Here is a 48,923-nt window from a genome sequence, read left to right as displayed (position 1 = left end):
ATCAATTGGCGGCGCTTAAAACTGCACTGCTGTGGCAAATATGCCCAAGTCGTCAACTGCTCGCCTTGAGCACCCAAAAACCTGTCAAGCACTTTTTCAATTATTTTTGCAGGGGCGAGCAGTTACTTTGATTTTACCTGTTGGTAGATGAAAAATGTCGTCACAGAGAGTAATGCAATCAGCAAGGGCTGGATCTGAAGGTGAATCTTGTTTTTCAGCGAGAGGCCATCGAACCATTTGCGAATCAAAAACCATGGGGGTGTGGATTTTACCCACCCGGTTTCCCTGATTGGCATGTTGTACTCCTTTAAAGACGACGCTCACGCTGAACGCACAACAGGATAAACCCGGCAGGTTGTTCCTGTAATGCAACAGATCAAATTTCACCCGGTTTTTTGCGTAATGCAATACATCTCGGTGAGAATTTATGGCGATATCCCTGCTCTCAGTACTATTCGCGGGCCGGATCAATAGTTGCCATGCGTCGGCATAGATCGAGATCGACCCAGCCCGCAGGGGGTAGAGCACCCTGGTACAGGGCATAGGGCTGATGCGGTTCCCCTAGGTCGGACAGTACGGCCCCTGCGCCGGAAAAGTCCTGCCCCTGGGTATATTCGTTGATTGTCACGAGGGTAGTCAGTCCCGCAGCGCAGGCTGAACGCAAACCATTCTCTGAATCCTCGAAGGCCAGAGCCTCCTGTGCCGAGATACCCAGTGCATCCAATGTCCACAGATAAATATCCGGGGCAGGTTTTTTGGCGGAAACGATATCTCCGGCCGCAATGACTTTAAACCAACCGGGGCTTTCCGGTCCCAACGCAGTGGAAAGAAGTGAGGCAACATTCTCCGGCGTGGTGGTGGTGGCAATGGCCAGGGTCAAACCCGCCTGACGGGCCTCGTGGAGCAGTCGTCGGACACCGGGACGCAGGGGGATTGCGCCTTTTTCAAGCAAAGCCAGATAGTGACGGGTTTTGGATTGATGCAACTGAAGGACCAACTCATCAAAATGTATGTCTGAAAGTTGTTCGGGGTGATAGTGGGCAACATAATGGCGAATCCGTTCTTTTCCTCCAGTGACCGCCAACAGTTCTCCATACAAAGGAACCGTCCACTCCCAGTCCAGACCGAATTCCTGGAAAGCCAGATTAAAGGAGGGCCGATGCCCATCCCGTTCTGTATCCGCCAAGGTTCCATCCACATCAAAAATCAGTGTATTCAAACTCATCATTTATTCTCGATCACTTAATGGCACAGAAATTTCTTGAAGAAAAAAACGAAAATGTACTGTATCTGGACTGGTCTCATTTACGCTACGAGCAGGACGAGGGAACCCGAGACAATCAGGGTAATCCCCAACATTCCATGCCAATTCAAGCGTTCGCCCAGAAGCAGAACCCCAAGGAGCAGGGCGAAGACGACGCTCAATTTGTCCAGGGGAGCCACCCCGGAAAGGGGCCCCAATTGTAGGGCACGGTAATAACAGAGCCAGGATAGACCGGTGGCAATGCCCGAGAGGATCAGAAAGGTCCAGGTATGGAGCGAGAGGGTGGAAAAACGTTGCCACTCATGGCGCAAGGAGAGAATCCCGGCCGTGAGCGCCAGAATGATCAGGGTACGGATAAAGGTGGCAAAATTCGAAGGGATACCCGCTACCCCCAACTTTCCGAAGAGGGCGGTCAATCCGGCAAAGAAGGCCGAGCCGAGGGCAAACAGTGCCCAGGCAGGAATGGCTTTCATGGCAGGGTGCCGTATTCCGCTGGCATTGTGACGTACAGGAGGGGAAGGTTGGCTTCCCTGACGATACCCAGTAACTGCTCGGATTGTTCCGTACTGACGATGAATACCACTTCCACGGGCAAGTCATTGGCCAGTTCAAAGAAGTGATCTTCATGCAGAACGCCATGGCGTCCGTATCCTGCAATGGACTTGAAGACGGATCCCCCTTGAATGCCCAGGGAACGGGCTTGCTCCAGCAACCATTCATAGGCAAGGATGTGATGATGGTGGCGGTTTTCATGCAGGTAGAATTTTAGATAGGTGCCCTTCATGGCAAGGAAACTCCAAAGTGGTTGGATCAGGCTTTACCAAAGGACTTGAGCAAGCCATAACTGGCCATGCCAAGCACCGTCATCAACAATGAGCCTCCGAGGTGCACGACAATGTGAGTCAAGGCCCAGAGGTATTGGGTGCGAGAAAACAGGGTCACGGATTCAGCAGAAAAAGTCGAGAAAGTGGTCAACCCACCCATGAATCCCGTGATGATGAATAGTCGGGCCTCGGGGGGGAGGCCCGCATGATCAGTAAAATAGGCAACCGCCAATCCCACCAGATACCCGCCTATCAGATTGGCTGCCAGGGTTCCCAAGGGCATGGTCGGGATCAAGGGATTGAGCAGAATACCCAACCACCAGCGCAACCAAGCGCCCAGGGCAGCACCCACGCCTACCGCAAGAAATCCGTAACCTCCCATCTTTACTTTTGCCCGCCCTTCAGGTTTTTATCACGGTTATATCCTACCACAGGATAGAGATAGGGAAGTTCGGGTGCTTATTCCGGGTTTCTGGAAGGAGAAAGATGGGGCCGAAGGTATTTTCCGGTCATGCTGTGTGGATTCTGCGCCACCATTTCCGGGGTGCCCTGAGCAACGATTTTCCCGCCTCCATTCCCTCCCTCGGGGCCCATATCGATGATCCAGTCGGCAGTTTTGATGACGTCCAGATTATGTTCGATGACAATGACCGTATTGCCCTGGTCGCGCAGGCGATGGAGAACTTTGAGGAGGAGTTCGATGTCGTGAAAGTGCAGTCCGGTGGTGGGTTCGTCCAGAATGTAGAGCGTGCGCCCTGTATCCCGCTTGGACAGTTCAAGAGACAGTTTGACACGTTGAGCTTCGCCGCCGGAAAGAGTGGTTGCGGCCTGGCCCAGAGTGATGTAACCCAATCCCACATCCAGAAGAGTCTTTAATTTGCGCGCCAGGACAGGAACGGCGTTAAAGAATTCATGGGCCTTTTCCACGGTCAGTCCCAATATCTGGTGAATATTCAGTCCCCGATAGTGGATGTCGAGGGTTTCGCGGTTATAACGTTTGCCATGGCAGATATCACAGGGCACGAAAATATCGGGCAGAAAATGCATTTCCACCTTGATCAACCCATCCCCCTGACAGGCTTCGCACCGTCCTCCCTTGACGTTGAAAGAAAATCTTCCCGGTCCATAGCCCCGTTCCCGGGCTTGAGGCAATTCGGCAAATAATTCGCGGATGGGCGTAAATAGTCCGGTATAAGTGGCAGGATTGGAGCGAGGAGTGCGACCGATGGGGCTTTGATCTACGTTGATGACCTTGTCAAAAAAATCGAGTCCGATGATTTCATCATGGGGCGCCGGGTCCTGAGCGCTGCCATAGAAGTGACGGGCCGCTGCGGCCTGCAGGGTATCGTTGATGAGCGTGGATTTGCCCGACCCTGAGACCCCGGTAATGCAGATCAGCAGACCGATGGGCAGATGCACGGTCACCTCTTGCAGATTATTTCCCCGGGCGCCGCATAGGGTCAATTGACGCGCTGGGTCAGGGGTATGGCGCTGAGCCGGTATGGGGATGGTGCGTTGTCCAGAAAGATACTGACCCGTCAAGGAATCCGGATGCTTGAGGATATCCGCAGGAGGACCGGCAACAATAACGTATCCGCCATATTCCCCCGCTCCGGGTCCCATGTCCACTACAAAATCCGCACTACGGATGGCATCTTCGTCGTGCTCTACTACCAGAACAGAATTCCCGAGATCCCGCAGTCGCTGCAAGGTTTCCAGAAGGCGCTGGTTATCCCGTTGATGCAGTCCGATGGAGGGTTCATCCAGGACATACATGACGCCCGTCAGTCCGGATCCGATCTGGGAGGCCAGACGGATCCGCTGAGCCTCACCCCCGGACAGGGTGTCGGCAGATCGGTCGAGTTGCAGATACTCCAGGCCGACATTGTTGAGAAACTGGAGGCGTGCAATGATTTCCTTGAGAATTTTTTCAGCGATGGCCTGTTTTTGCCCAGTCAGTTGCATGTCTTGGAATACGGCTTCAGCCTGTTTGAGGGGCAGGGCACTGAGCGTTTGCAGAGTATGTCCGGCGACCCGTACAAAACGGGCTTCACGCCGTAGACGCGCTCCCTGGCACTGAGGACATGGTTTTTGAGCGCGCAGACGCGCCAGTTCTTCGCGTACCAAGGTGGAGTCGGTTTCCCGGTAGCGCCGTTCGAGACTGGGAATGATGCCTTCGAAGGGGGAGGCACGTTGGGTTTGAACACCGCGCACGCCCAAGGAATGGAAGGTGATTTTCTCTTTGCCTGAGCCATACAGGAGCATTTCCTGAAGGGTGGGACTCAGGGTTTCATAAGCCTGTTCGAGGTCGAAATCGTAGTGGGCAGCCAGATCGCAAAGCATCTGAAAGTAGAATTGATTGCGCCGGTCCCATCCCTTGATGGCTCCTGCGGCCAGGCTCAGGGCGGGAAAGGCGACGACCCGTTTGGGATCAAAAAAACTCACCGAACCCAATCCATCGCAATGGGGGCAAGCACCCATGGGATTGTTGAAGGAAAACAGTCGGGGTTCCAGTTCCGCCAGTCCGGCATTACAGACGGGACAGGCAAAACGAGAGGAAAAGGTGAGGGTGGCCGCACTGTCCATGTCCACCACCAGGGCCCGACCATCAGCATGACGCAGGGCTGTTTCAAAGGATTCGGCCAGGCGTTGACGTGCATCCGGGCGGACCTTGAGACGGTCTACGACAATGTCCAGACTGTGCTTGCGGTTTTTGTCGAGGGTAGGAAGCGCATCGATATCTAGAATTTCACCGTCCACACGCAGGCGTACAAATCCCTGAGCGCGCAGTTCATCGATGAGTTCTGTCTGCTGTCCCTTGCGTTCGGTCACCAGAGGCGCGAGGATCATGATTTTGGCGTCCAGGGGAAGCGCCAGTACGGCATCCACCATCTGGGATACGGTCTGGGCGGCCAGGGGTAAATCATGGTCGGGGCAATGAGGTTCGCCTACTCGAGCGAAGAGCAAACGTAAATAATCATGGATTTCGGTTACCGTTCCCACCGTGGAACGTGGGTTATGGCTGGTGGCCTTCTGTTCGATGGCAATGGCTGGTGAAAGCCCTTCGATCAGGTCCACATCGGGTTTTTCCATCATCTGCAGAAACTGGCGCGCATAGGCCGAGAGGGACTCGACATAGCGGCGCTGGCCTTCTGCATAGAGCGTGTCGAAAGCCAGCGACGATTTGCCGGAGCCCGAAAGACCCGTGATGACCACCAACTGATGCTTGGGCAGGTCGAGGTCGATGTTCTTGAGGTTGTGGGTGCGAGCACCCCGGATACGTAGCAGGTCTTGTGTCACAGTGGGCAGGTTCGATGATGAAAGGAAAGGAGGTGCACCCCTTGGGGGCACGGAGCAAGGAGAATCAGTGAGTCAGTACGCGAAATGCTAATATACGCGAAGTTTTCCTTTTTTTCAGATAACCTGCCATGAGAAAGAAATCTAGTATGACGCCTATGGAAAGGCGAGCCAGTCTGAGTTTGGCCAGTATTTACGGCCTTCGGATGTTGGGCATGTTCATTATTCTGCCGGTTTTTGCGCTGTATGCCGTTCAGTTACCGGGGGGGGCGAATAAAACCCTGGTGGGGTTGGCTCTGGGTATCTATGGATTGACGCAGGCTGTGCTTCAGATCCCGTTGGGCTGGTTATCTGACCGGATCGGACGTAAGCCGGTGATTATGGGAGGATTATTGGTGTTTGCGTTGGGTAGTTTCGTGGCGGCCAGTGCCCATACCCTAGAGGGCATCACCGTGGGACGGGCCATTCAGGGGGCGGGTGCCATTGCGGCAGCCTTGATCGCTTTGACGGCAGATTTGACGAGCCCGGAAAACCGTACGACGGCCATGGCCATGATCGGGGTGACCATCGGACTTGCCTTCACGGCCTCCATGGCGCTTTCGCCCATGCTCTATCCATTGATAGGAGTTCCGGGGTTGTTTGTTTTGACTGGGGTGCTGGCCCTTACAGCCATTGCGGTGACTCGATGGATCGTACCCAATCCGCCGAACCTGGTGGCGATGGATCGGGTCTCCTTTGGAGCCGTATTGTCGAATATGGAATTGTTGCGTTTGAATCTGGGTATTTTTGTCCTCCATGCTTCCCTGATGGCGACCTTTATAGTGGTGCCTGCGGCTTTGGTGAAGGGGGGGTTGGCTCAGGCGGATCATTGGAAATTCTACATGCCGGTCATGATTGCCTCCTTCATCCTGATGGTTCCCCCCGTGGCCTTTGCCCATGGTAAGTGGCGCAAGCAGGTGTTTCTGGGGGGGGTCGTGGTGGTTCTGCTGTCCCATTTTCTGATGCATTTTGCGCTGGGACAAGTGTGGGGTACGGCGATTGCTCTGACCGTCTTTTTTACCGGATTTAATGTGCTGGAGGCCAGTTTGCCCTCGCTGGTAACGCTGGTGGCTCCTCCCAATGCAAAGGGCACGGCCACTGGGGTCTACAGTACGATTCAGTTTCTTGGCACTTTTAGTGGTGCAACCTTGGCCGGTATGCTGACTCAGCATTTTGGCTCGGAAGTGGTTCCCTTCTTTACGGCAGGCCTCACCTTTCTCTGGCTGGTGGTGGCTTGGCCCATGAACGTTAACAAGCCAGTGGTACCCTGAACGGAGGAGTTTTTGATGGCATCGGTCAATAAAGTGATTTTGGTAGGAAATTTGGGGCGCGATCCAGAGGTTCGTTACATGCCCGATGGCAGCGCCATTGCCAACATCAGTGTGGCTACGACGGATACCTGGAAAGATAAAGCCGGTACCAAGCAGGAAAAGACCGAGTGGCATCGCGTGTCTTTCTTCGGAAAAACGGCTGAAATTGTGGCTCAATACCTGAAGAAAGGCAGTCAGGTTTATCTGGAAGGGCGGATTCAGACGCGTAAATGGCAGGACAAGGAAACCGGGCAGGACCGCTTTTCCACGGAAATCGTGGGCGACCGCATGCAAATGTTGGGCGGACGCGCGGGTGCCGGGGGTGATGTGGACTTCCCATCGCAGGATTCCGGCGGTGAGGGAGGCTTTGGAGGGCAGGGCTCTGCTTCAGGAAAGCCCGGAGGGAAAGGAGGCACGAATGTCGGCGGGTTTGATAACTTCCCGGATGACGTTCCTTTCTAGGGACTGTGGCACCCATGGCTCAAGGTTGGAGGGATCATTAAAGCACGGGCAGCCTTCAGCGCATCTTCGAAGGCAGGGCGGCGATAATCCCAGACCGGATCTTCGGGCGGGGGGTGCAGCACCATGGTGGCGTTGGCCTCAAACAGCAGAACCTTTCCCTCGGGGTCGAGGGTGAAGTCCATACCCGCATAGTCCAGTCCCAGACGGGCTTGAAGGGTTTCCAGGGCGCCGACTGCTGTGCTGTCCAGGAAAGTTCGGTAATCTGCCAGAAAGGCCTGCTCTTCTTCCCTGAAGTCCGGGCGGGTACTCATTTCTGCGCTGAAGTAGTGCACTTTCCAGTGCGAAGAGAGGGCCAGATGGATGGGGTACAGGTTTCCACCCAGGGTCATGACTCTGAATTTTCGGTAAAGCCCATCCTGTCCCCGGCTGGGCAGGCATTCCAGTGCCAACAGAGTGGTACCGGGCAAGCGTTCCAGCAGGGCAGGCAGGTCGTCGGCGCATTGGACTCGTTCGAAATACTGGCCGCCATGAAAACCTGGCGCTCTCAGCAGGAGGGGGAAGGCATAACTGCGAGCCGCCAGCCAGTGTTCCAGAAGACCCGCGATTTCCTGAGGGGAAGCATGAGCCGGGCGTTGGAAACATTCCGTGCGGGCACTGCTCAGATGAGGGATTCCTGCGCATAACTGACCCAGTGCGGTCCGTGCAGTGGCGCGAACCCGTTGCGGATCGTTGCGTGCCGGGATCTGCGGCGCACGCAGTTGCCAACGTGGGAGGACACGGGTCAAAGCCTCCGGACAGCGATCGGCATCGCCCACGGCATTGAAGAGGAGATCGTGGGGAGGGAGAGACTCATTTTCCGGAAAAAATTCCAGGGCCAGGATTCGGGTATGGTGGCGCTGGCGGTCCAACAACGGTTGCCAGGGAATATTGCCATCGGCGGCAGAGGCCAGGATCAGCACCGTGGGCAACGTATTTCCCCGCCCCTGCAGAAAAATTTCCGGTTTTTGAGCATAGCCCAACTGGCGATGTGTGGTCGCTTTGTTTTCCTGTCCCAAGCGACTGGCGCCGGTGGCCAGGCCTCTATGGGCTTCAAGGGATTGTGGGTTTTCCGATAAAACCTGTTCGAACAATTGGGCGGCTTTTTCATTTTCCTGTTGGTTCAGGGCCACTTGAGCCAGATTGAGCAAAGCACCGGAATGCAGGGGATCGATGGCCAGTGCGGCAGTGAAGGCCGTCTTTGCCGCTTCGAGATGGTCGGTTTCCACCAGGCCCGTGCCCAGATTGACCCAGGCTCCGAGGTGATGGGAGTCGAGGGCTAGAACGGCCAGATACTGAACGCGGGCCAGGAGAAGTGATTCCCGAGTTCCCGGTCGGGCCAGAAAATTAGCCCAGTTGAAGCGCAAGTCCGGGCTGTTGGGTGCCAGTTGAATCGCCGCTTCGTGGTGCTGGCGTGCTTCGTTTTCCTGCCCTAAGCGTTCCTCGGCCAATGCCAGGTTGGCCAGTACCAGAGGATGAGGGTGCTGCGTCTCCAGGGTACGGAGAGCCTGATGGGCAAGAGGCCACAGGCCCGACTGGAGGAAGTCGAGCGCAGCGCGAAACTGAACCTCTTCCTCTTCCGTCAGGGGGAGCATTTAGCGCACTTTGATATGCAGTTCCCGCAATTGCTGCTCAGACACCCCGCTGGGTGCCTGAGTCAGCAGACATTGGGCACGTTGGGTCTTGGGGAAGGCGATGACATCACGGATCTGTTCTGCGCCCGTCATCATGGCCACCAGACGGTCGAAGCCGAAGGCGATTCCGCCATGGGGCGGGGCACCGTACTGGAGAGCATCGAGGAGGAAGCCAAATTTGGCCTGGGCTTCTTCAGGGCCAATATTGAGGGCGCTGAAGACTTTGGACTGGATATCGGCGCGGTGAATCCGTACCGACCCTCCGCCGATTTCCCATCCGTTGAGTACCATGTCATAGGCCTGAGCCAAGGCCTGAGAAGGGTCATTGTCGAGAAAGGCTTCGTGACCCTCCCGGGGGGCTGTGAAGGGGTGATGCAAGGCAACCCAGCGTTGACTGTCATCGTCAAATTCAAACATGGGGAAGTCTACGACCCACAGAGGCTTCCAGCCGCCCGTGGAGAACCCGCGTTCATGTCCCAATTTGACGCGCAGGGCACCCAGCGCATCGTTCACCACCTTGGCGCGGTCGGCTCCAAAGAAGATCAGGTCATCATTTTCCGCGCCCGTGCGTTCCAGGATCAGGCGCAGGGTGGCTTCATTCAGAAACTTGACGATCGGAGATTGCAGGCCCTGATCGTTGGGTTGGGTGCAGTCATTGACTTTGATGTAGGCCAGCCCCTTTGCCCCATAAATCTTGACAAAGGTGGTGTAGTCATCGATTTCCTTGCGTGTCAGGGAACCGCCTCCGGGAATGCGCAAGGCAGCGACCCGTCCATCCTTAAGATCGGCAGCAGCGCGGAATACCTTGAAATCCACCTGTTTCATGGCATCGGTCAACTCGGTGAATTCGAGAGGGATGCGCAGGTCAGGTTTGTCCGAGCCATAACGGTGCATGGCTTCGGCCCAGGTCAGACGAGGAAAGGGGGTGCCCAGATCCGCTTGGATGTTGGTTTGAAAAAGGTGACGCGCCAATCCTTCCATCATCTCCATGATTTCAGGTGCGGAAAGGAAGGAAGTTTCGATATCGATCTGGGTGAATTCCGGTTGACGATCAGCCCGCAGATCTTCATCACGAAAACATTTGGTAATCTGATAATAACGGTCGAAACCGGATACCATCAGCAGTTGTTTGAACAGTTGGGGTGATTGGGGCAAGGCATAGAATTCGCCATGATGAACGCGACTCGGTACCAGATAATCGCGCGCGCCTTCCGGGGTGGACTTGGTCAGCATGGGGGTTTCGATGTCGATGAATCCCAGATCGTCCAGATAACGGCGCACAGCCATGGCGACCCGATAGCGCAACTGGAAATTCTGTTGCATTACCGGGCGGCGCAGGTCAAGGTAGCGGTATTCGAGGCGCACCTGTTCGGACAGGTGGTCATCATCCAGCATGAAGGGGGGGGTGAGCGAGGGATTCAGGACCTCCAGTTGGTGGGCCACGACCTCGATTTCTCCACTCTTCAAATGCTCATTGCGGGTGCCTTCCGGACGCAGTCGGACCTGCCCGGATACCTTCAGGACAAATTCGTTACGGATGCCTTCTGCGCTGGCGAAGGTGGCGGCATCCTCCGGGTTGGCAACGATCTGAACCAGCCCCGCGCGGTCCCGCAGATCGATGAAGATGACCCCTCCATGATCACGGCGGCGGTGGGCCCAGCCAAACAGGGTGACGGTGTGATCCAGATAACGGCGGTCAATCAGACCGCAATAGTCAGTACGCATGAACAGAGGGTCTCAAGTGATGGAACAGGACAAACGACAGCATTATATCTTCTTCGGAGGGTGCTTTTGACGGGGTTCCACGACTCCCATGGAAATGATATGTTTGAGCGCATCGTCCACTGAAATATCCAACTCGATGACTTCCCGACAAGGGACCATGAGAAAGAAGCCGGAAGTTGGATTGGGTGTGGTGGGTACATACACGTTCAGGTGCGGTTCGCCCAGATGAGTTGCTACCAGTCCCTGCGGAATCCCGGTTTGAAAGGCCAGGGTCCAACAGTCGGCATGGGGGTAGCGGATGAGCAAGACTTGGCGAAAAGCTTGTCCGGAACTGGAAAAAAGGGTGTCGCTGACCTGTTTGACGCTGCTGTAGATACTATTGACGACGGGGATTTTATCGAGCAGACGTTCAACCAGTGTCAACAGGCGCTGTCCAAGGAAATTAGCCGCCACGGCACCTGTCAGGAGCACGATACACAGGGTGAGAAGCACGCCCAACCCAGGAATGTCCATGCCAAACAAGGCCTCGGGACGCAAGTTCGGAGGCAGCAGGAAGAGGGTCTGATCAAGGGTGGTAACGATGACTCGCAAAACCCACAGGGTAATGACCACCGGGATCAGGACCACGATCCCGGTAATGAAATAGCGCTTCATCCGCAAGCCGGGCAGGGGCCGTTGGCACAGGGCGGCGGGGCAGTTTCGGTGCTGGGCGCCGAACTTTCTGCAGCACTGCTTCCCTTGAAATCCGTGGCATACCAGCCACTCCCCTTCAGCTGAAAACCAGCCGCCGTCAACTTTTTGGACAGAGTGGCCTGACCACAGGCAGGGCATTGGGAGGGGGCAGGATCGGAAATTTTTTGCAGAACTTCGATTTCCTTGCCACAATTCGTGCAACGATAATCGTAAAGGGGCATGATGGTATCTCCTTGAAATTCGGGGAATGAACGAAGGGGGTGAAGGTCGTTAGAGAACCGAGCCTCGACCTGCCGTTTCTTCCGTAGTATTCAGAAACAATTATTGGCGATAATAGCATAGGAAGACGGTCACCTGAGTTCGTTACTTCAGTGTTGGGGTGAATGCAAGGAAAATCAAGAGAAACGGGAACCTAACCCGAGTCAGGGGTTCTACGGATGATGAGTTCTGTGGCACAGGATTCCTGAAAATAACAGACGAGGAGACAGGCAGAATGCGCAAATCGATGGTGAAATGGGGTGGTGCGTGGCTGGGATTGTGGGCGTTGCAAGGAGCCCTGGCCTCCAGTCTTCCACCTGGCGTGACGGAAGTAACCCGCGTGGAAGGGGTGACGGAATACCGTCTGGCCAATGGGTTGCAAGTCTTGCTGGCACCCGACGACAGCAAGCCGACTGCGACGGTCAACGTGACCTATCGGGTGGGTTCGCGCATGGAAAGTTATGGTGAAACCGGCATGGCGCATCTGCTGGAGCACCTCATGTTCAAGGGTACCCCCAAGCACCCCGATATCATGAGTGGTCTGACCAGTCACGGAATGCGTCCCAACGGAACTACCTGGTTTGATCGGACCAACTACTTCGAATCCTTTCCTGCCTCGGAAAACAATCTGGACTGGGCGCTCAAAATGGAAGCCGACCGCATGGTGCATTCCAACGTGGCACGCAAGGATCTCGACAGCGAAATGACAGTGGTCCGGAACGAGATGGAGCGAGGTGAGAATGACCCGGGCGATGTCTTGATGGACAAGATCATGGCAGCGGCTTATCAGTGGCATAACTACGGGAAGTCCACCATCGGTGCGCGAAGCGACGTGGAAAACGTCAATATCGCTCATCTTCAGGCTTTTTATCACAAATATTACCAGCCGGATAATGCCACTCTGGTTGTGGCCGGGCGCTTTGATACAACCCGTACCCTCAAGGAGATCCAGCAAACTTTTGGACAGATTGCGCGCCCCAAGCGCGTGCTGGAGCCGACCTATACGCTCGATCCTGCGCAGGATGGCGAGCGGCAGGTGATCCTGCGGCGGGTGGGCGATGTGCAATATGTGGAAGCGGTCTATCACGCAGTGGCGGCGGCCAGTCCCGACAGTCCGGCTTTCGAGGTGTTGGCCCAGGTGCTGGGGGATACGCCCACGGGACGACTGCACAAATCCTTGGTGGAAACCGGGTTGGCGACGAGTATCGGCGCGGACTATTTCAATCTGGCAGAACCCGGAGTCCTGTTCCTGCAGGCTGAAGTGCGTAAGGATCAGAAGTTGGATGACGTGCGCGATGCTTTCTTGGCGACCGTGGAGAAAATCAAGGAACAACCCATCACGGCTCAGGAGGTGGAACGGGCCGAAGCCAACCTGCGCAACAGTATCGATACCACCTTCAATGATCCTGAAAGGTTCGGCATTGCCTTGTCCACGGCCATTGCCAATGGGGACTGGCGACTCTTCTTCCTGACCCGTGACCGCCTGGCCAAGGTGACTCCGGCGGATGTGCAACGGGTGGCCATAGCCTATCTCATTCCCAGCAATCGTACGCTCGGGTTGTTCATTCCGACTGCCAATCCCCTGCGTGCCCCTGCGCCTCAACGAGTGGATGCCGAAGCCCAGTTGCAAGGTTACCATGGCAGTCCTGATTACCAGGCGGGAGAGGCTTTTGACGTGTCTCCGGCCAATATTCAGAAACGAACCCAATGGGTGACGATGCCCGATGGATTGAAGGTGGCCTTGCTGTCCAAAAAAACCCGCGGCAACACGGTCCATGCCCGGCTGAGTTTGCATTTTGGGACGGCAGATTCGTTACTGGGCAAGGAGCAGGTGGGGGATTTTGTGGCGGGTTTGATGGATCGGGGGGCGGATGGCATGAGTCGTTCCGAAATCCAGGATAAATTCACGGCGCTCAAGGCGCAGGTGGCTTTTTCCGGATCAGCCACGGGCCTGACGGTGATGATCCAGACGGTCAAGGAGAACCTGCCCGCCACCCTAGATCTGGTGACACGCATTTTGCGCAACCCCACCTTTCCCGAGAGTGAATTCAAGCAATGGCGCGAGGCCAGTCTGGCGGATGTGGAAGAAAGCCGAAGCGATCCTCAGGCCATGGCTTCCAATTTGCTGCACCGTTATTTCAATCGTCATCCACGGGGGGATCTGCGCTATACCTCCACGTTTGACGAAACCGCAGAAGACATCAAGGCAGTCACGCAGGATCAGATCGTTCAGTTTTATCGGCGCTTCTATGGGGCATCCCATGGGGAACTGGCCGTGGTGGGGGATTTCAGCCCAGTGCCCGTGCGTGCTGCGCTCGAGCAGGGGTTGGGTCAGTGGGCAAATGCAGAACCCTATGCCGTCGTGTTGGATGATTATCAGGCGTTTCCCGGGAAAACCCTGCAGCAGGACGTGACGGACAAGGCCAATGCCGTTTTTCTGGCATGGCAACCCTTGCCGATCAAGGATGATGACCCCCAAGCGCAGGCCCTGACTCTGGGTAACTATGTGCTGGGCGAAGGATTCCTGAATTCCCGTCTGGCGACCCGTATCCGCCAGAAGGAAGGATTGAGTTATGGAGTGGGCTCTTTCCTGCGCCTCAACGATCAGGTACCCAATAGTGCCTTCGGCGCTTACGCCATTTATGCACCGCAAAACCGGGCGCGTCTGGTCAAGGCGTTTGACGAAGTGATTGCCCAGGTGCTGGGGCAGGGACTGACCCCGGCAGAAATAGAGGCAGGCAAAGCGGCCCTGATGCAGTCACGGAAATTGGCGCGAGCGCAGGATGGTTCTCTGGCTGCCCAACTTGATAAACTGATGTTTGACCAGCGCGATGCAACTTTTCTGGCGCAACAGGATGATCAGGTCATGGCGGCCGATTCCTCCAGTGTCAATGAAGCGCTCAAGAAGTATCTGGACCCCGCTCGCTTTGTGACGGTCTATGTTGGAGATTTTTCGGCAAAAAAACCGTGACCCATAAAATCCCTGAATCCGTGCTGGTGGTGGTCTATACGCCAGCCGGGTATGTTCTGTTGATCGAACGGGCGGATGCCCCAGGGTATTGGCAGTCGGTAACGGGCAGTCGCAATACTCTGGAAGAGTCGTTGTGGGAGACGGCGCGGCGTGAAGTGGCAGAGGAAACAGGGCTTTGTGCAACCCCAGATACCTTGAAAGACTGGAAGGAAGCACGGGTTTACGAAATCTACCCCCGTTGGCGGCACCGCTATGCTCCAGGAGTGATTCAGAATACCGAACACCGTTTCGGTCTGGTGGTGCCGGAACCGCTATCTGTGACACTGTGTCCCCGTGAACATGTCCGGCAGGTTTGGTTACCCTGGCAGGAAGCGGCCTTGCAATGTTTCTCCTGGACCAATCAGGAAGCATTGCGGGATCTTCCTCAGCACATGCCTGCGCCTGTGAGCGTCGAATAAAGGGCCGGTTCCACCGAAGGTTTGGTAAAGGCATTGACAGAGTGCTTTTGGCGCAATATAATCGGCAGTTCTTTTCATGAAATAGTGAACGCTGTTATGAAAACCTTTTCCGCTAAAGCGCATGAAGTCCAGCGCGACTGGTTTGTGGTAGATGCCACAGACCTGATCCTTGGACGGTTGGCCAGCCAGATTGCCCTGCGTCTGCGTGGCAAGCACAAAGCCATTTATACTCCCCATGTAGACACGGGTGATTTTATCGTCGTGGTCAATGTGGAGAAGATTCGCGTGACCGGCAACAAGGGCGAAGATAAAAAGTATTATCGCCATACGGGCTACCCCGGCGGGATCTACGAAACCAATTTCAACAAGTTGCAGGCGCGTCATCCTGCACGGGTTCTGGAAAAGGCGGTCAAGGGCATGCTTCCCAAGGGTCCCTTGGGCTATGCCATGATCAAGAAAATGAAAGTTTACGCTGGCGCAGAGCATCCCCATGCCGCCCAGCAACCAAAAACCCTGAGCATTTGAGGTCCTGATCATGATTGGTGATTATTACTACGGAACCGGACGACGCAAGAGCGCAGTGGCCCGGGTATTCATGAAATCCGGCTCCGGTCGCTTTGAAATCAACGGCAAAACGCTGGATGAATATTTTTCCCGCGAAACGGGCCGCATGGTGGTCCGTCAGCCTCTGACCCTGACCAACTATCTGGATGGGTTTGATATTCGCATCAACGTGATAGGCGGCGGTGAGTCTGGCCAGGCGGGTGCTGCTCGTCATGGGATTACCCGTGCCCTGATCGATTTCAACCCCGATCTCAAAACCGTCCTCAAGCAAGCAGGTCTGGTGACTCGTGATGCCCGTGAAGTGGAACGAAAGAAGGTCGGTTTGCACAAGGCACGGCGCCGCAAACAATTCAGCAAACGCTAAGGTCTCAGGACCCCACAAAAAAACCGGTGCCCCTCGTCGCACCGGTTTTTTTTCGTGGGGCGTAAGGGGGCTATAATCATCCGGACAAGCCAGGAGAAAATAATGATCAAAGTGGGCATCGTTGGCGGCACGGGGTATACCGGGGTCGAGTTGCTGCGTCTGGTAGCACAGCATCCGGAAATGAAGTTGAGCGTTATTACGTCGCGCAAGGAAGCGGGACAGAAGGTGGCGGATCTGTTTCCCAGCCTGCGTGGTCATGTGGATATGGCTTTTTCTGATCCGGCGCGGGTGACGACCCTGATCGACTGCGAATTGGTGTTCTTTGCCACTCCCAATGGGGTGGCTATGGAACAGGTGCGCGAACTGCTGGAAGCAGGTGTGCGGGTCATCGATTTGGCAGCGGATTTTCGCCTTAAAGATGTGGCAGAGTGGGAGTCCTGGTATGCCCAGACCCATGCTTGTCCGGATCTGCTGGAGGGAGCCGTGTATGGATTGCCGGAAGTCAATCGGGATTCCATTCGCAGTGCCAATCTGGTAGCCAATCCGGGGTGCTACCCGACGGCGGTGCAGCTGGGATTTTTGCCTCTGGTGGAAACTGGGGTAGTGGACCTGAATTACCTGGTTGCCGATGTCAAATCAGGGGCGTCCGGGGCTGGGCGCAAAGCTGAAGTCCCGCTCTTGCTGGCTGAGGTCGGAGATAATTTCAAGGCCTATGGGGTACCGGGGCACCGTCATCTACCTGAAATTCGTCAGGGATTGAGGCTGGGGGCAGGACGTGAGGTGGGGTTGACCTTCGTTCCTCATTTGCTTCCGATGATCCGTGGCATTCACGCTACCCTCTATGCCCGCTTGACCCGGCGGGATGTGGATCTGCAAGCGCTGTTTGAAGCGCGCTATGCCAATGAACCCTTCGTCGATATCCTGCCGCCGGGCAGTCACCCGGAAACCCGTTCGGTGCGGGCCTCCAACCATTGCCGTATCGCAGTGCACCGTCCTCAGGAGGGAGAAATGGTGGTGGTTCTGGTGGTTATCGACAATCTGGTCAAGGGGGCTGCAGGGCAGGCGGTACAGAATGCCAACTTGATGTTTGATTGGCCGGAAAATCTGGGATTGACCCAAGTTCCGATTCTGCCCTGAGGTTTTCGGCAGGGAATTTAAAAACTGCTACAATGGACCCATTCTAACTTGCACCTTTCAGGAGAATGCCATGAATGCCCTCACAGAAATGCCTGCCCCCCTGCTTTTTACCGATAGTGCTGCCAACAAGGTCAAGGCGCTGATCGAAGAGGAAGGCAATCAGGACTTGAAATTGCGTGTGTTTGTCACCGGTGGGGGGTGTTCGGGTTTTCAGTATGGTTTTGCCTTTGAAGATACGGTCAACGAAGACGATACCCAGATGGTCAAGAATGGTGTAACCCTGCTTATCGACCCGGCGAGTTATCAATATTTGGTGGGTGCCGAGATCGACTATAAAGAAGATCTGGAAGGGGCTCAGTTTATCATTCGCAATCCCAATGCCAAAACCACCTGTGGCTGCGGATCTTCTTTTTCCTCATGAAAAATTTTTTTCTCCTGGTCTCTGCCTGGGCAGTGTGGAGTGTGACTGCCTTCGCCTGGAGTTTTGAACCACTGCCCGACGTCCCACCTATTCCTGCGGACAACCCCATGAGCGCCGCCAAGGTTGCCTTGGGGCAGCAGTTGTTCTTTGACAAACGACTTTCGGTAGACGGCACTATATCGTGTAATTCCTGTCACACGGTGATGGGGAGCGGAACGGATAATCGGCCGGTCTCTGTAGGCGTTGGTGGAAAAAAAGGGGGGCGCAATGCGCCCACAGTATGGAATTCTGCGTTCCTGAGCGTACAGTTCTGGGATGGGCGGGCCGCCACTCTGGAAGATCAGGCCAAAGGGCCGATTGTGAATCCGGTGGAGATGGGGATGCCTTCTCCGGCGGAGGCGGAGGCGCGCATTCGCGCCATTCCAGGTTATGTCAGCCAGTTTGAGGCGGTTTTTGGCACACAGGATCCGGTGACCTACGAGAACATTGCTAAAGCCATTGCGGCCTATGAGCGGACCTTATTGACTCCCCGCAGTCCCTTCGACCGCTATCTGAAGGGGGACAAGACGGCCCTCTCCGAGCAGGCCTTGCGCGGTATGAAAACCGTCGAGAAGATCGGTTGCACGGCCTGCCATACAGGCCCAGATTTTGCCGGCCCCCCCATGCCCATGGGCCAGGGTTTTTTCCAGAAATTCCCCATCTTTGTGGACCATAACCCCTATGTAGCCAAATATCGACTGATGGAGGATGATGGCCGTTTCAATGTTACCCATGAAGCATCGGACAAGCATCTATGGCGTGTCCAGACATGGCGCAATGTGGCTTTGACCGCACCCTATTTCCATACCGGCTCTGTCCCGACCCTGGACGAAGCGGTGCGCGTCATGGCCCGTTCTCAGTTGGGAAAGACATTGACGGAGTCGGAAGTCCAGGATATCGTGGCATTTCTCAACAGTTTGACGGGAGAGTTCCCTGTGCAGAGCATGCCGCGTCTGCCCCAGACGCCCAATCGAACGTTGACGGAAAAGTGAACTTTACCCAATAGGAAGCACTCTCAGTGTTTCCCCTATCCTCTCCCTCCGCACAGGAGGGTTTTTTTTTGCCCCAACAGAACGGTACGATTCTCCGGGGGAAGTGCGGGTTGTGATGAGGTGAGGCGCGGGCGGGCGCCGGTCGGTTGTATAATCCTGAAAATCTGTAGTGAAATGTGGTAAATCAGGGGACACAGGACAATGAATGCCATGAAAGCACGAGTGAAGTGGGTCGAAGGGATGAGTTTTCTGGGAGAAAGTGGCAGTGGTCACACTTTCCTTATGGATGGTGCTCCGGAAGCCGGTGGACGCAACCTGGGCGTGCGCCCCATGGAAGCCGTTCTACTGGGGGCCGGGGGATGTACTGCCTTTGATGTGGTCATGATGCTGAAACGGGCGCGCGCCGACATCGTGGACTGTGTGGTGGAACTGGAGGCACAGCGCGCAGAAGAAGATCCCAAGGTATTTACCCAGATTCACTTCCACTTTGTGGTGACGGGGCGCAGTCTCAAGGCCGAACAGGTCCAGCGCTTCATCGACCTTTCCGCAGAAAAATATTGCTCAGCCAGCATCATGCTTGGCAAAACAGCCAGAATGACCCATGACTTTGAATTACGCGAGGTCTCCGGTGAAACCCCGTGAGGCGCTGGAATCTCTTTTTGCGGGCAATGATCTGACCCATGATCAGATGACGGAAGTCATGAGCGACATCATGAAGGGGATCACGACCCCTATTCAGACAGCGGCCCTGGTTACCGCCTTGCGTTACAAGGGTGAGACGGTGACGGAATTGGTGGCTGCAGTTCAAGTGATGCGCTCTTTATCGGTGAAAGTAGATACCACGGGACTGGCGCATGTCGTGGATACCTGCGGAACGGGCGGAGATGGCATGCATACCTTCAATATCTCCACCACTGCAGCCTTTGTGGCGGCGGCTGCGGGGGCGCGGGTGGCCAAACACGGGGGACGGGCTGTTTCTTCCAGCGTGGGGAGTGCGGACGTACTGGAATCTCTCGGAATCGGTATGATGAGCACAACCCCGGAACGAGCCCAGCAATCCTTGCACCAGTGGGGACTCGGATTCATGTTTGCACCCCACCATCATACGGCCATGAAACATTCAGTTTCTGTGCGACGGGAGTTGGGAGTGCGTACCCTGTTTAATCTGCTGGGGCCCATGACCAATCCGGCGGGTGCCCCCAACCAGTTACTGGGGGTTTTTGCTGTCCACTTCACCCAACGGTTGGCGGCGGTCCTGCGGCAATTGGGCGCGCGCCATGCCATGGTGGTGCATGGGAGCGATGGGTTGGACGAAATCACCCTGTCCGGACCGACCCATGTGGCGGAGCTCTATGAAGGAGAAATTCGTGAATACCTGTTTCATCCGCATCAGGTGGGCATAGAACCCGCCCCCTTGAATGGACTGCTGGTCAAAAGTGCTGAGGAATCCCGGCAACTTTTGCTTTCCGTATTGGGGGATGAAGCCGGACCTGCGCGGGATATTGTCCTGCTGAATGCAGGGGCCGCCCTCTATGTGGCGGGAGTAACGACTTCCCACCGCGAAGGTGTGGAACTGGCACGGGCCACGTTGGCCTCTGGAGCCGCCCGCCAACGACTCGAAGATCTGGTGTCCTGGAGTCGGATATGAGCGATATTCTGTCTGCCATCATGGCCACAAAGGTTCAGGAAGTGGCCGCAGCGCAAGTACGTGTTCCTCTGTCCCAACTCAAGGAGCAGGTTTTCGACGCGCCTCCACTGCGTGATTTTACCGCAGCACTCATGGACAAGGTACGGGTTGGGCAATCCGCCGTGATTGCCGAAATCAAAAAAGCCAGTCCCAGCAAGGGAGTCCTGCGCGCGGATTTCGATCCCTCAGCCATTGCCCGTACCTACGCCGAACATGGGGCCGCCTGTCTGTCTGTGTTGACGGATCGGCAATATTTTCAAGGGTGTGTGGAATACCTGCAGGCCGCCCGCGCGGCCTGTTCCTTGCCCGTCCTGCGCAAGGACTTTCTTTATGCCCCCTACCAGGTCTACGAGGCCCGTTGCATGGGGGCCGATGCCATTCTGTTGATCGTGGCTGCACTGGATTTGGCCCGTCTGCATCAACTGGAAAGTCTGGGACATGCCCTGGGTATGGCTGTATTGGTGGAAGTGCATGATGAACGGGAACTGGCTCTGGCATTACAACTGGACTCGCCGCTGATCGGGGTCAACAATCGCAACCTGCGGACTTTTGAAACTCGTCTGGAGACTTCCCTGGAATTGCGCGCTCAACTCCCTAAAGACCGCTTGATGATCAGTGAAAGTGGCATTGCCTCTCCAGCGGACGTGGCGACATTGCGGGATGCAGGCATTCTGGCTTTTCTGGTGGGAGAAACCTTCATGCGTGCAGCAGACCCCGGTGCGATGCTCACTCGACTGATGGGAAGTTAGGGTATTGAAATAGCCGATTTACAACTCGTTACAATGTGTTTTACCAACACTCGCTACGATGGCGCACCAAATCAGGATCAACGAGGGTTGGTGGGCAGGTTGGAAATGGTTGTGTAAGGAGGTACGATGAAGAAATCGCTCTGGATAAGTGTCCTTTTCCTGTCACTGGCGGGCTGTGGTCCCATGATGATGGGCGGCGGTTACGGAGGTGACTATCCCGGCTACGGAGGTTTCGGGGGGATGGACATGGGCTTTGGTGGCATGGATGGTGGGGGGATGGAGGGTTTTGGTGATGGTGGCTTCGGTGGAGATGACGATGATTGAGAAGGGAGACACAGTAATGAAAAAGACCTTGCGGATGACGATGTTACTTATGGCCTTCAGCGTGACGGGTGCATATGCCCAGGATTATCCTGCCGCGCCGCCGCCGCCCAATGAGCCTGCGCCCACACCTGGGTCGCACGGGGATCCCGTGGAGAATGCGCAGCGGCATCTCGATGAGTTCAAGCAGGAACTGAATTTGACCCAAGACCAGCAAGCCCCCTGGGATCGTTATGCAAAAGATACCTTGAGTGCTGTTCGAGAAATTCGCGATCAGACCACGGCAGCAGGCAAACAGACGGATGTGCAACCTGCTCCGGTGCGTTTTGACCAGCACATTGCCCTGATGCGTCAGCGCCTCAAGGACTTTGAGAAAATGGATCAAGCCCTGAAGGATTTCTACAACACGCTCACGCCAGCCCAAAAGGCGATTGCTGACCAGCATTTTTCACACGTGCGGCATTGATCGGTTGATCATTTCCTTTCCCCACAGCCCTTAATAACTTGTTCTGAAGCACGTTCAAGATAGTTATGTTTTAGAGATCGGGATTCAACTCTATGATGTCAGGTATTGTAAAGTTAGCACTGAATCGACCATATACGTTTATCGTCATGGCGATTTTGATCATGCTGGGGGGGGTCTTTAGCGTTATCCGGACACCGACGGATATTTTCCCCAATATCGGGATACCGGTGGTCAGCGCGGTATGGACATACAACGGCATGATCCCTTCCGACATGTCAGGACGGGTGATTTATCCCTTCGAGCGTTACCTGACCAGTACGGTTACCAACATCGAGCATATTGAGTCCCAGTCACTGCCCGGATACGGGGTGGTGAAGATCTTTTTTCAGCCCAATGTCGATGTCAACACCGCCATGGCTCAAATCACGGCTGTTTCACAAACCGTATTGCGCCAGTTGCCCTTCGGAATCACGCCCCCCCTGATTCTCAATTATAACGCGGCAACGGTGCCCATCATCCAGTTGGCGCTGTCCGGGAAAAAGTTTGGTGAATCGACCCTGTTCGATATCGGTCAGAACTTTATGCGTCCCCAACTGGCGACGGTGGAGGGGGCTGGGGTTCCTTCACCCTATGGGGGCAAGGTGCGGGAAATCATGGTGGATCTGAACCCCATCGCCATGCAGTCCAAGGGTGTATCTGCGGCGGATATCGGAAAAGCCCTGGCGGAACAGAATCTCATCATTCCGGCAGGGACGGAAAAAATCGGCAGGTTCGAATATAACGTTTATCTCAATGACAGTCCTGTGGATTTCAAGGAACTGAATGAGATGCCGGTCAAGGTGGAACAGTCCAAGTCCAATATCCACGAGGCTCAGAACCCCGCGATCTTGTTGCGGGATGTGGCCTATATCCGGGATGGCTATCCGCCCCAGATCAACATCGTGAAAGTGAATGGTCAGAAGTCCGTATTGTTGACCATTCTCAAAAATGGGGATACTTCGACATTGACCATTGTGGATGATGTCAAAAAAATGGTCCCCAAACTGCTCGCGGGTCTTCCCGATGGACTGAAAGTACAGCAACTGGCGGATCAGTCGGTGTTTGTCAAGGAAGCCATTTCCGGTGTGGTTCGGGAAGGGGTGACGGCGGCACTCCTCACCAGTTTGATGATCCTGCTGTTTCTGGGCAGTTGGCGTTCGACATTGATCGTAAGCCTGTCGATCCCTTTATGTATTCTCTCTTCCATCGCGGTCCTGTCCATGTTGGGAGAAACCCTGAATGTCATGACCCTGGGCGGACTTTCTCTGGCGGTGGGGATTCTCGTGGATGATGCCACGGTGATGATCGAGAATATCAATCATCACTTGGAAATGGGCAAGAAGGTGCGGGTGGCCATTACCGAGGCAGCGGGGCAGATCGTTCAGCCAGCCTTCGTGTCCACTTTCAGTATCTGTATTGTGTTTATCCCCATGTTTTTCCTGACTGGGGTTTCCAAGTACCTGTTTGTCCCCATGGCCGAGGCGGTGGTTTTTGCCATGATCGCGTCCTTTATCCTGTCCCAGACCTTTGTGCCCACTATGGCCAACTTCCTTTTGAAGGCGCATGATCATCATCATGCCCATCACGAACCTGAGGGAAAAAAGGGTCCTGTGGTGGCGGTGCTCCTTGCCCTCAACCGGTTTCAGCATGGTTTCGAGAAACGTTTTACGGCTCTGAGGTGGGGATATACCAGTTTTCTGGAACGCGCCGTGAGCAGTCGCAAACGCTTCATCCCCATCTATATGTCGGTGGTCCTGATTTCTTTTGTTCTGCTCCCGTTTCTTGGCAGAGACTTTTTCCCTGCGGTGGATGGCGGACAGATCAAAATGCACATCCGTGCCCAGGTGGGGACGCGGGTCGAAAGTACCGCCTCGTTAACCGACAAGATCGATGCCTATATCCGGAGCGTCATTCCCTCCAAGGAACTGGAAGGAATCGTGGATAACATCGGACTGCCTGTGTTTCCCATCAATTTGTCTTACATCAATACAGGAACCATCGGCCCCCAGGATGCGGACATCATGATCTCCTTGAAGGAAGATCATCATCCCACGGAAAACTACGTCAGAAAACTGAGACGTGAGTTGCCCAAACGCTTTCCTGGCGTGGAGTTTGCCTTCTTGCCTGCGGATATGGTGGGACAGATTCTGAATTTTGGATCACCCGCTCCCATTGATATCCAGGTGGGCGGCCCCAACTGGGATGACAATTACAAATACATCCAGATGATGCGCACAAAACTGGAACTGATCGATGGGATTGCCGATGTACGGGTTCAGCAGTCCACCAACTATCCCCAGTTCAATGTGAACGTCCATCGAATCCTGGCCAAAACCCTGGGGTTTTCGGAACAGGATGTGACAAACAGTTTGGTCAGCACGTTATCGGGGAGTTTTCAGGTGGCGCCCACCTTCTGGCTCAACCCACAAAACCGGGTATCCTATCCGATCGTGGTGCAAACCCCCCAATATAGGGTGGATACCTTGTCGGATCTGGAGAACACCCTAGTGAGCAGTGCCAGCACGCACAAAGTCCAGGTGTTGGGTGCCCTCGCCAGTATTACGCGGGACCGGGGCGATGCGGTGGTTACCCACTACACCATCATGCCCAGTTTCGACTTGCTGGCGACAACCCAGGACCGCGATCTGGGGGGCGTCTCCTCGGATGTGCATAAACTCATCGAAACCACCAAGGGGTCTATTCCCAAGGGGGCTACGGTGCGGTTGCTGGGTCAAGTCCCCATCATGGAATCCTCCTTTACGGGACTGCTCTTGGGCTTGGTGTTTTCCATTGTGCTGATTTACCTGTTGATCGTTGTGAATTTCCAGTCCTGGCTAGACCCCTTCGTGATTATTACGGGGTTGCCGGCTGCGTTGGCGGGGATTGTCTGGATGTTGTTCATCACCCATACGCGAATCTCTGTGCCAGCCCTGACCGGTGCCATCATGTGTATGGGGACGGCTACGGCCAACAGTATTCTGGTGATCAGTTTTGCGCGGGAACGTCTGGCCATCAATAAAAATTCCACCTTGGCCGCCATCGAAGCCGGATACTCCCGCTTCAGACCGGTCTGCATGACGGCATTGGCCATGATCATCGGGATGGCGCCGATGGCGCTGGGGCTTGGAGAAGGCGGAGAACAGAATGCTCCCCTGGGGCGTGCAGTCATCGGGGGGTTGATGTTTGCGACCGTGACGACGTTACTATTTGTTCCGGTTGTGTTTAGTCTGGTCCATGCCAAGGATAAGTTTGACATGGAAGAAAGCGATGAGGGTAACGGTCTTGAAGGCCGATCAGAAGAAATGAATGGAGCCAGCCATGCAGGATGAAGATCTGTTTGATATCGATGAACTGAAAAGTCTTCCCAAAAAAAGCATCAAACCGATGGCATGGGTTGCGGGGGTACTGGCCGTTTGCTTGGCCGTATGGGGAATTTTTTCGCGCGACCGCGATGCTCGTGAATTGCATGTATGGACGGAAGCCCAGGCCATTCCCTCGGTCAAGGTATTACATCCGTACCGCAGCGATAAAACAGCCAGTCTGATTTTGCCAGGGAATATTCAGGCTTACTATCAGGCGCCGATTTTTGCGCGCGTCAATGGCTATCTCAAGTTCTGGTACCACGATATCGGCGATCGGGTGAAAGCGGGAGATGTCCTGGCCGAGATCGACACGCCGGATTTGGACCAAGAGTACGAACGAGCCAAGTCCAAAGTTCTCAAGGCTAAAGCAGATCAGGCTTTGGCTCAAATCACTGCGGATCGCTGGCAGAAATTGGTAGTGACCGATGCGGTCTCGAAACAGGAGCGGGATCAGAAAGTGGCCGGTCTGGAAGTACAAACGGCGGAGGTGAAAGGCGCCGAAGCCGATCTGGGGAACGTACAGGCCTTTGAAAATTTCAAAAAATTGCGGGCGCCCTTTGATGGGGTGGTGACCGCCCGGAAGACGGATATTGGTGCGCTGATCGATGCGGGTAAGGGAGAGGAATTGTTTACGGTCTCCCAGATCAATCCCCTGCGTCTTTACGTTCCCGTCCCTCAGTTCTATGCCCCCATGGTCAAGGTGGGGATAGAGGCCACGCTGGAGGTCCCCGAGTATCCGAACAGCATATTCAGCGGTACCGTCATACAGACTTCAAAAAACATCAGTCAGAAAACCGGAACCATGCTTGCAGAGTTGATCCTGGATAATTCAGAACAGCGTTTATCCCCAGGAGACTATGCGAAGGTCAAGTTCAGCCTGTCTGGAAAAGAAGGTAACAGTCTGCGTGTTCCCTCCAGTGCCCTCATTTTGAGAACCGACGGGATACGGGTGGCCGTGGTGAGCAAGGATGGCCAAATTCAACTGAAGAAAATCAATGTGGGGCGTGATTTCGGACGGGATGTGGAAGTGCTGACGGGAGTTACCACCTCGGATGATGTGGTAGATAGCCCACCGGATTATATCTTCGAAGGAGAAAAAGTCACCGTGATGCCTGCCAAGGCACCCGCCCCAGGAAAATAACATGAAACCACTGGGCACATTTCTCTATTCGGCGCTAACCATTGCCCTGTTGGGCGGATGTTCCTTCATTCCCGATTACCATCGCCCTGATAACTGGAAGAGTGGCGTATTCAAGGAAGACGGGCCATGGCGATTGGTGCACCCGGCGGATGCACAATCGCGGGGAGATTGGTGGACGTATTTCAATGACGACACGTTGAACCAGATGGAGAAGGAACTCAACAGCGATAACTTTGTGATTCAGGAAGCGCTGGAACGGTATGACCAAGCCACGGCATTCCTGACGCAGCAGGATGCTCAATTGTATCCCCAGATTAATTTTATGGGAGATGTCACCACCAACCGCCAATCTGCCCATCGCTTGTACCGTAACGGGAATCAGGCCAATGTCAATGGCGATACGATTGGAGGCATTGGGTTTGTCTACGAGATTGACTTTTGGGGAGCCATCAGAAGTGCCATCGCTTCAGCCGAAGCGTCGGCACAAGCCAGCAAGGCGGATATCGAGTCGGCGCGTCTCAGTCTGGAAGCATTGCTGGCCAGTGATTATGTGAAGTTGAGAGGACTGGATTCAGAGATCGGTTTGCTGGAAGTGACGGTGAAGGATTACGAGCATGAACTCGAATTGATGCAACAGCGTCATGACGTGGGGATTACCTCCGGTCTCGATGTGGCGCGTTCCAAGGCACTTTTGGAAGAAACCCGGGCTCAGGTAGCCAAAACAATCGGCGCACGGGCGCTCTACGAGCATTCCATTGCGGTATTGCTGGGGCGGGAACCGTCCACCTTTACTATGAAGGCAGACACCAACTGGATATACCACGCCCAATATGCGGCTATTCCCAAGGTTATCCCCTCGGAAGTCTTGCAACGGCGCCCGGATATTGCGGCGGCAGAGCGGAATATCGTGGCGGCCAATGATCAGGTTGGTGTGGCCAGAACCGCTTTCTTTCCCACCATCTCTTTGATGGCGCTGGCCGGATTTGAAAATAACGGGTATGGCGCACTGGCCTCTGCGCCCAATTCGTTCTGGTCCTTGGGCCCTCTGGCGTTTTATAACATCTTTGATGCCGGGTTGCGTCAGGCCGTGGTGGATCAGGCAACCTCCAAGACACGTCAACAGACTGACAAATATCGTCAGACTGTTTTGGTCGCGTTCAGGGAAGTCGAGGACAGCCTGTCCCAGATCAATAATCTGGGGATCGATGACGAGCACCAGAAGTTGGCCGTGGAATCGGCACGCAGAACCTTCGATTTGGCGAATCGTCGGTACATCGAAGGCGCATCCAACTATCTGGACGTAATCGATGCGGAAGCCATACGACTGCACACCGAACGGGAAGAGATTTACGTACGTACGGCGCTCAACCAGTCCGTGGTGGACTTGGTGCGCAGCATCGGGGGTTCCTGGTAAATTGGAAGCATGAAGTTTATGAAGACGTAAAAAAAGCGGTGGGGATTTGCCCGCCGCTTTTTGTTTGTGATGTGTTGTGTTGAAGATTACATGGGGTAGAAACGAATACTGGTGAGGATCATGTTGTCGAAGGTATAGGGAGTGAATGCGCCGCCACTGGCGCTGGAGCGTACCGAGAAGGCACTGACCCCGGTATGGGAATACTGAACCCCGACTTTGGCAGCACCATAATACCCTTTGTAGGCTGCCCACCAGAACCCGAGGGTTTCCTGGGTGACGCTGTGCAAATCGTAGGGGGTGAACCCGCTGAGAGCGGCTTGGGATGTGAACTGACCCGGATTGGCCAGAACATTGTTTCCATAACCGTAGGTTTGTCCGCCTGAACCATAGGTATAACCGTTGACCCAATCCCGCCCGATATCGGCATAGATGTCGAAGGTGGGCTTGACGTGCAAGGTCAGGCCAGTCAGGAAGGAGCCGCCGCGCATGGGGGTCAGTTCACCGTTGGGTCCAATGGTGGCATCGTTCAAGGTGGAGGTGCCATAACGTCCGACCCCATTTCCGTATAATCCACTCACCTTGAAATCCAGGGTATGGGGAATGATTCTCAGAACCGACCCAAAGCCCATGGAGCCAGCCCAACTGCTCTGTCCGGCAGCTGTGACATTGGGATTGGTATAGGTGCCGTCAAAGTTGCGCAGCATGCCAAAGACTTCATAGTGACCCAAATTGGTTTCCATGGCCAGTTTTCCGATGATGTCTGGAAATTTGTTGACGGAGTAATTGCCGGGAGTCAACAGTCCGCCCCCTTGGGCAGGGAGGGTGTAATTGTTGAGAACCCCATTAGGAGTGGACCCGCCTACGCCAGAAGTCTGGGATTGTTCCAGGGAAATCGCTGCCCAGTATTTTTTATCCCAGTCTTTGACGACGCGAATCTGGGCTTGCCGGTTCCACACGAAGCCGGGCATGTACTCTGCGTCGATGACAACGGGAATTTCTTCATTGCGCGGGGTGACCCCTTGGGTGTTCAGGACGGCCAGGGACCAACTCTGTCCCGCCAGCATATGCCATCCTATGTCCGTCCAGTCGATGTTGGTGTACAGATGCCGGACGCGGGCCGTATAGGAATTGCTCTGGGTGCCGTTGGCCGTCGGACTGTCTCCCAACCAGTCCATTTCGTAGTATCCGGTTACCAGGGTATTCTTGTCCGCATTCCCCTGTGCCATCACCGAGAAGCGAGACTGGCGAGCCGTGGCGTTGAAACTGGATTGATTGTAATAGCCAGAAGCCGCCTGCTGGGCTTGTGTTGGTGTGAGCAGCAGGTTACCGGGATTGGGGTTGAAGGGGATCTTGCTGAAGGGTGAGTTGATGTCCGCCTGCAGATTGCTGCTGCGCATCGCATTTTCTTCCGCCAGATACCCGCCGAAGGCCAGGGTGACGCCATCCATGATAAATCCGCCCTGATTTTTATTGGTGGTGGGAATCAGGTCCCACTGGTCCTGAATGGCCTTGAACTTGCCGGAGATCTCGAAAGTCTGGGCCTGAAGTTGCTGATGCTGGCCTTCGAGTTCCTGGTTTTTATTGGAAAGTTCTTGGGTCTTGTCCACAATTTGCTTGTTTTTGTCGGCAATTTCCTTGTTCTTATCCGCAATTTCCTTGTTCTTTTTCTGGATCTCTTCCATCTGCGCCTTCATTTCCTGCAGGCGTTGTTCCAGGTCATTGACCTGCTGCTGCATCTGCTGGATTTGTTGATCGTCGGCGAAGGCTGTGGGGAGTACCAAGGCCGATAAGAGGGCCGCAACGGTTCGTTTAGTGGTTAAACCTCTTTTGGAGTTGCCCGGAAGAGATCTTGAAGGGGATGAGTCATATCGTATGTTTGACATGGAAAGTTTTCCCAAAACAATAAGTTGTGAATGGTGCCCAATGATTCTGCAACACTTTGACACAGGTTTATGACCGTTCCGTGACACTTGAATGACGTTTTTATGACAGTTTGTAAAGGGTTGCCAGACATGAAATCTTAGGTGACCAAGTTCTGGGGTAGAATGGCGCCATTGTTTTGGAGTGTTGCCATGACCGAATTGCCCCTCTCTGCCGATCTGAAAAGTACCGTTCTGATTGAAGCGCTACCCTATATCCAACGTTTTCATGGGAAGACCATCGTGATCAAGTACGGGGGGAACGCCATGACGGACGTCGCGCTGCAGGAAAAGTTTGCACGCGACGTGGTATTGCTCAAATTGGTCGGGATGAATCCGGTGGTGGTCCATGGGGGCGGCCCCCAAATCGGTGAATTATTGAAACGGGTTGGCAAGCAAAGTGAGTTTATTCAGGGGATGCGGGTCACGGACGATGAAACGATGGACGTGGTGGAGATGGTATTGGGGGGACTGGTCAACCAGGACATCGTCACCCTCATCAACAAGGCGGGTGGGAATGCGGTGGGACTGACCGGCAAGGATGGCAATTTCATTCACGCGCGCAAGTTGATGCTCAAGGCCCCCGATACCTCGGACGAGGCCATCGATATTGGCCAAGTGGGAGAGGTGGTGCGCATCGATCCCGGCATCGTCAATCTGCTGTGTCATCAGAACTTCATCCCGGTGATTGCGCCGTTAGGCGTGGGCGAGCAGGGCGAAGCGTACAACATCAATGCGGATCTGGTGGCGGGCAAGTTGGCCGTGACCCTGCAGGCAGAAAAACTGCTCTTGCTCACCAATACGGCGGGGGTTCTCGATCAGGCCGGCGAGGTATTGACCGGACTGAACGCCCAGCGGGTGCAGGCCCTGATCCAGGATGGCACCATCCGGGGAGGTATGCTGCCCAAGGTGGCGTGTGCGCTGGATGCGGTACAGAATGGAGTCAAGACCGCCCATATCATCGACGGGCGGGTCCCCCACGCAGTTCTTCTGGAAGTATTGACCGACGAAGGGATTGGTACCCTGATTCGCGGGGCCGCAGCCAACCGCGGGTCTTGAGCCACAGAGGGCAATGGCTCGAACTGGGATAGGGGGGGATACAATGCTGACAGATTTAATGACCAAAGTGAAGTTACCGAAATTACCCCGTGGAGTATTTGCGGGCACAGAGTTTGAAGGGCGTCAGCACAGTCCTCTGGATCGAATCCTGGGGGAATTTGATCGTGCCTTGCGAACCCTGGCTGCCCCTGCTCTGGGCACCCGTTCCAATCCGGCGCGCGGGTTGCCGGAAGCCGATCTTGATGCGCAGGCGCGTCAGCACACGGCTCGCCTCATGCGCATCAACCACACGGGGGAAATTTGTGCCCAGGCACTCTATCAGGGACAAGCCCTGACCGCTCGGATTTCGGCCAACCGGGAGGCCCTGCGTGGTGCTTCGGCCGAAGAGGTGGACCATCTGGCGTGGTGTGAAGCGCGGATTGGTGAATTGGGGGGGCGGACCAGTTTCCTCAATCCACTTTGGTACGCAGGGTCATTGGCCTTGGGCGTAGCGGCAGGATTGGCCGGAGATCGTTGGAGTCTGGCCTTTCTCAAGGAGACGGAACGGCAGGTGGAAGGACATTTGGCAGGACATCTGGCCCTGATTCCTGCCGCCGATCAGCGCACCCGCGCCATTGTGGAACAAATGAAAAAGGACGAGGCCGGGCATGCCGAACTGGCCCAACGCCTGGGGGCTGCAGAATTTTCGTCGTCTCTCAAATGGGCCATGCGCCTGTCGTCCAAACTCATGACCCGGTCGGTTTATTGGGTTTGAGTCAGCAGGGAGATACGTTTCCAGGCCCCTGATCGCCAGCGAGTCCAGAGGGCCAATCCCAGACAGAAAGCGTAGACAAAGGCGGCCATCCATCCCCCAGTGGCACCCCATCCCCATTGGGGCAGGAAATTGACCCAGCCCTGCCCGGGAGAGAAAGTCAAAGCATGACACAGGGGCAGGAAAATCCCCCAGGAACAGGCCAGCAGGAGCAGGGTGGGAACTTTGACGTCGCCCGCGCCCCGCAGGCAGAAAGCACTGGACAGATTGAGCGCATCAAACACTTGATATCCTGCGGCAATCCACAGTAAAGGAATGCAAAGCGCCATGACCTGCGCGCCTTGGGGGTCGCCCGGCGTGAGAAAGGGGGGGATGACCCAGGTTGCCGACAGAGCCAGCAGGACGCCCACCACTCCCATGTAAACCACGGCCATGCGAATGATGACGCGGGCGCAGGCCTCGGCCCAGGATTTATCCCCCGCTCCGATGGATTGTCCCACGAGGGTGGTACCCGCCAAGGCAATGCCAATGGCAGGAAGATAAGAAACCGAGGTCAGCATCATGACGATTTGGGTGGCGGCTCCATCGATGGCACTCAATTTGACCTGCATGAGTTGGAAAAGTCCCAGACCCACCACATCCATGGCGGGGAATAAACCCGTGGGAAAGCCAATGGCGAAGACTTGACGAATCGAGGGCCAATGAGGTCGCCAGGTTTGCCCGGTATGAAAGCGGGAGCGAAAGGCGGGGCGCAGGAATACGGCGCCTGCAATGAGGACGCCGATGGCCTGGGCAGCGGTGCTTCCCCAGGCGGCCCCGGCCATGCCGAGATGCCAGTGAAAAATGAACCACTCGTTGAGCAGCGCATTGCAAAGGGCAACCAGGGCCATGATCCAGAGGGTATGACGGGGCTGGCTGATGCCGTTGAAAAAAGAATTCAGGGCGAAGAGCAGGGTAGACAGGGGCCCCCCCAACATACGTGGAAACCAGAAAGATGCGGCCAGATCGTGGACTTCGGGAGGGAGATCAAAAATCGCCAGCAGTGTCGGTCCCGCATATCCAATCAATAAAAACAGGGGGGTAGTGGCCAAGGCCGCCCATAACCCACTCCAGGTAGTGCGCCCGACAGCGTTGAGGTTTTCTGCGCCGAAATGCTGTGCCACAATGGCCTGAACCCCGATCCCGACTCCGCCCAGCAACAGAAAAAACATGAAAATCAGGTAATAACAGGCAGCCATGGCGGCCATGGCGGTGGTGGAAAGGTGTCCAATGAACCAGGTGTCGGTCAGGTTCAGGATAACTTGCAAACTACTGTTCAGGAACAAGGGCAAGGCCAGTGCAAACACGGCACGCAGATCCACATGGCGATGCCCCTTCAGGTCCAGACGCAGGGCAGGAAGGGTGTGCCCTGCCACGGTGGGGGTGGGCATTAGTTGCAGCGTATGCGGGCAAATTTACGCTTTCCTGCCTGCAAGGTCATTTCAGTGCCAGAGAAAAAACGCAGAGACTGATCCGTAGCCTTTTCTCCATCGATGCGAATGCCTCCATTATCCATCAGACGGCGGGCTTCGGAGGTGGTGTTGGTCAGTCCGGCACGGTGCAGGAGTTGGGAGAGCAGTAAGCCTTCATCGCCCACAGAAATTTCGGTGAGAGGCAGATCATCGGGCAGGACATGGTCCCGAAACCGGGATTCAAAATCTTCCAGGGCCTGTTTGGCTGCGTCCTGGCCATGGAAGCGCGCGACAATTTCCTGGGCCAGGCGAACCTTGATGGTGCGCGGGTTGAGTCCTTCTTCAACCTCGTGCTTCCAGCGGGTCAGGGTGGTCAGGGATTCAAAGGAAAGCAGTTCCAGATAGCGCCACATGAGGGAGTCGGAAATGGACATCAGTTTGCCGAATTGGGTATCGGGAGGGTCTTCGATGGCAATGAAGTTACCCTGGGATTTGGACATCTTATTGATTCCGTCGGTGCCCTCGAGCAAGGGCAGGGTGAGGATGCACTGGGGGCGTTGTCCATGGTGTTTTTGCAATTCCCTGCCCATCAAAAGATTGAATTTCTGATCCGTGCCGCCGATTTCCAGATCGGCTCTGAGTGCCACGGAATCATATCCTTGAACCAGAGGATAAAGAAATTCGTGGAGCGCAATGGGTTGTTCCGCGCGATAGCGTCTGGAAAAATCATCCCGTTCCAGCATGCGTGCCACGGTATGGGTAGCGGCCAGGCGAATCAGGCCTGCGGCGCCCAACTCGTTCATCCAGGTGCTGTTATAAGCCAGGGTCGTTCGATGGGGGTCAAGAATGCGAAATACCTGGCTTTGATAGGTAGCGGCATTGAGCGCAACCTGCTCCGGTGTCAGGGGAGGACGGGTGGCATTACGTCCGGTGGGATCCCCGATCAGCGCCGTAAAATCGCCAATCAGAAAGAATATTTCGTGGCCCAGGTCCTGCAGCGTCTTGAGCTTGTTCAACAGGACGGTGTGACCGAGGTGCAGATCCGGTGCCGTGGGGTCAAACCCCGCTTTGACCCGCAGGGGTTTCCCTTCCCGAAGTCGTTGCCGGAAGTCTTCTTCGGGGAGGATTTCGTCGGTACCCCGGCGAATCTCATCCCAGGGGTCAATAGCGGATAACTTTTTGTCATTCATGGGGAATTGTGCCTGCGTCAGGTTTCTGTTAAACTGGCGCGCATGAACTCAATCAAGCAACGCGCACAAGCGCTCAAACGCTGGATTCTAACCCAAAACACCACCATCGATGCGACGGATGCTCGTCGCAGCGGGCAGGTTGCGACCCTTCTCATGATGGTGTTCGGGGTGGCGATGGCTTTCGGGATGACTCCTGGGGTGTCTCTGCAGACAGTCCCTTTGACGCCGGTGGTCGAGGATATGACGGCGAATCCGGGAACAGTAACGCCCACACCAGGAACTTTCATCCAGCAGGATCAGGTTCGTTCGGGCGATACTTTGGCTGCTTTGCTGTTCCGTATGGGGGTGAGCGACCAGGCGGCCCTCGATTTCATTGCAACCGACAGCAAAGCTCGGGTCATCTATCAGCACATGGCCCCCGGCAAACCCATTCGCGTGGAACATGCGGCCAACGGCGATCTGGTTTCCCTGCGTTTTCCCTACGGTGACAAAGGGACCCTGGTGGTATCCCGTACCCTTTCGGGTTTTACCTCCAGTTTGGTGGGTGAGGGAGATTTGCACCGTGTCATTCAAGCCAATGGGACCATTCACAGTTCCCTTTTTGCCGCAGCGGACAACGCGGGCATTCCAGATAGCGTGACGCGCCAATTGACCCGTTTGTTTTCCACGGATATCGATTTTCACAATGACCTGCGTTCCGGGGATACCTTTTCCGTAGTCTATGAAGCCACCCAGAATGATTTTGATCAGGTGGTGCCGGGCAGGATTTTGGCCGCCGAGTTTGTCAACAAGGGCGTGACGATCCGCCGTGTCTATTATGAAAGTGCGGAGGGAGGAGGGGACTACTATACCCCGGAAGGGCATGGTTCCAAGGCCTCTTTCCTGCGCTCTCCCATTGAGTTTTCCCGTATCACCTCAGGCTTTTCTGCAGCGCGCTTTCATCCCATCCTGAAAACCTGGCGAGCCCATAAGGGCATTGATCTGGCGGCCCCCAAGGGGACGCCCATCGTGGCCGTCGCCAATGCCACGGTGACCTATGCGGGATGGCGCAATGGTTATGGAAACATGATCGAGTTGCATCATGCCAATGGGATCGATACGGTTTATGGGCATCTTTCGGCTTTCGCAGGTGGATTGCATGCCGGAGAAAAAATTCATCAGGGCGACCTGATTGGTTATGTGGGCATGACGGGTTGGGCCACCGGTCCTCACCTGCACTATGAATTCAAGATCAATGGCGTTCAGCACGACCCCCTGGGTCCCGAAGTGCCACGCTTTGCCAGCACCAACCTGACCGGCCATGCCCGTGCCCAGTTCCTTTCGGCCACGGCGCCGTACCTCAGGCAACTTGATGCCGTACGCGGCAGTGCCATCGCCCGCTTCGAATAATTCCGGATCCTCCCTCTATGTGGGGTTGATGTCAGGGACCAGTCTCGATGGAATCGATGGGGTTCTGGCGGATTTTTCTCTGCCGGTTCGGCCCAGGGTCCTGGCTCAGGCACAGCGTTCTTTTTCGGTGGATCTGCGCTCGGACTTGCTGGATTTGACCCAACCAGGGATCAATGAATTGGAGCGCGCTGCTCACCTGTCCCAGACCCTTTCCTCACTCTATGCCGAAGTGGTTCATGAACTGGTCCAACGGGGCGGGCAGGGGAATTTTTCGGTGGCGGCAGTGGGGTGCCATGGGCAAACGGTACGTCATCGTCCGGAACAGGGATTCAGTCTCCAGTTGGTGAATGGGGCTTTGCTGGCCGAACTGACCGGTATGACGGTCATTACCGATTTTCGTTCGGGAGATATCGCCGCCGGTGGGCAGGGTGCACCGCTGGTTCCCGCCTTTCACGAGGCACTGTTCCGTCATTCCTCGATTCCCCGTTTGATTCTGAATCTGGGTGGCATCGCCAATCTGACCTTGCTCATTCCAGGACGGGTTACCCGAGGCTATGATATTGGCCCGGCCAACCTGTTGATGGATGGCTGGATTGGACGCTGCCTGGGGCAGGCCTTCGATCGCGAAGGTGGCTGGGCGGCGCAAGGCCACTGTCATCCGGTCTTGCTGGAATCCTTGCTGGCCCATCCATTTTTTCAGCGCAGTGCGCCCAAGAGTACCGGACGGGAAGATTTTTCACTGGAATGGCTGGCGGAGCACGGGGAATGGGTGTTTTCACTGCCGCCTGAGGATGTTCAGGCGACTTTGCTGGAATTGACCGCGCGCTCGGTGGCTGCTGTGGTGCAGGCAGAGTGCCGGGAGCACAGGGGTACAGAACTGTATCTCTGTGGGGGCGGTGCCCTGAATACCCAATTGACGAAACGCTTGCGGATTTTGATGCCCGAGGTTCGGGTGGGGCGCACGGAGGATTTGGGCGTGCCGGTGCAACAAGTGGAAGCCTTGGCTTTTGCCTGGTTGGCATGGGCGCGTGTGCAGGGGAAAGCAGGGAATCTGCCCGAGGTGACGGGCGCGCGCCATGGCGTGGTGTTGGGCGCGCTTTATTCTCCCCCCTCCTGAGGCGGGGGACGCCGCTTGGCGCGGGGATGGGCCTGGTCATAGACTTGAGCCAGATGCTGGAAGTCAAGGTGGGTATACACCTGAGTCGACGTGATATGGGCGTGTCCCAATAATTCCTGTACCGCGCGCAGGTCGCCGCTGGACTGGAGCAGGTGGGAGGCAAAAGAATGACGCAGAACGTGGGGATGGACCCGGTCGTCCAGACCCAATTGGCGGGTGCGCAGTGTTACGCGCGCTTCAATGGCGCGCATGCTCAGGGCTGAACCGCGGATACTGACAAATAAGGGGGTCTCTGGCGTCAGGGGGCGCAGGGGGTGATGGGACAGCCAGAGTGTCAAGGCTTCCCGGGCCTTTTGGCCCACGGGGACGATGCGGAATTTATGGCCTTTACCCAATACCCGTACCAAACCTTCACTGGGATTCAGGTCCTGTATGCGCAGATGGGCCAATTCTGCCAGACGCAAGCCAGAGGAGTAGAACAATTCCAGCAGGGCTCGGTCCCGTTCGTCCAGCATGCGGTCCCCCGGTACATCCATCAACTTGCTGGCCTGGTCCGGAGAGAGGGCATGGGGCAAGGAGCGAGGTGATTTGGGAGGGGGCACTCCGTGGCAGGGGTTGAGGGCGGCATGATGAAATTTTGCCAGGTAATCAAAAAACCCGCGCCAAGCCGACAGGCTACGGGCCAGACTGCGACCGGACAGCCCCTGTCCATGTAATTTTCCCAGGAGGCGACGGATATGTTGGGCGGTTACCTGGGTAAGATCCCCGTGGGCAACCAACAACTGGTTCAGATCGCGCTGGTAACTGGAGATCGTGCGCGGGGACAAGCCCCGTTCGAAGCGCAGTTGATCGAGATAGGCGCGAATCAGGGAGGGTGAATCAGGAATGCTCATGGGCGCGCAGGGATGTACTGATCAGGTCAGTGATGCGCTGCAGGTAGAAGATGCCCATGTCCGGATAAAAACGGTTTTCGTCGGGGGAGGCCAGCAGTAAGGCGCCAAAAGTTTCACTGTCCCGCAGGGGCAACAAAGCAAAGGATTTCAGGCTGGGGGCCACCAACTCACCAAACCACTGATCGCACTGTACGGGCGTGTGGTGTCCGCAGCGGGGGGTTTCCACATGGGCGATGGCTTCCTTCTGGACCTGGGCCACGGGCTGGAAGGCGGGATGTTCAAGAAGGTCGGCCTGAATTCCCCAGAGGCGCAGAGCGACATGGGGGATTTCGAAGTGATGCAGCATTTGGTGCTGAATGGTGTCGAGAACGCCCTTCAGCGTGCGCTGAACCAGCAATCGCACCGCCAGTTGGTGAACCTTGCCACTGATATTGTCATTGGTTTCGGCGTAGCCGATCAACTCGGACAGACGCTGTTCCAGAGTGCGGTTTTTGTCACGCAGGGTCAGTAGTTGACGCTCGCTCAAAGAAACGGTGTGGTTTCTGTGCGGGTGTGGAATCTGAATTTCATTCAATACTGCTCCGTGCAATATGAAAAACTCCGGGTTGTCCTTGAGCCAGGAGGCAACGATTTCAGCGTCCAGCATGGGTAAGTTCCTCGATGTTCGGGATGTGGACGATCCCAGTGTAAACGGTGACAGCAGGGCCGGTCATCCACACGGGATGTCCAGTACCCTGCCATTCGATGAGCAGTTCTCCGCCGCGGGTCGTGACCTGTACGAGGGGATCCAGTTCCCCCAGGCGTTGACCCGCCACCACGGCAGCACAGGCTCCTGTACCGCAGGCCAGGGTTTCCCCGGAACCGCGTTCATGAACACGGAGATGGATATGAGCGCGGTCCACGATTTCCATGAATCCGGCATTGACCCGTTCCGGAAAAAAGGGATGATGTTCGATCAGCGGACCTTCCAGGTCGACAGGGGCATGGGTGATTTGTTCGACCACCTGCACGGCATGGGGATTACCCATGGACAGAACGGAAAAAGTGCGAATTACGTTCCCAATGGCCAGGTCATAGGTGGGTTGAAGCGCAGGAACCAGAAAGGGGATGCGGACAGGATCGAAGAGAGGGGTGCCCATGTTGACCCGTATTTCTCCCCCCGGCAGCAATTCCGGTTCAAGTATGCCCGCCAAAGTTTCGACGCGCAGGCGGGTGCGCTGAGTCAGGCCCTGGTCATGAACGTAACGGGCGAAACAACGGACACCGTTGCCGCAGTTGGCAACTTCTCCGCCATCACGATTGAAAATCCGGTAACGAAAGTCATTCGTAGCGTCCTGTGCCGGTTCTACCCACAGAATCTGATCACAGCCTACGCCGAAATGGCGATCCGCCAACCAACGCAGTTGAATCGAGGTCAGGGCGAGGGGGGTCCGTACTCCGTCGAGTACGACAAAGTCATTGCCCAAACCCTGCATTTTTGTGAATGTCAGTGTCCCCATAGTCCCCGTATCGGGTGATGTCAAAGGTGAAATGCTACGCTTTTTCTGGCTCACTGGGTAGATTGGGGGGGCGAAGGCCCATCGTAAGGCGAGGCTTCTCCGGGGGGGCGGGTCTTGAACCGTTTGTGTGACCACAGATAATTGGCGGGTTGTTCGAGGATACGATCCTCGATGAAGTGGTTCATGCGGCGGGTATCCGCCCCATCGTCACCGCTGGGAAAATGTTCCCAGGGGGGGAAGAAGGTGACTTCAAACCGTCCCGCCTCGAAATTGAGATGGACGACGCAGGGAACGACCGATGCTTTGGCTAATTTGGTCATCCGGGCCAAAGCGGGGACGGTGGCGGCTTTGACCTTGAAGAAATCCACAAAAAGCGAATCTTTGGGGCCAAAGTCCTGATCCGGCAGGTAGTAGAGCAACCAACCCGGTTTGAACGCCCGTAATACGCTGCGCAAACTGTCCTGGCGGGCAAAAATCAGCCCTTTCCCCCAGCGTAGTCGGCGTTCGCGGATCAAGGTATCGAGGGTGGGATGCTTGATTTTTGAATTGATGGTGATGACGTCAAAATCCAGGGTCAGGAAGGGGCCAATGGTGTCTACCCCGAAGAAATGGGGCGTGAGCAAGATGACTGGCCCCTTCGTTTGAGCATGGCGCACCTGTTCCAGGCCCTGAAAATGAATCAGGGCGCGCAGACGCCGTTCGGAAGCGAACCAGGCTATCCCGAGGGCCAGGGCGCTGGTGACAAATCCTTGAAAATGACGGAGAGCCACTTGACGGCGTTGGGCGTCACTCCACTGGGGAAAGCACAATGTCAGATTGATGAGGGTAACGCGACGCCGTTCGCGGGCGAGGGCAAAGGCCAGACTGCCAAGCAGGCGACCGGGGATCCACAGAGCCTTGAGGGGTAGCCAGTGGAGTAACCAAAGCGGGAAAAAAATCAGGCGCATCATGGCGCTAACGGGATTGCTGGTACAATTCCCGGCTGCAGTACTTTTCCAATTTTTGATAAAGGGCAGGGTTTGCCATGAGTGAGTATATTTTCTCTTCGGAGTCGGTATCCGAGGGGCATCCGGACAAGGTGGCCGATCAGATTTCTGACGGGGTTCTAGATGCCATTCTAACGCAGGATCCCCATGCCCGGGTGGCTTGTGAAACTTTGACCAGTACTGGCCTCATCGTTATTTCCGGCGAAATCACCACCAAGGCACAGATCAACTACATCGATGTGGCACGGGACGTGGTACGGCGCATCGGCTACAACAGTTCCGACATCGGTTTTGATTATCAGACCTGCGCGGTGTTGACGGCACTCAATCGGCAAAGTCCGGACATTGCTCAGGGGGTGGACGAGGGGAGTGGACTCGACCTCGATCAAGGGGCGGGAGATCAGGGCTTGATGTTCGGTTATGCCTGTGATGAAACCGACACGCTCATGCCTTTGCCCATCCATCTGGCCCATCGTCTGGTGCAGCGCCAGTCAGAATTGCGCAAGGACGGGCGGCTGCCCTTTTTGCGTCCGGATGCCAAATCCCAGGTGAGCGTTCGCTATGTCAATGGGCAGCCCGCCTGTATCGAAACGGTGGTTCTCTCGACCCAGCATCATCCCGAAATTTCCCATCAACAACTCACGGAAGCAGTGATCGACGAAATCATCAAGCCGGTGCTGCCCGCTCACCTGCTGGGACCCAATACCCGTTATCTGGTCAATCCTACCGGGCGCTTCGTGATCGGAGGCCCCATGGGGGACTGCGGTCTCACCGGGCGCAAGATCATCGTGGATACTTATGGAGGCGCGGCCCGTCATGGCGGGGGAGCATTTTCGGGCAAGGATCCTTCCAAGGTGGATCGTTCTGCCGCCTACGCCATGCGCCATGTGGCCAAGAATGTGGTGGCTGCCGGGTTGGCACGCCGATGCGAAGTGCAAGTGGCTTACGCCATCGGCGTTGCCCGCCCGGTCAGTTTGATGGTCAATACCTTCGGAACCGGGAAACTCCCCGACGAAAAGCTGGCCCAACTGGTTGAGCAGCATTTCGACCTGCGTCCCAAGGGTATCATTCAGTCCCTCGATCTACTCCGCCCCATTTACAGCAAGACAGCAGCCTACGGTCACTTTGGACGGGAAGAGCCGGAGTTTACCTGGGAAATGCGCAATCGCATCCAGGCACTACAGGCCGATGCCTGAGTTTGGATTGAGCCAATACACAACGAATGAAGGGAGAGTTTCAATGAACGCGATTCCACAGATTTTGGCCGGTGATTTCAAGGTTGCCGACATGACGTTGGCGGCATGGGGCCGCAAGGAAATCCAGATTGCCGAGAATGAAATGCCAGGGCTCATGGCCCTGCGTGCAGAATATGCCGAGCACCAGCCGCTGCAGGGGGCACGTATCGCCGGTTGTTTGCACATGACCATCCAGACCGCCGTATTGATTGAAACACTGGTGGCCCTGGGGGCGGAAGTCCGCTGGAGTTCCTGTAATATTTTTTCCACCCAGGACCAGGCAGCGGCAGCCATTGCCGCCGCAGGGATTCCGGTATTTGCCTGGAAGGGAGAAACTGAAGAGGAGTTTTGGTGGTGCATCGAAAAAACCATTTTTGGGCCAGAAAACTGGTTGCCCAACATGATTCTGGATGATGGAGGGGATCTGACCCTGGTGATGCATGACAAGTATCCTCATCTGCTCGAATCCATCCGGGGCATTTCCGAAGAAACCACCACCGGCGTGCATCGTTTGAATGAAATGCTGAAGCGTGGAGAATTGAAGTGCCCGGCGTTCAATGTCAATGACTCGGTGACCAAGTCCAAATTCGACAATTTGTACGGATGTCGTGAATCCCTGATGGATGGGATCAAACGGGCGACTGATGTGATGATTGCCGGAAAAGTGGCCGTGGTGGCTGGGTATGGCGATGTGGGCAAAGGCTGTGCCCAGGCCTTTCGCGGACTGGGTGCCACGGTGTGGATCACGGAAATCGATCCCATCTGTGCCCTGCAGGCGGCCATGGAGGGGTATCGGGTAGTGAACATGGACGAAGTGGCGGCTTTGGGTGACATCTTCGTCACCGCAACCGGCAATGTGGAGGTCATCACCCACGCCCATATGCAAGTCATGAAAAATGATGCCATCGTATGCAATATCGGTCACTTCGACTCGGAAATCGATATCGCCTCTCTGCGTAAATACCACTGGGATAACATCAAACCGCAGGTGGATCACGTCATCTTCCCTGATGGCAAGCGTCTGATCGTATTGGCAGAAGGACGTCTGGTCAATTTGGGATGCGCGACAGGACATCCAAGTTTTGTGATGTCGGCTTCCTTCACCAATCAGGTCATGGCCCAGATCGAATTGTGGAACAATCACGGCAAATATCCCGTGGGCGTATACATTCTCCCCAAGACACTGGATGAGAAGGTGGCCCGCCTGCATTTGAAGCGCATCGGCGTGCAACTCACCTTGCTGACGGAAAAGCAGGCTGAATACCTCAACCTGCCTGTTACGGGGCCCTACAAACCCGAGCATTACCGGTATTGAAGCCATGAATCACGCGCATTACGAGCGGGTGTTCAGTTTCGAATTTTTCCCCCCCAAGACCGCCGAGGGGGCGGAAAAACTTCGTCATACCCGGCGCCAGTTGGCGCAGCTCAATCCGGCTTTTTTTTCCGTGACCTATGGCGCAGGGGGCACCACCCAGGACCGTACTCTGGAAACCGTGGTGGAGATTCAGCAGGACGGATATCCCGCTGCGCCTCATCTGTCCTGTATTGGCGCGACCCGGGACAGTTTGCGCCAAGTCCTGGCACTCTATCGTCACCACGGTATTCGTCATCTGGTGGCCTTGCGCGGGGATTTGCCTTCCGGAACCCTGGGCGGCGGCGAATTTCGTTACGCCAGCGACCTGGTGCGTTTCGTGCGTGAAGAAACGGGAGACCACTTTTTCATTGAGGTGGCAGCCTATCCCGAGGTGCATCCACAAGCCCATTCAGCGCAGGAAGGGATTCGCCATTTTCAGGAAAAAGTCGAGGCAGGGGCTGATTCAGCCATTACCCAGTATTTTTACAATCCGGATGCTTACTTCAGTTTTGTGGAGGATTGTGGTGCAGCGGGGATCACCGTGCCGATTGTGCCAGGGATCATGCCCATCGCCAATTTTTCACAATTGAGTCGCTTTTCCGATGCCTGCGGTGCTGAAATTCCGCGCTGGATCCGTCAAAAAATGCAGGGCTATGGGGATGACAGTGCTTCCATCAAGGCTTTTGGTCTGGAAGTGGTGACACACTTATGTGACCGGTTGCTGGAGGGTGGGGCGCCTGGGTTGCACTTTTATACCATGAACAGCGCAGGGTTGACTTCGGTCATCTGGGAACGGCTGCATTTGACTTGAAGAAGGGGAATGCCATGCATTCCCCCTTCGAAGCGATGCGCGTCTCTTACAGTCCCAAATTGATCAATGCTGACTTGTTTTCGGGACCCTGACCCAGTACCAATACCTTGAATAACTCGCCCATTTCTGCTGGACTCAGAAGTTTTTGGACCGCACTGACTGCGCGATAGTCCGCGCTGGTTTCTCCGTGTACTTTTTCCAGTTCATGCAGAATCCCCTCTTCAATCAACCAGGCCGCCTGTGTTTGCCAGGTTTCGATTTGCAGGCCTGCCCGGCGGGCCGCCCGGGCCACCCGGGTAAAGTCCACATGGGCCGTGACGTCCTGAAGTCCAGGGTAAAGAAAAGGATCGCCGTGGGCATGATGCCGATAGTGACACATCAACGTACCCCCGCTGCGTTGGGGATGGATGAATTCCCGCGCCGGGAAACCATAATCGATAAAAAAAGCCTGACCGGCTTTCAAAGTTTGACCCAACAACGTCATCAGTCCCTCTGCGGCCAAACCGACTTCAGTATCATAGGGCTCGGGGTAACCGGTCATATCTGGCATCCCCTCGAGAAGGGGGGAGTTTGCGGGCAGGGGCCGAGTTTGCCAGTGCCAACCCTCTTTCGTCACCGCAACACCCCATTGGTGCCATTGCCCATTCTGCCAACGCAAACGTTGGACGGGTAGAGCATCCAGCACTTCATTGGCCAGTACGACGCCTTCCAGTTCCGCTGGCCAATGTTCCAGCCATTCCACTCTACGTTGCAAGTCTGGAGGCAGTTGACGGATATTTTCCTGTTGTCGTTCTCGTAAGTCAGTACTTACTTCCAGGATTGCGTAACGTTTCGGCAGGCTATCTTGTTGTTCCAAGGCTTTCAACAGGTCTTGGGCCAACTGCCCCGTACCGGCACCCAGTTCGAGTATCGTGGTTTTCTGTGGATCCAATTCCCTGAGGGTGCGTGCAATGGGATGGGCCAGGGTGCGGGCAAAGAGGGAGGTCATCTCCGGGGCCGTGGTAAAGTCTCCGGCGGGTCCCAATTTGACGGCTCCTGCCGCGTAGTAGCCCAATCTTGGTGCGTAAAGAAGCAGGTTCATGAAATCGGCAAAGTCGATCCATCCTCCTGCTTTGTCGATGGCGTCATTGATATGCCAGATTAATTGCTGGCTGTGATCTCTCGCCGCAACACTCGGCAGTAATGCCTCAGTGGAATACCATTCCAATGTTCAGCCCTCAAATAGCGCGCATCATACTCCTATTTGATAACATGACGATCTTTGCAGAATTATAGGAAATGACGATGGGCTTTTTCTGGCAGATTGCGGGATTTTTCCTGCTCCTGAATGTTGCCTGGTACCTGACCTACTCGGACAAACTCTGGGTGTACGTCAGTGGCTTCGTGCTCATGGGTTTACTCATGCTCTACTCTCTGTTTGTCATTTTCAAAATTTTGCGCAAAGATCCAACCTCCCCTTCCGATGAGTAATTCCCGCAGTTCCACCTTCATTCGGCTCCAGGAAAGACTGCGCAGTGCCCTGGGCAAGGCATTGGGAGACTACGCCATGATCCAGGACGGGGATAGGGTGATGGTCTGTCTGAGTGGGGGGAAAGATTCCTATGCCCTGCTGACACTTCTGCTGGATCTGCAAAAGCGCGCGCCCATCACATTTGAACTCGTTGCCGTCAACCTGGACCAGAAACAACCGGGTTTTCCTGCGGATATCCTTCCTGCCTACCTGGATCAGCTGGGCGTGGATTACCGGATCGTCGATGCGGATACCTACGCCATCGTCAAGGAAAAAGTCCCGGCGGGAAAAACCACCTGCTCTCTCTGTTCGCGTTTGCGCCGGGGGGTCCTGTACCGTACTGCCAAGGTATTGGGGGCTAACAAGATTGCTTTGGGTCACCATCGCGATGACATGGTGGAAACCTTTTTCCTCAATTTGTTTCATGGGGGACGACTGAAAGGCATGCCCCCCAAACTCGTGACCGACGATGGACATCATGTCGTGATACGTCCCTTGGCCTATTGTCGCGAAGAAGACTTGGCCCGCTACGCGCGCGGGATGGAATTTCCCATCATTCCCTGCAATCTGTGTGGTTCCCAGGAAAATTTGCAACGCCAGGCCATCAAACAATGGTTGCAGGACCAGGAAAAGGCGCATCCGGGACGCACCGACAATATCTTTCTGGGGTTGCAGTCGGTCACGCCCTCTCACCTGGCTGACCGCCTTCTCTTTGATTTTGTCGGATTGATTCCCTCGCACCAGCCAGAACCGGAAGGAGATACACTCTTCGATTCCGCAGGCGAGCGAGGGGCACTCCATCTGTCCCACGCCGAAGGGCGACACCTGCACTTCGTGAAAGCTGGAAATTTTGCTAGAATGAAAGATTGATTATGGAGAATTCGCCCCCAATGGGCGCTTAAGGACCCCCGATGACCATCCAATACCTTCCCCCCAAGAAAATCAGTTCCTTCTATCCCCCCCAACGCACCCTGATGGGCCCGGGTCCATCGGAAATCGCACCGCGGGTGCTGGCGGCCATGTCGCTGCCCTGTATCGGATATCTCGATCCGGTCTTTGTGGACATGATGGATGAATTGAAGATGTTGTTGCGTTATGCCTTTCAGACGGACAACGCACTGACTTTTCCGGCTTCGGGTCCCGGATCCGTAGGCATGGAAATGTGCTTCGTCAACATGGTCAATCCTGGCGACAAGGTTATCGTGTGCCGGAACGGGGTATTCGGTGGCCGCATGATCGAAAATGTGACGCGCTGTGGCGGTACACCTGTTGTGGTGGAAGACACCTGGGGTGAACCGGTGGATCCGCAAAAGCTTGAAGATGCCCTGAAGCAAAACCCGGATACCAAAGTGGTGGCTTTTGTTCATGCCGAAACCTCCACCGGTTGTATGTCCGATGCCAAGACCCTGGTGGAAATCGCGCACCGTTACGGGGCTCTGACCATTGTGGATGCGGTCACTCAACTGGGTGGTTCACCCCTGTATGTGGATGAGTGGGATATCGATGCCATCTATTCGGGCAGCCAGAAATGTCTGTCCTGTACCCCAGGATTGTCTCCCGTCTCCTATAACCAGCGGGTGGTGGATCTGGTCAAACAACGTCGGACTCCCTCCCAGAGTTGGTTCATGGACCTCGACCTGGTATTGGGATACTGGGGATCCACCAATCGCACTTACCACCATACGGCCCCCATCAATGGCTTGTTTGCGTTACATGAGTCTCTGGTGCTGCTGCGTGAAGAAGGATTGGAAAACGCCTGGGCTCGTCATACCCGTCATTACCTTGCGCTCAAAGCCGGACTGGAGGCCATGGGGCTGACCTATCTGGTCAAGGAAGAATACCGTCTGCCCCAGCTCAATGCCGTGCGGGTACCCGAAGGGGTGGATGAAGCCAAAGTGCGAAAAACACTGCTCAGCGAATTCAATCTGGAAATCGGTGCCGGGCTGGGGCCCTTGGCAGGAAAAATCTGGCGCTTTGGACTGATGGGCTATTCAGCCAAGTCGGAAAATGTCATGTTATGTCTGTCTGCCTTGGGTTCTGTCCTCATGGACATGGGCTATCCCATCAAGGTGGGGGTGGCCGAAGCCGCTGCCCATCAGTCTTATGCCGAGCAACATGCTCAGGCGGCTAAAAAAATCAAGGGATCCTGAAGGGATCAGGTGCTGCGTCGTGTGGGCGAGAGCGCGCACAACGCAGCATGACGGGCAGCGCGTAATCGTTGAGGGATTTCTGCCGGGGTCGGTGCCGAACGTACGAGCGCAGGAAGATCCAGTGCCTGACAGGCAGCGAGGGCGGCCTTGCCCCGCGTGCTCAGGTTGGGTTGGAGATCTTTGAGAACCTCGCCCAGGCATTCCTGTAATTCAAGAAAGTGGAAGAATCTTTGTGGCCGCCTCCAGGCATCACATCCTTCCAGCAGGGGGAGCCATTCCTCCGGTTGCTGGGGAGACAAATGCCGGGCGCTGGGACCCAGTGCGCAAGACAATTCCACCCACTGGTGTTGTTCCTTGCTCCAGCGCAGGTTCCTGGCCCAGGTTTCAAGGAGTGGATGCCAGATTTGACGGGAACTCCCGTGGAAAAGTGCTGAAACCCAGGCTGCCCAGCGCAGGACTTGTTCCAGGTTTCTTCGGGCCCCATGATCCACGGCGTTTTTGGCCAGATCCCCCGTATGGATCCACAATGCATCGATGGTGGGGAAGAATTTTTTCAAGGCTCCCCAGTCGGCCAATGCCTCGAACATGCGCGCGGGGTTGGTAGTTTCCATGCCTTTGTTCAACTCTTGCAGAATGCGTTCGGGAACCAGGGCATCCACTTCGCCGTTGTTGACCATCTGTCGTAAGAGTGCGCTGGTTTCAGGTGCCACGGTAAAGCCAAAGGGAGCCAGTTTGGCCAGGAATCGAGCAACGCGCAGGAGTCGGACCGGATCTTCGCTAAAAGCCGGACTGACGTGACGCAGGATACGGTTTTTCAGATCGGTCAGTCCGCCGTAGGGATCGATCCACCGATGATTGGAATCCCGGGCCATGGCATTGATGGTGAGGTCACGGCGTTTCAGGTCTTCTTCCAGCGTGACCGTGGGGTCGGCATGAAGAATGAATCCGCGATAGCCTGGGGCTGTTTTACGTTCAGTGCGGGCCAAAGCATATTCTTCATGGGTGGCGGGGTGCAGGAAAACCGGAAAATCCCGCCCCACGGGCTGAAACCCCCGAGTTTCCATTTCTTCCGGAGTAGTGCCTACCACGACCCAATCCCGGTCGGTGCTGGGAAGCCCCAGCAATTCGTCACGGAGGGCACCCCCTACTTCGTAAATCTGCATCATCGAACCGCACCCAACTCATCCAGAAGAGCATGCAGCCGGTGACTGGGCACGGTATGGAGGCGCTGTTCGTAGACGATTTGGTTGTAGAGAACCTGTTGGACATAGTCCCGGGTTTCATCAAAAGGAATGTTTTCAAGAAAGGCGCGCGGGTCACCAATGCCGGCAGAAACCCAAATCTGTGCACGCAAAGGGCCTGCGTTATAGCCCATGGTGGCGAGGATCGGGTTGCCCAAAAGTTGCGCCAGGTGATTCAGATAATAAGTTCCAAGCAGGATATTGGTGTCGGGTTGATCGACCTCTTCAGCATGATAGTTCTTGAGACCGCTGCGTCGGGCCGCCCACCGGGCCGTTGCGGGCATCAGTTGCATCAGGCCCTGGGCACCGGTACGGGAACGGGCAACGCTGAAAAATCGACTTTCCTGCCGGATGACCGCAAGAATCCAGGCTTCAGAGAGATGGTATTGGGAAGCGCTGGCCTGGATTTGAGACTGATAGGGATAGGGAAAGAGCAGGGTGATATCCTTGGGTAAATCCGTACGATCTGCACTGTGAATACTCCGGTCATACCAGCCCAGTTGAAAGGCTTGTTGGGCAGCTGCCAAGTGTTGCAGAGGGGTCAGGGCAGGCTCGATCTGGTTCCACTCTCTCTGGGCTTCCGACAGCAATCCCAGGCGATAGAGGCGCAGAGGGCGCTCCAGCAGAGTGCGGGTTTCTTTTTGAATCTCCGGGTCCGGTTGTGCGGGAGGGGGTGACAGGCGAAGTTCCTGCCCCCGTTC

46 protein-coding genes (1 of these 46 only partly in view) are annotated in these 48,923 nt (G+C 55.6%); 27 read left to right on the top strand and 19 right to left on the bottom strand.

Features of this window, described 5'->3' with window-relative positions; translation table 11 throughout:
* Positions 1–451 precede the first annotated feature (451 nt).
* The 5 genes from IV91_RS0102015 to uvrA form a co-directional block, all read right to left on the bottom strand.
* On the bottom strand, positions 452–1,225 hold the full coding sequence (locus IV91_RS0102015) for an HAD-IA family hydrolase (RefSeq protein ID WP_031595606.1): 774 nt from the start codon (positions 1,223–1,225) through the stop codon (positions 452–454).
* Positions 1,226–1,305: 80 nt separating this feature from the next.
* On the bottom strand, positions 1,306–1,737 hold the full coding sequence (locus IV91_RS0102010; protein WP_031595605.1) for an EamA family transporter: 432 nt from the start codon (positions 1,735–1,737) through the stop codon (positions 1,306–1,308).
* Positions 1,734–2,048, bottom strand: coding sequence for a DUF190 domain-containing protein (locus IV91_RS0102005; protein ID WP_031595604.1), 315 nt, complete (start codon positions 2,046–2,048; stop codon positions 1,734–1,736). Before IV91_RS0102005 ends, IV91_RS0102010 begins: the two co-directional genes overlap by 4 nt.
* Before the next feature lie 26 nt (positions 2,049–2,074).
* The gene (gene crcB, locus IV91_RS0102000; protein ID WP_031595603.1) at positions 2,075–2,470 is read right to left on the bottom strand and encodes a fluoride efflux transporter CrcB; all 396 of its coding nucleotides are present in this window, start codon (positions 2,468–2,470) and stop codon (positions 2,075–2,077) included.
* Positions 2,471–2,547: 77 nt separating this feature from the next.
* Positions 2,548–5,388, bottom strand: coding sequence for an excinuclease ABC subunit UvrA (gene uvrA / locus IV91_RS0101995; protein WP_031595602.1), 2,841 nt, complete (start codon positions 5,386–5,388; stop codon positions 2,548–2,550).
* Between the two features lie 146 nt (positions 5,389–5,534).
* Here uvrA and IV91_RS0101990 point away from each other — a divergent pair, with 146 nt between their 5' ends.
* Positions 5,535–6,695 carry an MFS transporter gene (locus IV91_RS0101990; protein WP_160171513.1) on the top strand — a complete coding sequence of 387 codons (1,161 nt, stop codon included), beginning with the start codon at positions 5,535–5,537 and terminating at the stop codon, positions 6,693–6,695.
* A 15-nt stretch (positions 6,696–6,710) separates the two neighbouring features.
* Complete coding sequence (ssb, locus tag IV91_RS0101985; RefSeq protein ID WP_031595600.1) at positions 6,711–7,196, top strand: single-stranded DNA-binding protein; 486 nt, start codon at positions 6,711–6,713, stop codon at positions 7,194–7,196.
* Here ssb and IV91_RS0101980 read toward each other — a convergent pair.
* Genes IV91_RS0101980 through IV91_RS0101965 form a run of 4 tightly spaced genes read right to left on the bottom strand, consistent with a single transcriptional unit; the run spans position 7,193 to position 11,505 of the window.
* Positions 7,193–8,827, bottom strand: a complete 1,635-nt coding sequence (locus tag IV91_RS0101980) for a tetratricopeptide repeat protein (RefSeq protein ID WP_031595599.1) — start codon at positions 8,825–8,827, stop codon at positions 7,193–7,195. The genes ssb and IV91_RS0101980 overlap by 4 nt on opposite strands.
* Positions 8,828–10,591, bottom strand: a complete 1,764-nt coding sequence (gene aspS / locus IV91_RS0101975; protein ID WP_031595598.1) for an aspartate--tRNA ligase — start codon at positions 10,589–10,591, stop codon at positions 8,828–8,830.
* Positions 10,592–10,633: 42 nt separating this feature from the next.
* Positions 10,634–11,245, bottom strand: a complete 612-nt coding sequence (locus IV91_RS0101970; RefSeq protein WP_031595597.1) for a DUF502 domain-containing protein — start codon at positions 11,243–11,245, stop codon at positions 10,634–10,636.
* Positions 11,242–11,505, bottom strand: coding sequence for an FmdB family zinc ribbon protein (locus IV91_RS0101965; RefSeq protein WP_031595596.1), 264 nt, complete (start codon positions 11,503–11,505; stop codon positions 11,242–11,244). Before IV91_RS0101965 ends, IV91_RS0101970 begins: the two co-directional genes overlap by 4 nt.
* A 272-nt stretch (positions 11,506–11,777) precedes the next feature.
* Between IV91_RS0101965 and IV91_RS0101960 the strand changes: the two genes are divergently transcribed.
* The 15 genes from IV91_RS0101960 (at position 11,778) to IV91_RS0101890 (ending at position 27,667) form a co-directional block, all read left to right on the top strand.
* Positions 11,778–14,513 carry a M16 family metallopeptidase gene (locus tag IV91_RS0101960; protein WP_150112348.1) on the top strand — a complete coding sequence of 912 codons (2,736 nt, stop codon included), beginning with the start codon at positions 11,778–11,780 and terminating at the stop codon, positions 14,511–14,513.
* On the top strand, positions 14,510–14,971 hold the full coding sequence (gene nudB, locus IV91_RS0101955) for a dihydroneopterin triphosphate diphosphatase (RefSeq protein ID WP_031595593.1): 462 nt from the start codon (positions 14,510–14,512) through the stop codon (positions 14,969–14,971). Before IV91_RS0101960 ends, nudB begins: the two co-directional genes overlap by 4 nt.
* 96 nt (positions 14,972–15,067) lie before the next feature.
* Positions 15,068–15,496 carry a 50S ribosomal protein L13 gene (rplM, locus tag IV91_RS0101950; protein ID WP_031595591.1) on the top strand — a complete coding sequence of 143 codons (429 nt, stop codon included), beginning with the start codon at positions 15,068–15,070 and terminating at the stop codon, positions 15,494–15,496.
* 10 nt (positions 15,497–15,506) lie between these two features.
* The gene (gene rpsI, locus IV91_RS0101945; protein ID WP_031595589.1) at positions 15,507–15,899 is read left to right on the top strand and encodes a 30S ribosomal protein S9; all 393 of its coding nucleotides are present in this window, start codon (positions 15,507–15,509) and stop codon (positions 15,897–15,899) included.
* A 102-nt stretch (positions 15,900–16,001) separates the two neighbouring features.
* Positions 16,002–17,036 (top strand): N-acetyl-gamma-glutamyl-phosphate reductase, encoded by a 1,035-nt coding sequence (argC, locus tag IV91_RS0101940; RefSeq protein WP_031595587.1) that lies wholly within the window; start codon positions 16,002–16,004, stop codon positions 17,034–17,036.
* Between the two features lie 70 nt (positions 17,037–17,106).
* Positions 17,107–17,457 (top strand): iron-sulfur cluster insertion protein ErpA, encoded by a 351-nt coding sequence (gene erpA / locus IV91_RS0101935; RefSeq protein ID WP_031595585.1) that lies wholly within the window; start codon positions 17,107–17,109, stop codon positions 17,455–17,457.
* A complete protein-coding gene (locus tag IV91_RS0101930) occupies positions 17,454–18,488 on the top strand; it encodes a cytochrome-c peroxidase (RefSeq protein ID WP_031595584.1) in 1,035 nt (344 codons plus the stop codon). The genes erpA and IV91_RS0101930 overlap by 4 nt, the downstream gene beginning before the upstream one ends.
* Positions 18,489–18,698: 210 nt before the next feature.
* Positions 18,699–19,130, top strand: a complete 432-nt coding sequence (locus IV91_RS0101925; protein ID WP_031595583.1) for an OsmC family protein — start codon at positions 18,699–18,701, stop codon at positions 19,128–19,130.
* Positions 19,090–20,136, top strand: coding sequence for an anthranilate phosphoribosyltransferase (trpD, locus tag IV91_RS0101920; protein ID WP_031595581.1), 1,047 nt, complete (start codon positions 19,090–19,092; stop codon positions 20,134–20,136). Before IV91_RS0101925 ends, trpD begins: the two co-directional genes overlap by 41 nt.
* Positions 20,133–20,924, top strand: coding sequence for an indole-3-glycerol phosphate synthase TrpC (trpC, locus tag IV91_RS0101915; RefSeq protein ID WP_031595579.1), 792 nt, complete (start codon positions 20,133–20,135; stop codon positions 20,922–20,924). Before trpD ends, trpC begins: the two co-directional genes overlap by 4 nt.
* 126 nt (positions 20,925–21,050) lie before the next feature.
* Positions 21,051–21,248 carry a hypothetical protein gene (locus IV91_RS17790; protein WP_031595577.1) on the top strand — a complete coding sequence of 66 codons (198 nt, stop codon included), beginning with the start codon at positions 21,051–21,053 and terminating at the stop codon, positions 21,246–21,248.
* A gap of 16 nt (positions 21,249–21,264) precedes the next feature.
* Complete coding sequence (locus IV91_RS0101905; RefSeq protein WP_031595576.1) at positions 21,265–21,711, top strand: Spy/CpxP family protein refolding chaperone; 447 nt, start codon at positions 21,265–21,267, stop codon at positions 21,709–21,711.
* A 95-nt stretch (positions 21,712–21,806) separates the two neighbouring features.
* Positions 21,807–25,079, top strand: a complete 3,273-nt coding sequence (locus tag IV91_RS0101900; RefSeq protein WP_031595574.1) for an efflux RND transporter permease subunit — start codon at positions 21,807–21,809, stop codon at positions 25,077–25,079.
* The gene (locus IV91_RS0101895) at positions 25,069–26,253 is read left to right on the top strand and encodes an efflux RND transporter periplasmic adaptor subunit (protein WP_051861853.1); all 1,185 of its coding nucleotides are present in this window, start codon (positions 25,069–25,071) and stop codon (positions 26,251–26,253) included. Before IV91_RS0101900 ends, IV91_RS0101895 begins: the two co-directional genes overlap by 11 nt.
* 1 nt (position 26,254) lies before the next feature.
* Positions 26,255–27,667 (top strand): efflux transporter outer membrane subunit, encoded by a 1,413-nt coding sequence (locus IV91_RS0101890; RefSeq protein ID WP_031595572.1) that lies wholly within the window; start codon positions 26,255–26,257, stop codon positions 27,665–27,667.
* 86 nt (positions 27,668–27,753) lie between these two features.
* Here the strand turns inward: IV91_RS0101890 and IV91_RS15575 are convergent, their stop codons facing one another.
* A complete protein-coding gene (locus tag IV91_RS15575; protein WP_150112347.1) occupies positions 27,754–29,550 on the bottom strand; it encodes a coiled-coil domain-containing protein in 1,797 nt (598 codons plus the stop codon).
* Between the two features lie 189 nt (positions 29,551–29,739).
* On the opposite strand from IV91_RS15575, the gene argB reads away from it, so the two are divergent.
* Complete coding sequence (gene argB / locus IV91_RS0101880) at positions 29,740–30,645, top strand: acetylglutamate kinase (protein WP_031595570.1); 906 nt, start codon at positions 29,740–29,742, stop codon at positions 30,643–30,645.
* 43 nt (positions 30,646–30,688) lie between these two features.
* Positions 30,689–31,399 (top strand): 2-polyprenyl-3-methyl-6-methoxy-1,4-benzoquinone monooxygenase, encoded by a 711-nt coding sequence (gene coq7 / locus IV91_RS0101875; protein ID WP_197456474.1) that lies wholly within the window; start codon positions 30,689–30,691, stop codon positions 31,397–31,399.
* Here the strand turns inward: coq7 and IV91_RS0101870 are convergent.
* Together IV91_RS0101870 and tyrS are read right to left on the bottom strand one after the other, a co-directional pair.
* Positions 31,387–32,826 carry an MATE family efflux transporter gene (locus IV91_RS0101870; protein ID WP_051861849.1) on the bottom strand — a complete coding sequence of 480 codons (1,440 nt, stop codon included), beginning with the start codon at positions 32,824–32,826 and terminating at the stop codon, positions 31,387–31,389. The genes coq7 and IV91_RS0101870 overlap by 13 nt on opposite strands.
* Positions 32,826–34,037 (bottom strand): tyrosine--tRNA ligase, encoded by a 1,212-nt coding sequence (gene tyrS, locus IV91_RS0101865; protein WP_051861847.1) that lies wholly within the window; start codon positions 34,035–34,037, stop codon positions 32,826–32,828. The genes IV91_RS0101870 and tyrS overlap by 1 nt, the downstream gene beginning before the upstream one ends.
* A gap of 42 nt (positions 34,038–34,079) precedes the next feature.
* On the opposite strand from tyrS, the gene IV91_RS0101860 reads away from it, so the two are divergent.
* Positions 34,080–35,426 carry a M23 family metallopeptidase gene (locus IV91_RS0101860; protein ID WP_051861844.1) on the top strand — a complete coding sequence of 449 codons (1,347 nt, stop codon included), beginning with the start codon at positions 34,080–34,082 and terminating at the stop codon, positions 35,424–35,426.
* Positions 35,389–36,543 carry an anhydro-N-acetylmuramic acid kinase gene (locus tag IV91_RS0101855; RefSeq protein ID WP_084189833.1) on the top strand — a complete coding sequence of 385 codons (1,155 nt, stop codon included), beginning with the start codon at positions 35,389–35,391 and terminating at the stop codon, positions 36,541–36,543. Before IV91_RS0101860 ends, IV91_RS0101855 begins: the two co-directional genes overlap by 38 nt.
* Here IV91_RS0101855 and IV91_RS0101850 read toward each other — a convergent pair.
* Genes IV91_RS0101850 through IV91_RS0101835 form a run of 4 tightly spaced genes read right to left on the bottom strand, consistent with a single transcriptional unit; the run spans position 36,525 to position 39,885 of the window.
* Positions 36,525–37,436, bottom strand: a complete 912-nt coding sequence (locus IV91_RS0101850; protein WP_031595558.1) for a tyrosine recombinase XerC — start codon at positions 37,434–37,436, stop codon at positions 36,525–36,527. The genes IV91_RS0101855 and IV91_RS0101850 overlap by 19 nt on opposite strands.
* A complete protein-coding gene (locus tag IV91_RS0101845; RefSeq protein WP_031595556.1) occupies positions 37,423–38,082 on the bottom strand; it encodes a DUF484 family protein in 660 nt (219 codons plus the stop codon). Before IV91_RS0101845 ends, IV91_RS0101850 begins: the two co-directional genes overlap by 14 nt.
* Positions 38,069–38,935, bottom strand: a complete 867-nt coding sequence (gene dapF / locus IV91_RS0101840; protein ID WP_031595555.1) for a diaminopimelate epimerase — start codon at positions 38,933–38,935, stop codon at positions 38,069–38,071. The genes IV91_RS0101845 and dapF overlap by 14 nt, the downstream gene beginning before the upstream one ends.
* Before the next feature lie 50 nt (positions 38,936–38,985).
* A complete protein-coding gene (locus tag IV91_RS0101835; protein ID WP_051861842.1) occupies positions 38,986–39,885 on the bottom strand; it encodes an LpxL/LpxP family acyltransferase in 900 nt (299 codons plus the stop codon).
* 74 nt (positions 39,886–39,959) lie between these two features.
* Here IV91_RS0101835 and metK point away from each other — a divergent pair, with 74 nt between their 5' ends.
* From metK to metF, 3 genes are read left to right on the top strand one after another with little or no spacing between them, the layout of a single operon-like run.
* Complete coding sequence (gene metK, locus IV91_RS0101830) at positions 39,960–41,117, top strand: methionine adenosyltransferase (protein ID WP_031595553.1); 1,158 nt, start codon at positions 39,960–39,962, stop codon at positions 41,115–41,117.
* 43 nt (positions 41,118–41,160) lie between these two features.
* Positions 41,161–42,471 carry an adenosylhomocysteinase gene (gene ahcY / locus IV91_RS0101825; protein ID WP_031595552.1) on the top strand — a complete coding sequence of 437 codons (1,311 nt, stop codon included), beginning with the start codon at positions 41,161–41,163 and terminating at the stop codon, positions 42,469–42,471.
* Positions 42,472–42,475: 4 nt separating this feature from the next.
* A complete protein-coding gene (metF, locus tag IV91_RS0101820) occupies positions 42,476–43,321 on the top strand; it encodes a methylenetetrahydrofolate reductase [NAD(P)H] (RefSeq protein ID WP_031595551.1) in 846 nt (281 codons plus the stop codon).
* A 46-nt stretch (positions 43,322–43,367) separates the two neighbouring features.
* Here metF and IV91_RS0101815 read toward each other — a convergent pair whose 3' ends face one another.
* Complete coding sequence (locus IV91_RS0101815) at positions 43,368–44,528, bottom strand: class I SAM-dependent methyltransferase (protein WP_200874302.1); 1,161 nt, start codon at positions 44,526–44,528, stop codon at positions 43,368–43,370.
* A 71-nt stretch (positions 44,529–44,599) separates the two neighbouring features.
* On the opposite strand from IV91_RS0101815, the gene IV91_RS0101810 reads away from it, so the two are divergent.
* Genes IV91_RS0101810 through IV91_RS0101800 form a run of 3 tightly spaced genes read left to right on the top strand, consistent with a single transcriptional unit; the run spans position 44,600 to position 46,981 of the window.
* A complete protein-coding gene (locus tag IV91_RS0101810; RefSeq protein WP_062187218.1) occupies positions 44,600–44,791 on the top strand; it encodes a hypothetical protein in 192 nt (63 codons plus the stop codon).
* Complete coding sequence (gene ttcA / locus IV91_RS0101805) at positions 44,784–45,701, top strand: tRNA 2-thiocytidine(32) synthetase TtcA (RefSeq protein ID WP_035416961.1); 918 nt, start codon at positions 44,784–44,786, stop codon at positions 45,699–45,701. The genes IV91_RS0101810 and ttcA overlap by 8 nt, the downstream gene beginning before the upstream one ends.
* Positions 45,702–45,742: 41 nt before the next feature.
* A complete protein-coding gene (locus IV91_RS0101800) occupies positions 45,743–46,981 on the top strand; it encodes a pyridoxal-phosphate-dependent aminotransferase family protein (RefSeq protein WP_051861841.1) in 1,239 nt (412 codons plus the stop codon).
* Positions 46,982–46,986: 5 nt separating this feature from the next.
* Here IV91_RS0101800 and IV91_RS19570 read toward each other — a convergent pair whose 3' ends face one another.
* A complete protein-coding gene (locus IV91_RS19570) occupies positions 46,987–48,144 on the bottom strand; it encodes a CCA tRNA nucleotidyltransferase (RefSeq protein ID WP_031595545.1) in 1,158 nt (385 codons plus the stop codon).
* Positions 48,144–48,923, bottom strand: the end of a protein-coding gene (locus tag IV91_RS0101790; RefSeq protein WP_160171512.1) for a lytic transglycosylase domain-containing protein. Its footprint extends 1,191 nt past the window's final position; the window shows 780 of its 1,971 coding nt (coding positions 1,192–1,971); its start codon lies off the right edge, out of view; it ends in the stop codon at positions 48,144–48,146. The genes IV91_RS19570 and IV91_RS0101790 overlap by 1 nt, the downstream gene beginning before the upstream one ends.

Origin of the sequence: Ferrovum myxofaciens (assembly GCF_000735045.1) — a bacterium.
In the GTDB taxonomy this organism is placed as follows: domain Bacteria; phylum Pseudomonadota; class Gammaproteobacteria; order Burkholderiales; family Ferrovaceae; genus Ferrovum; species Ferrovum myxofaciens.
Note: the sequence above shows the minus strand (reverse complement) of the source record. Positions and strands in the feature narration are given on the sequence as shown.

Bases quoted from the DNA above. Each gene is read 5' to 3' on its own strand.
- ssb (WP_031595600.1), top strand. From the start codon at position 6,711: ATGGCATCGGTCAATAAAGTGATTTTGGTAGGAAATTTGGGGCGCGAT.
- IV91_RS0102015 (WP_031595606.1), bottom strand. From the start codon at position 1,225: ATGAGTTTGAATACACTGATTTTTGATGTGGATGGAACCTTGGCGGAT.
- coq7 (WP_197456474.1), top strand. From the start codon at position 30,689: ATGCTGACAGATTTAATGACCAAAGTGAAGTTACCGAAATTACCCCGT.
- argB (WP_031595570.1), top strand. From the start codon at position 29,740: ATGACCGAATTGCCCCTCTCTGCCGATCTGAAAAGTACCGTTCTGATT.
- IV91_RS0101990 (WP_160171513.1), top strand. From the start codon at position 5,535: ATGACGCCTATGGAAAGGCGAGCCAGTCTGAGTTTGGCCAGTATTTAC.
- rplM (WP_031595591.1), top strand. From the start codon at position 15,068: ATGAAAACCTTTTCCGCTAAAGCGCATGAAGTCCAGCGCGACTGGTTT.
- IV91_RS0101890 (WP_031595572.1), top strand. From the start codon at position 26,255: ATGAAACCACTGGGCACATTTCTCTATTCGGCGCTAACCATTGCCCTG.
- IV91_RS0101810 (WP_062187218.1), top strand. From the start codon at position 44,600: ATGACGATGGGCTTTTTCTGGCAGATTGCGGGATTTTTCCTGCTCCTG.
- IV91_RS0101965 (WP_031595596.1), bottom strand. From the start codon at position 11,505: ATGCCCCTTTACGATTATCGTTGCACGAATTGTGGCAAGGAAATCGAA.
- IV91_RS0101905 (WP_031595576.1), top strand. From the start codon at position 21,265: ATGAAAAAGACCTTGCGGATGACGATGTTACTTATGGCCTTCAGCGTG.
- IV91_RS0101895 (WP_051861853.1), top strand. From the start codon at position 25,069: ATGCAGGATGAAGATCTGTTTGATATCGATGAACTGAAAAGTCTTCCC.
- IV91_RS19570 (WP_031595545.1), bottom strand. From the start codon at position 48,144: ATGCAGATTTACGAAGTAGGGGGTGCCCTCCGTGACGAATTGCTGGGG.
- IV91_RS0101870 (WP_051861849.1), bottom strand. From the start codon at position 32,826: ATGCCCACCCCCACCGTGGCAGGGCACACCCTTCCTGCCCTGCGTCTG.
- aspS (WP_031595598.1), bottom strand. From the start codon at position 10,591: ATGCGTACTGACTATTGCGGTCTGATTGACCGCCGTTATCTGGATCAC.
- IV91_RS0102010 (WP_031595605.1), bottom strand. From the start codon at position 1,737: ATGAAAGCCATTCCTGCCTGGGCACTGTTTGCCCTCGGCTCGGCCTTC.
- dapF (WP_031595555.1), bottom strand. From the start codon at position 38,935: ATGGGGACACTGACATTCACAAAAATGCAGGGTTTGGGCAATGACTTT.
- IV91_RS0101835 (WP_051861842.1), bottom strand. From the start codon at position 39,885: ATGATGCGCCTGATTTTTTTCCCGCTTTGGTTACTCCACTGGCTACCC.
- tyrS (WP_051861847.1), bottom strand. From the start codon at position 34,037: ATGAATGACAAAAAGTTATCCGCTATTGACCCCTGGGATGAGATTCGC.
- trpD (WP_031595581.1), top strand. From the start codon at position 19,090: ATGACTTTGAATTACGCGAGGTCTCCGGTGAAACCCCGTGAGGCGCTG.
- IV91_RS0101925 (WP_031595583.1), top strand. From the start codon at position 18,699: ATGAAAGCACGAGTGAAGTGGGTCGAAGGGATGAGTTTTCTGGGAGAA.
- erpA (WP_031595585.1), top strand. From the start codon at position 17,107: ATGAATGCCCTCACAGAAATGCCTGCCCCCCTGCTTTTTACCGATAGT.
- IV91_RS0101900 (WP_031595574.1), top strand. From the start codon at position 21,807: ATGTCAGGTATTGTAAAGTTAGCACTGAATCGACCATATACGTTTATC.
- IV91_RS0101850 (WP_031595558.1), bottom strand. From the start codon at position 37,436: ATGAGCATTCCTGATTCACCCTCCCTGATTCGCGCCTATCTCGATCAA.
- IV91_RS0101980 (WP_031595599.1), bottom strand. From the start codon at position 8,827: ATGCTCCCCCTGACGGAAGAGGAAGAGGTTCAGTTTCGCGCTGCGCTC.
- rpsI (WP_031595589.1), top strand. From the start codon at position 15,507: ATGATTGGTGATTATTACTACGGAACCGGACGACGCAAGAGCGCAGTG.
- IV91_RS0101855 (WP_084189833.1), top strand. From the start codon at position 35,389: ATGCCGTACGCGGCAGTGCCATCGCCCGCTTCGAATAATTCCGGATCC.
- IV91_RS0101800 (WP_051861841.1), top strand. From the start codon at position 45,743: ATGACCATCCAATACCTTCCCCCCAAGAAAATCAGTTCCTTCTATCCC.
- argC (WP_031595587.1), top strand. From the start codon at position 16,002: ATGATCAAAGTGGGCATCGTTGGCGGCACGGGGTATACCGGGGTCGAG.
- IV91_RS0102005 (WP_031595604.1), bottom strand. From the start codon at position 2,048: ATGAAGGGCACCTATCTAAAATTCTACCTGCATGAAAACCGCCACCAT.
- IV91_RS17790 (WP_031595577.1), top strand. From the start codon at position 21,051: ATGAAGAAATCGCTCTGGATAAGTGTCCTTTTCCTGTCACTGGCGGGC.
- crcB (WP_031595603.1), bottom strand. From the start codon at position 2,470: ATGGGAGGTTACGGATTTCTTGCGGTAGGCGTGGGTGCTGCCCTGGGC.
- IV91_RS0101930 (WP_031595584.1), top strand. From the start codon at position 17,454: ATGAAAAATTTTTTTCTCCTGGTCTCTGCCTGGGCAGTGTGGAGTGTG.
- IV91_RS15575 (WP_150112347.1), bottom strand. From the start codon at position 29,550: ATGTCAAACATACGATATGACTCATCCCCTTCAAGATCTCTTCCGGGC.
- metK (WP_031595553.1), top strand. From the start codon at position 39,960: ATGAGTGAGTATATTTTCTCTTCGGAGTCGGTATCCGAGGGGCATCCG.
- IV91_RS0101960 (WP_150112348.1), top strand. From the start codon at position 11,778: ATGCGCAAATCGATGGTGAAATGGGGTGGTGCGTGGCTGGGATTGTGG.
- IV91_RS0101970 (WP_031595597.1), bottom strand. From the start codon at position 11,245: ATGAAGCGCTATTTCATTACCGGGATCGTGGTCCTGATCCCGGTGGTC.
- trpC (WP_031595579.1), top strand. From the start codon at position 20,133: ATGAGCGATATTCTGTCTGCCATCATGGCCACAAAGGTTCAGGAAGTG.
- IV91_RS0101860 (WP_051861844.1), top strand. From the start codon at position 34,080: ATGAACTCAATCAAGCAACGCGCACAAGCGCTCAAACGCTGGATTCTA.
- metF (WP_031595551.1), top strand. From the start codon at position 42,476: ATGAATCACGCGCATTACGAGCGGGTGTTCAGTTTCGAATTTTTCCCC.
- IV91_RS0101845 (WP_031595556.1), bottom strand. From the start codon at position 38,082: ATGCTGGACGCTGAAATCGTTGCCTCCTGGCTCAAGGACAACCCGGAG.
- ttcA (WP_035416961.1), top strand. From the start codon at position 44,784: ATGAGTAATTCCCGCAGTTCCACCTTCATTCGGCTCCAGGAAAGACTG.
- ahcY (WP_031595552.1), top strand. From the start codon at position 41,161: ATGAACGCGATTCCACAGATTTTGGCCGGTGATTTCAAGGTTGCCGAC.